This window comes from Microbulbifer agarilyticus S89 (genome assembly GCF_000220505.1).
GTDB classification, from domain to species: domain Bacteria; phylum Pseudomonadota; class Gammaproteobacteria; order Pseudomonadales; family Cellvibrionaceae; genus Microbulbifer; species Microbulbifer agarilyticus_B.
Genome location: NZ_AFPJ01000019.1, coordinates 1 through 57,671 on the forward strand (window position 1 = coordinate 1; position 57,671 = coordinate 57,671).

Annotated in this window: 49 protein-coding genes, 3 tRNA genes and 1 pseudogene (1 of these 53 running past the window's edge); 17 read left to right on the forward strand and 36 right to left on the reverse strand. The window is 55.7% G+C overall.

The genetic code is table 11. The features are described from left to right. From AS89_RS18520 to uvrB, 12 genes and pseudogenes are all read right to left on the reverse strand, one after another. Window positions 1-111: pseudogene (locus AS89_RS18520) on the reverse strand (phenylalanine--tRNA ligase subunit alpha); the annotation flags it as partial. A gap of 194 nt (window positions 112-305) precedes the next feature. Next, entirely contained in the window at window positions 306-665 is a 360-nt protein-coding gene (gene rplT / locus AS89_RS0105325) for a 50S ribosomal protein L20 (protein ID WP_010131381.1), read from the reverse strand. A 36-nt stretch (window positions 666-701) separates the two neighbouring features. Next, entirely contained in the window at window positions 702-896 is a 195-nt protein-coding gene (gene rpmI, locus AS89_RS0105330; RefSeq protein ID WP_010131383.1) for a 50S ribosomal protein L35, read from the reverse strand. A 144-nt stretch (window positions 897-1,040) separates the two neighbouring features. Then, window positions 1,041-1,568, reverse strand: a complete 528-nt coding sequence (infC, locus tag AS89_RS0105335; protein ID WP_033230008.1) for a translation initiation factor IF-3 — start codon at window positions 1,566-1,568, stop codon at window positions 1,041-1,043. 53 nt (window positions 1,569-1,621) lie between these two features. Next, entirely contained in the window at window positions 1,622-3,556 is a 1,935-nt protein-coding gene (gene thrS / locus AS89_RS0105340; RefSeq protein ID WP_010131386.1) for a threonine--tRNA ligase, read from the reverse strand. Window positions 3,557-3,675: 119 nt separating this feature from the next. Then, window positions 3,676-3,752: transfer RNA gene (locus tag AS89_RS0105345), tRNA-Val, on the reverse strand. Window positions 3,753-3,911: 159 nt separating this feature from the next. Continuing rightward, entirely contained in the window at window positions 3,912-5,162 is a 1,251-nt protein-coding gene (locus AS89_RS0105350; protein WP_010131387.1) for an ABC transporter permease, read from the reverse strand. 29 nt (window positions 5,163-5,191) lie between these two features. After that, window positions 5,192-6,436, reverse strand: a complete 1,245-nt coding sequence (locus AS89_RS16960; RefSeq protein WP_010131388.1) for an efflux RND transporter periplasmic adaptor subunit — start codon at window positions 6,434-6,436, stop codon at window positions 5,192-5,194. Further along, window positions 6,433-7,470: an HlyD family secretion protein gene (locus AS89_RS16965; protein ID WP_081475677.1), complete on the reverse strand. Its 1,038-nt coding sequence runs from the start codon at window positions 7,468-7,470 to the stop codon at window positions 6,433-6,435. Before AS89_RS16965 ends, AS89_RS16960 begins: the two co-directional genes overlap by 4 nt. After that, window positions 7,467-8,432 carry an HlyD family efflux transporter periplasmic adaptor subunit gene (locus AS89_RS0105365; RefSeq protein ID WP_010131390.1) on the reverse strand — a complete coding sequence of 322 codons (966 nt, stop codon included), beginning with the start codon at window positions 8,430-8,432 and terminating at the stop codon, window positions 7,467-7,469. Before AS89_RS0105365 ends, AS89_RS16965 begins: the two co-directional genes overlap by 4 nt. Continuing rightward, the gene (locus AS89_RS0105370; protein WP_010131392.1) at window positions 8,420-9,100 is read right to left on the reverse strand and encodes an ABC transporter ATP-binding protein; all 681 of its coding nucleotides are present in this window, start codon (window positions 9,098-9,100) and stop codon (window positions 8,420-8,422) included. The genes AS89_RS0105365 and AS89_RS0105370 overlap by 13 nt, the downstream gene beginning before the upstream one ends. Before the next feature lie 306 nt (window positions 9,101-9,406). Beyond that, on the reverse strand, window positions 9,407-11,446 hold the full coding sequence (gene uvrB / locus AS89_RS0105375; RefSeq protein ID WP_010131393.1) for an excinuclease ABC subunit UvrB: 2,040 nt from the start codon (window positions 11,444-11,446) through the stop codon (window positions 9,407-9,409). Between the two features lie 216 nt (window positions 11,447-11,662). Between uvrB and AS89_RS0105380 the strand changes: the two genes are divergently transcribed. Next, window positions 11,663-11,738 (forward strand) — tRNA-Asn (locus AS89_RS0105380). Between the two features lie 97 nt (window positions 11,739-11,835). Further along, window positions 11,836-11,911: transfer RNA gene (locus AS89_RS0105385), tRNA-Asn, on the forward strand. Between the two features lie 93 nt (window positions 11,912-12,004). On the opposite strand, the gene AS89_RS0105390 is transcribed toward AS89_RS0105385, so the two are convergent. From AS89_RS0105390 to gyrA, 14 genes are all read right to left on the reverse strand, one after another. Beyond that, window positions 12,005-13,948, reverse strand: a complete 1,944-nt coding sequence (locus tag AS89_RS0105390; protein WP_010131395.1) for a polysaccharide biosynthesis protein — start codon at window positions 13,946-13,948, stop codon at window positions 12,005-12,007. A gap of 106 nt (window positions 13,949-14,054) precedes the next feature. Continuing rightward, window positions 14,055-14,954, reverse strand: a complete 900-nt coding sequence (locus tag AS89_RS16970; protein ID WP_158217341.1) for an MraY family glycosyltransferase — start codon at window positions 14,952-14,954, stop codon at window positions 14,055-14,057. A gap of 23 nt (window positions 14,955-14,977) precedes the next feature. Then, window positions 14,978-15,925, reverse strand: coding sequence for an NAD-dependent epimerase/dehydratase family protein (locus tag AS89_RS18130; protein ID WP_158217342.1), 948 nt, complete (start codon window positions 15,923-15,925; stop codon window positions 14,978-14,980). 73 nt (window positions 15,926-15,998) lie between these two features. After that, window positions 15,999-16,295: a ComEA family DNA-binding protein gene (locus AS89_RS0105405; RefSeq protein ID WP_010131399.1), complete on the reverse strand. Its 297-nt coding sequence runs from the start codon at window positions 16,293-16,295 to the stop codon at window positions 15,999-16,001. Between the two features lie 224 nt (window positions 16,296-16,519). Then, complete coding sequence (gene pyrF / locus AS89_RS0105410) at window positions 16,520-17,236, reverse strand: orotidine-5'-phosphate decarboxylase (RefSeq protein WP_010131400.1); 717 nt, start codon at window positions 17,234-17,236, stop codon at window positions 16,520-16,522. 51 nt (window positions 17,237-17,287) lie between these two features. Beyond that, a complete protein-coding gene (gene lapB, locus AS89_RS0105415; RefSeq protein WP_010131401.1) occupies window positions 17,288-18,478 on the reverse strand; it encodes a lipopolysaccharide assembly protein LapB in 1,191 nt (396 codons plus the stop codon). Window position 18,479: 1 nt separating this feature from the next. Then, window positions 18,480-18,788, reverse strand: coding sequence for a LapA family protein (locus tag AS89_RS0105420; protein ID WP_237709634.1), 309 nt, complete (start codon window positions 18,786-18,788; stop codon window positions 18,480-18,482). A gap of 77 nt (window positions 18,789-18,865) precedes the next feature. Continuing rightward, window positions 18,866-19,174 (reverse strand): integration host factor subunit beta, encoded by a 309-nt coding sequence (gene ihfB / locus AS89_RS0105425; RefSeq protein ID WP_010131404.1) that lies wholly within the window; start codon window positions 19,172-19,174, stop codon window positions 18,866-18,868. 140 nt (window positions 19,175-19,314) lie between these two features. Beyond that, entirely contained in the window at window positions 19,315-20,994 is a 1,680-nt protein-coding gene (gene rpsA / locus AS89_RS0105430) for a 30S ribosomal protein S1 (protein ID WP_010131405.1), read from the reverse strand. 181 nt (window positions 20,995-21,175) lie between these two features. Continuing rightward, window positions 21,176-21,889: a (d)CMP kinase gene (gene cmk / locus AS89_RS0105435; RefSeq protein ID WP_010131406.1), complete on the reverse strand. Its 714-nt coding sequence runs from the start codon at window positions 21,887-21,889 to the stop codon at window positions 21,176-21,178. A 94-nt stretch (window positions 21,890-21,983) separates the two neighbouring features. Continuing rightward, window positions 21,984-24,254 carry a bifunctional prephenate dehydrogenase/3-phosphoshikimate 1-carboxyvinyltransferase gene (locus tag AS89_RS0105440; protein ID WP_010131408.1) on the reverse strand — a complete coding sequence of 757 codons (2,271 nt, stop codon included), beginning with the start codon at window positions 24,252-24,254 and terminating at the stop codon, window positions 21,984-21,986. Beyond that, window positions 24,255-25,358, reverse strand: a complete 1,104-nt coding sequence (gene pheA, locus AS89_RS0105445; protein WP_010131409.1) for a prephenate dehydratase — start codon at window positions 25,356-25,358, stop codon at window positions 24,255-24,257. A gap of 53 nt (window positions 25,359-25,411) precedes the next feature. After that, the gene (gene serC / locus AS89_RS0105450; RefSeq protein WP_010131411.1) at window positions 25,412-26,491 is read right to left on the reverse strand and encodes a 3-phosphoserine/phosphohydroxythreonine transaminase; all 1,080 of its coding nucleotides are present in this window, start codon (window positions 26,489-26,491) and stop codon (window positions 25,412-25,414) included. Window positions 26,492-26,679: 188 nt separating this feature from the next. After that, the gene (gyrA, locus tag AS89_RS0105455) at window positions 26,680-29,253 is read right to left on the reverse strand and encodes a DNA gyrase subunit A (protein WP_010131413.1); all 2,574 of its coding nucleotides are present in this window, start codon (window positions 29,251-29,253) and stop codon (window positions 26,680-26,682) included. A 245-nt stretch (window positions 29,254-29,498) separates the two neighbouring features. On the opposite strand from gyrA, the gene AS89_RS0105460 reads away from it, so the two are divergent. The 5 genes from AS89_RS0105460 to AS89_RS16980 all read left to right on the forward strand — a co-directional run bounded on the left by AS89_RS0105460 (window position 29,499) and on the right by AS89_RS16980 (window position 35,682). After that, window positions 29,499-30,866: a TRZ/ATZ family hydrolase gene (locus AS89_RS0105460; RefSeq protein ID WP_010131414.1), complete on the forward strand. Its 1,368-nt coding sequence runs from the start codon at window positions 29,499-29,501 to the stop codon at window positions 30,864-30,866. Window positions 30,867-30,877: 11 nt separating this feature from the next. Next, window positions 30,878-31,582 carry a bifunctional 2-polyprenyl-6-hydroxyphenol methylase/3-demethylubiquinol 3-O-methyltransferase UbiG gene (gene ubiG / locus AS89_RS0105465; RefSeq protein WP_010131415.1) on the forward strand — a complete coding sequence of 235 codons (705 nt, stop codon included), beginning with the start codon at window positions 30,878-30,880 and terminating at the stop codon, window positions 31,580-31,582. A gap of 19 nt (window positions 31,583-31,601) precedes the next feature. Beyond that, complete coding sequence (locus tag AS89_RS0105470; RefSeq protein WP_010131416.1) at window positions 31,602-32,267, forward strand: HAD family hydrolase; 666 nt, start codon at window positions 31,602-31,604, stop codon at window positions 32,265-32,267. Between the two features lie 31 nt (window positions 32,268-32,298). Next, a complete protein-coding gene (locus tag AS89_RS0105475) occupies window positions 32,299-33,054 on the forward strand; it encodes a YciK family oxidoreductase (RefSeq protein WP_010131418.1) in 756 nt (251 codons plus the stop codon). Window positions 33,055-33,723: 669 nt separating this feature from the next. After that, window positions 33,724-35,682: a hypothetical protein gene (locus AS89_RS16980; protein ID WP_081475678.1), complete on the forward strand. Its 1,959-nt coding sequence runs from the start codon at window positions 33,724-33,726 to the stop codon at window positions 35,680-35,682. A 126-nt stretch (window positions 35,683-35,808) separates the two neighbouring features. Here AS89_RS16980 and AS89_RS0105485 read toward each other — a convergent pair whose 3' ends face one another. Genes AS89_RS0105485 through AS89_RS0105495 form a run of 3 tightly spaced genes read right to left on the reverse strand, consistent with a single transcriptional unit; the run spans window position 35,809 to window position 39,389 of the window. Beyond that, window positions 35,809-37,587, reverse strand: a complete 1,779-nt coding sequence (locus AS89_RS0105485) for an N-acyl-D-amino-acid deacylase family protein (protein WP_010131420.1) — start codon at window positions 37,585-37,587, stop codon at window positions 35,809-35,811. Between the two features lie 29 nt (window positions 37,588-37,616). Continuing rightward, the gene (locus AS89_RS0105490) at window positions 37,617-38,360 is read right to left on the reverse strand and encodes a sulfite exporter TauE/SafE family protein (RefSeq protein ID WP_010131421.1); all 744 of its coding nucleotides are present in this window, start codon (window positions 38,358-38,360) and stop codon (window positions 37,617-37,619) included. Window positions 38,361-38,381: 21 nt separating this feature from the next. Continuing rightward, the gene (locus AS89_RS0105495; protein ID WP_237709635.1) at window positions 38,382-39,389 is read right to left on the reverse strand and encodes a bile acid:sodium symporter family protein; all 1,008 of its coding nucleotides are present in this window, start codon (window positions 39,387-39,389) and stop codon (window positions 38,382-38,384) included. 348 nt (window positions 39,390-39,737) lie between these two features. Here AS89_RS0105495 and AS89_RS0105500 point away from each other — a divergent pair, with 348 nt between their 5' ends. Beyond that, a complete protein-coding gene (locus tag AS89_RS0105500) occupies window positions 39,738-40,550 on the forward strand; it encodes an MBL fold metallo-hydrolase (RefSeq protein ID WP_010131423.1) in 813 nt (270 codons plus the stop codon). A 154-nt stretch (window positions 40,551-40,704) separates the two neighbouring features. Further along, window positions 40,705-41,652: an N-acetylmuramic acid 6-phosphate etherase gene (gene murQ / locus AS89_RS0105505; protein ID WP_010131424.1), complete on the forward strand. Its 948-nt coding sequence runs from the start codon at window positions 40,705-40,707 to the stop codon at window positions 41,650-41,652. A 103-nt stretch (window positions 41,653-41,755) separates the two neighbouring features. Here murQ and AS89_RS0105510 read toward each other — a convergent pair whose 3' ends face one another. Next, a complete protein-coding gene (locus AS89_RS0105510; RefSeq protein WP_010131425.1) occupies window positions 41,756-42,088 on the reverse strand; it encodes a hypothetical protein in 333 nt (110 codons plus the stop codon). A gap of 174 nt (window positions 42,089-42,262) precedes the next feature. Here AS89_RS0105510 and AS89_RS18135 point away from each other — a divergent pair, with 174 nt between their 5' ends. The 4 genes from AS89_RS18135 to AS89_RS0105530 all read left to right on the forward strand — a co-directional run bounded on the left by AS89_RS18135 (window position 42,263) and on the right by AS89_RS0105530 (window position 45,875). After that, window positions 42,263-42,724, forward strand: a complete 462-nt coding sequence (locus AS89_RS18135; protein ID WP_010131427.1) for a hypothetical protein — start codon at window positions 42,263-42,265, stop codon at window positions 42,722-42,724. Between the two features lie 367 nt (window positions 42,725-43,091). Next, window positions 43,092-44,243, forward strand: a complete 1,152-nt coding sequence (locus AS89_RS0105520; protein WP_010131428.1) for a sigma-70 family RNA polymerase sigma factor — start codon at window positions 43,092-43,094, stop codon at window positions 44,241-44,243. 122 nt (window positions 44,244-44,365) lie between these two features. Beyond that, window positions 44,366-45,022: an acyloxyacyl hydrolase gene (locus tag AS89_RS0105525; RefSeq protein ID WP_010131429.1), complete on the forward strand. Its 657-nt coding sequence runs from the start codon at window positions 44,366-44,368 to the stop codon at window positions 45,020-45,022. A 235-nt stretch (window positions 45,023-45,257) separates the two neighbouring features. After that, a complete protein-coding gene (locus AS89_RS0105530) occupies window positions 45,258-45,875 on the forward strand; it encodes a glycosyltransferase family 4 protein (protein WP_010131430.1) in 618 nt (205 codons plus the stop codon). 64 nt (window positions 45,876-45,939) lie between these two features. On the opposite strand, the gene AS89_RS0105535 is transcribed toward AS89_RS0105530, so the two are convergent. Next, window positions 45,940-47,103, reverse strand: coding sequence for a glycosyltransferase (locus AS89_RS0105535; protein WP_010131431.1), 1,164 nt, complete (start codon window positions 47,101-47,103; stop codon window positions 45,940-45,942). A 315-nt stretch (window positions 47,104-47,418) separates the two neighbouring features. Between AS89_RS0105535 and AS89_RS0105540 the strand changes: the two genes are divergently transcribed. Together AS89_RS0105540 and AS89_RS0105545 are read left to right on the forward strand one after the other, a co-directional pair. Further along, a complete protein-coding gene (locus AS89_RS0105540) occupies window positions 47,419-48,282 on the forward strand; it encodes a TraB/GumN family protein (RefSeq protein WP_158217343.1) in 864 nt (287 codons plus the stop codon). A gap of 99 nt (window positions 48,283-48,381) precedes the next feature. Further along, complete coding sequence (locus tag AS89_RS0105545) at window positions 48,382-49,659, forward strand: OprO/OprP family phosphate-selective porin (RefSeq protein ID WP_010131433.1); 1,278 nt, start codon at window positions 48,382-48,384, stop codon at window positions 49,657-49,659. Window positions 49,660-49,727: 68 nt separating this feature from the next. Here AS89_RS0105545 and AS89_RS0105550 read toward each other — a convergent pair whose 3' ends face one another. Continuing rightward, complete coding sequence (locus AS89_RS0105550; RefSeq protein ID WP_010131434.1) at window positions 49,728-53,324, reverse strand: indolepyruvate ferredoxin oxidoreductase family protein; 3,597 nt, start codon at window positions 53,322-53,324, stop codon at window positions 49,728-49,730. Between the two features lie 257 nt (window positions 53,325-53,581). Here AS89_RS0105550 and AS89_RS0105555 point away from each other — a divergent pair, with 257 nt between their 5' ends. After that, on the forward strand, window positions 53,582-54,052 hold the full coding sequence (locus tag AS89_RS0105555; RefSeq protein WP_010131435.1) for an Lrp/AsnC family transcriptional regulator: 471 nt from the start codon (window positions 53,582-53,584) through the stop codon (window positions 54,050-54,052). A 115-nt stretch (window positions 54,053-54,167) separates the two neighbouring features. Here AS89_RS0105555 and AS89_RS0105560 read toward each other — a convergent pair whose 3' ends face one another. Beyond that, complete coding sequence (locus AS89_RS0105560) at window positions 54,168-54,677, reverse strand: shikimate kinase (protein WP_010131436.1); 510 nt, start codon at window positions 54,675-54,677, stop codon at window positions 54,168-54,170. 23 nt (window positions 54,678-54,700) lie between these two features. Continuing rightward, complete coding sequence (locus tag AS89_RS0105565; protein ID WP_010131437.1) at window positions 54,701-55,423, reverse strand: acyltransferase; 723 nt, start codon at window positions 55,421-55,423, stop codon at window positions 54,701-54,703. A 233-nt stretch (window positions 55,424-55,656) separates the two neighbouring features. Here AS89_RS0105565 and AS89_RS0105570 point away from each other — a divergent pair, with 233 nt between their 5' ends. Further along, window positions 55,657-56,286 carry a class I SAM-dependent methyltransferase gene (locus AS89_RS0105570; RefSeq protein WP_010131438.1) on the forward strand — a complete coding sequence of 210 codons (630 nt, stop codon included), beginning with the start codon at window positions 55,657-55,659 and terminating at the stop codon, window positions 56,284-56,286. On the opposite strand, the gene AS89_RS0105575 is transcribed toward AS89_RS0105570, so the two are convergent. Continuing rightward, on the reverse strand, window positions 56,263-57,393 hold the full coding sequence (locus tag AS89_RS0105575) for a prenyltransferase/squalene oxidase repeat-containing protein (protein ID WP_010131440.1): 1,131 nt from the start codon (window positions 57,391-57,393) through the stop codon (window positions 56,263-56,265). The genes AS89_RS0105570 and AS89_RS0105575 overlap by 24 nt on opposite strands. Then, window positions 57,390-57,671, reverse strand: partial view of a class I SAM-dependent methyltransferase gene (locus AS89_RS0105580; RefSeq protein WP_010131441.1) — the final stretch only. 522 nt of this gene lie beyond the right edge of the window; only the last 282 of its 804 coding nucleotides appear in the window; its start codon lies beyond the right edge, outside the window; the stop codon is at window positions 57,390-57,392. The genes AS89_RS0105575 and AS89_RS0105580 overlap by 4 nt, the downstream gene beginning before the upstream one ends.

A 57,671-nucleotide genomic window follows, 5' to 3' on the forward strand; every position in this document is an offset into this window, starting at 1 on the left:
CTGGCCTTTTTTACCCAGGTAATCCACCCGCACCTGATCCAGTGCCGCGAGGTCGCCGGCCTTTTCTACCAGCGCCAGCGCCTGCTCGGTGAGGGATTGCAATTCTTGCATTGAAACTTTCTCGTTCTGACTCGTTCTGATCGATGAGTGACAATTGTTATTTTGAGACGCAGCGGATAATAGCAAGCCTCTGCGTCAGAAATTCGTGTGCTGCTGATAAAAAAATAGGGAAGAGCCAAACAGCCCTTCCCTATTTTTAAAGCACAAATCCGCCCTTGCGGGCCGATTTATTCTGCAGGCGCTAATTAAGCTGCCAGGGCTGCCTTGGCTTTTTCAACTACGGCAGCAAAAGCGGCTTTGTCGTATACCGCCAGATCAGCCAGAACACGGCGATCCAGTGCGATATCCGCCTTCTTCAGGCCAGCAATCAGTCGGCTGTAGCTCAGGCCTTCAGCGCGGGACTGGGCGTTGATACGCGTGATCCACAGAGCGCGGAAGTTACGCTTCTTAACGCGACGGTCGCGGTAAGCGTACTGACCAGCTTTGATGACTGCCTGCTTGGCTACGCGGAATACGCGAGAACGCGCACCGTAGTAACCTTTAGCCTGCTTCAGAATTTTTTTGTGACTGCGACGCGCCACTACACCACGTTTTACACGGGCCATATCAATATCCTCTTAAAACTTAACGTGTGCAGCCAATTACTTGGCGCGCAACATACGATCGACCAGGGTGGCATCAGACTTGTTCAAAGTGTTGGTGCCGCGCAGCTGACGCTTACGCTTGGTGGTCATTTTGGTGAGGATGTGGCTCTTGTTAGCGTGCTTGTGCTTGTAGCCCGAAGCCGTCTTCTTGAAGCGCTTGGCAGCGCCACTGTGTACTTTTGCTTTCGGCATTTTGTACTCCAAAGTGAATAGTGACCCACGAATGGGTTCTGTTAATTGGTTACAGGCCGAAGCCTGCAACTGTGCGGGAGTGAGAAGGCAGCCGTCGCCCGATCACATCCCGAAAAGAAGACTCAGATACCGGGTATCCAAGCCTTACTTTTTCTTTTTGGCGGGCGCGATGACCATGATCATCTGGCGGCCTTCCATTTTTGGCCGCTGCTCCACCGTACCCAGCTCCTCGAGGTCTTTCTCGATGCGCTGCATCATTTCCATACCCAGCTCCTGGTGGGCCATTTCACGGCCACGGAAGCGCAGGGATACTTTCGCTTTGTCCCCGGCTTCCAGGAAGCGGGTCAGGTTGCGCAGTTTGATCTGGTAGTCACCGATATCGGTACCGGGACGGAACTTCATTTCCTTGATCTGCTGCTGCTTTTGTTTCTTCTTAGCCGCATTTTTAGCCTTCTTGGCCTCAAATACGTGCTTCCCGTAGTCCATGATCTTACAGACGATGGGATCGGAGTCCGAAGCAATTTCAACGAGATCCAGGCTGGCCTTCTGCGCTTCTTCCAGCGCCTCTTCCAGAGTGACAATGCCTACCTGTTCACCATCCGCACCAATCAATCGCAATTGAGAAGCTTCGATCTGATCGTTGATGCGGGCCTTTTTGGACCGTCCTTTCATATCTCGTTTAATAACACTCGTCTCCGGTTACTCAAAAAAAGCTATCGGGGCGCTTATTCAGCTGCGCCCGCAATAGACGAACGGCCGCGGCGGTCCACGTCCTGGCGGAGGATCTCAAGGAATGACTCATACGTCATGGTTCCGAGGTCCTCACCGCTACGTGTCCGCACGGCAACCGTCTGATTTTCCACTTCCTTATCGCCGATTACCAGCAGATAAGGAACACGCTGAAGCGTGTGCTCGCGGATTTTAAAGCCGATCTTCTCGTTTCTCAAGTCAGCAGCGGCGCGGAAACCCTCACCACCCAGCTTGGACTCAATATCGCGACAGTATTCGGACTGACGATCGGTGATGTTAAGCACCGCAACCTGCTGGGGCGCCAGCCAGGTCGGGAAGGCACCCTCGTAGTTCTCAATCAGGATACCGATAAAGCGCTCGAAGGACCCGAGAGTCGCGCGGTGCAACATTACCGGGTTCTGGCGGGAACCGTCTTCCGCCACAAACTGCGCGTCCAGACGGCCCGGCATGGAGAAGTCCACCTGGATGGTGCCGCACTGCCATACACGGCCGAGACAGTCCTTCAGCGAGAACTCGATCTTGGGCCCATAGAAAGCACCCTCACCCGGCAGCTCTTCCCAGTCCAGATTAGCCGCATCCAGGGCGTCCGCCAGCGCCTTCTCCGCCTTGTCCCAGCTCTCGTCGGAACCGACGCGCTGTTCAGGGCGGGTAGACAAACGATAGATCACTTCATCAAAGCCGAAGTCTTTATAGACCTCGTGCAGAAGGTCCATAAACTCAGATACTTCAGACTGGATCTGGTCTTCGGTACAGAAGATGTGGCCATCGTCCTGAACGAAGCCGCGCACACGCATCAGGCCATGCAGGGAGCCAGACGGCTCACTGCGGTGACAGGAGCCAAACTCCGCCAAGCGCAATGGCAGGTCGCGGTAGCTGCGCAGGCCCTGATTGAACACCTGCACGTGACACGGGCAGTTCATCGGCTTGATGGCAAACTGACGCTCTTCGCTTTCCAGCGTGAACATGTCGTCGCCGAATTTATCTGCGTGACCGGATTTCTCCCACAAAGAGAAATCCACCAGCTGCGGGGTCTTGATCTCTTTATAGCCGCGCTCGCGCTGACGCTGGCGCATGTACTGCTCAACGGTGCTGTATACAGTCCAACCATTGGGGTGCCAGAACACCATACCCGGCGCTTCTTCCTGCATATGGAACAGGTCGAACTTCTTCGCCAGCTTGCGGTGGTCGCGCTTTTCCGCTTCCGCAATACGGTGCAAATACGCCTTGAGCTCTTTCTTATTACCCCAGGCAGTACCGTATACGCGGGTCAGCATCTCGTTGTTCGAGTCACCGCGCCAGTAAGCACCAGCCACTTTGGTCAACTTGAAGGCCTTGAGCTTGCCAGTAGACGGCACGTGCGGGCCGCGGCACAGGTCTTCAAAGTCGCCCTGGCGGTACAGGGAAATATCTTCATTGGTAGGAATGCTGGCAATGATCTCTGCCTTGTATTCCTCACCCATTTCACGGAAGTACTTCACCGCATCGTCACGCGGCAGCAGACGGCGGCTTACCGGAATATCTTCCTTGGCCAACTCTTCCATGCGCTTTTCGATCTTCTCAAGATCTTCTGGCGTAAATTGGCGCTCGTAGGCAAAGTCATAATAGAAGCCATCGTCGATCACAGGACCGATCGTGACTTGAGCACCGGGGTACAGCTGCTTGACCGCCTGGGCCAGCAAGTGCGCGGTAGAGTGGCGAATGATCTCCAGACCTTCTGGCTGGCGATCGGTCACGATCGCCAGGTCGGCATCGTGATCAATAACAAAACTGGTATCCACTTCCTTTCCGTCAACGACACCTGCCAGCGCAGCTTTCGCGAGACCGGGACCAATATCATTGGCAACGTCGAATACAGAAACAGGATTGGAGAATTCGCGACGGGAACCGTCAGGGAGGGTGACAACAGGCATTGCACTTCCTTATTTATCAGTGGCGACCCCTACGTAAGACCGCGTGATTCACATCTGTGAGTGTGGGCTTGCGCCCGAAACGAACCAAATCAAAAGAGAGGAAAAGGCTCGCGAGAAATTGGTAGACCCGAGCAGACTCGAACTGCTGACCTCTGCCATGTCAAGGCAGCGCTCTAACCAACTGAGCTACGGGTCTAGAACATGCAACCGGGATATCCCCGTGCTGCAGAGGAGGCGAACTCTAGCACCGTGAATCAGGCATTTCAACACAAGTGACCAGATTTTTCCCATCGCCACGTTCGCGACCTGCTGGCGCGCCAAATGCGCTGCCAGCAAGCCCACGAGAACCGGTAAGTCAATCGCTTTGTAACGCATCAATGGGGTTGAGCTGCGAGGCCTTGATTGCCGGGTACACGCCAAACACGAGCCCCACCAAGGCGCACACCGTAAACGACAATACGATGGCACCAATCGACCAGGACACGGGCCAACCCGCGTAAAGCGCAATTACTTCCGACAGTAAAACACCAAACACAATGCCGAGCAGACCGCCAAGAATCGCGATGGTAAAGCTCTCAACCATATACTGGATTCGAATGTCCCGCTCGGTGGCACCAATGGCTCGCAACAAACCAATTTCCTTGGTTCGTTCGAGCACTGTCGCCAGCATAATGTTCATGATGCCAATGCCACCGACCAGCAATGAAATACCGGCAACGCAGGACATGACGATGTTAAAGATCGCCTGGGTTTCCATCTTCTGGGCCATCAAGGCAGCCGGCACGACCACCGCATAATCTTCCACGCCATTATGGCGCCGCTCCATCAGGTGTGTCAGTGCGCGCGCGGCCTCCCGTGCATCGGTCCCGGGTGCCAAGCGGAATTTCAGTTCGCTGAGTTCGGGCGCGAGGGTTTCGCGGGCAAAACGCTGGTCAGCCGTTGCCAGCGGGATAAAGATCTGGTTTTGCTCGGCACCGAGCTTTACCCCTTCAAATTCTGCACCGTCGACAAACGGCGAATCCAGGACGCCCACCACCCGGAACCAGAGATGGTTTACCTTGACCATTTCCCCCAGCGCGGAATCACCGGGGAACAACTGCCCGGCAACAGATTCCCCGAGCACGGCCACCTGCGCAAGCGTCGACTCGTCCTCGGGTCCAAGCAGCCGGCCAGCATTCAACTTGAAGGGCGACAAGTCAAAGTAATCCGCGCTAACCCCGCTGGCTGATGCGTCACTTTTACCGTGAGCACTAAACACGCTGTATGTCGGTAGGCTTTTCTGCGCAGCAAAAGCAGAGACAAAGCCGAAAGTACTCAATGCGGCTTCGCCGTCACGCAGAGTCAAACCGGAAGACTGTTTCCGCTGCTCATACAGTTCATCGTCCGGCACATCTGCGCTCTGCACGATCAGGTTGTTGAGGCCCATAGTTTCGATCATGCGCAGGGCCTCACGCTCGGCGCCCTTACCAATATTCAGCATCGCAATCACGGCACCGACACCAAAAATCATGCCGAGCAGCGTCAGCAGAGTCCGTAACTTGTGCTGGCTCAATTCCGACAGTGCATCGGCAAATGTCAGCAACACCGGACGCCAGGTATCGGGCATGGCTCCGTGCAACCTTTCAAGCAAACCCATCAGCCATGCCCTCCCGGAGCGCTCACATCCTCAACCAGGCCCGACACCTCATACAGCGAGATCGCTTCGCCTGCCTCCAGCCCTTCGACCACTTCAACATGGGTCGGCGTGGCATCGCCGAGCGACACCTCTCGCTCAACGAATCCCTCACCCTGCCACACAAACACATAGGCTCCTTGCGGGCGATGGAAAACACTCTGCAAGGGAATCGTCACGCGCAGCTCTTCCTCGCGAATGCGTACCTGGGCACGCAAACCGCGTCCGAGCTTGAATAGCTTGGGGTGTTGCTGATCGAACTCCGCCACCAGCTCATAATATTTTTGCGGATTACCCCGCTCGATGGATCGTGGTGCCGGGCTAACACTGGCAACTCGCGCCGGAAAACGGCGCTCAGGCATGGTTTCGATCCACACTTCGACAAACTGCCCCTCGGCGAGACCCGCGGCCTCACGGTCCAGCACGTAGAGCCGCGCCTGCATTATGCTGACGTCCGGCAAGTCTCCCACTTTTCTGCCGGGCCAAACTTGCGAGCCAACGCGGGGCTTTTCACCCCGCCAGTTCGCTTCATACACCAGCAACCCATCGTGCGGCGCAACCACTTCGAGCTTGGCCAGATCCTGATCCAGGCGCTCTATTTTCTCACTGTGCTTACTTTCCTGCACCGACAGCACATCCAGCTCACCGCCGGCGCGCGTTGTAAAACGCTCATTTTTCCAGCCGAGATAGCCGAGTTTGGAATTCAGGTACTGTGCATCCAGCGCATCATCGAGAATCTCCAGGCGGGATTTCAACAGGTCATCCTGGACCGCAAACTTCTCCGCAAACTCCTTCTCTGTACCAACCTGAGAAATATCCAGGAATATCTCCATCTCTTCGCTATCCAGCGCACCGCGCTTTTCGCGCAGGTCTTCCTGGGCAACACTCAAGTCGCCCGCGCTACGACTGCGCTCCCGCTCCATACTCGCACCATCGAAGCGCAAGATAACGTCCCCCTTCGATACGCGGGTGTACTCAGGCAACATCCACGCAATGAACTTGGGACGACGCCCCTGAGGTGCCTGAATTGAAGCCGCCGACTGGGCTTCAAGCTCACCATGTGCGGGTACAAAAGCCGCGCTCGACGTCGTTTGCACGGTATGCAGCAACGGCTGCCTGGTTGCGTCGGAACAACCCGCCACGAAGCCAATACCCAGCAAGGCGAGTGCGAAGCGAAGTCCTCTCTTGCAAAAACAAAATAGTTTCATTCGCCGCTTCCCGCCTCCGCAACCAATTCCCGGGTAACATCCGCTAAATTCAGGGTGGCGGTCATGCCGGGCTTTAAACTCACCTCTTCATCACTGTCGATCGCAACGAGCAGGTCAATCACTCGCCTGCGGTCATTGTTGGACCTATCGCGAACAACCCGTCCGAGCTCGGCAATGCTGCCGGTCAATGTTTTGCCTTGCGCGCTATCGACAACCACATCCACAGGTGCACCCAATGTGAGACTGCTGCGATCGACCTCGTCAGCTTGCGCCCGCAACTGCATGCGACTCAAGTCTGACAAGAGCACCACCGGCTGCCCAAAACGCACGGATTCACCCTGAGATGGCTTCTCCCCTTGCCAATTGGGGATGTACTGCACCAGCCCCGCGATCGGCGCATGGACTTTTAGCCGATCTACTTGCTTTTGCAACAAATCCACCTCTGCCGCCAAGGTATCCACTTTCCGCTCAGCGAGCGATACCTCCAACTTGCCCGACTTTTCATGCAGTTCAGCCAGCGCCCGCGCCAATGCCAAGTCATTAGTGGCAATTTCGAAATCAATTGCCGACTTCATCCGCTCATTTTTGGACAGGGACTGGTCGATAATCGCTGCGCGTCGTTCTGCCTTATCAAACTCTGCACGCTTTTCTTCTACGGCAAGCACATCATCTTTCGCGGTCTGTTCGACTTTTCTTACGGTATTCTTTAGTTCGCTGCGAGCCTGGGCCAACTCCGATTTTTTTTCGATCAAACGATCGCGTACGGGCTTATCATCAAAGGCGACAATCAGGTCCCCTACTTTCACATGGGTATTTTCCGGAACTAACCGCTTAATACTGTAATTCCACATACGGGAAATACTCGGTGGCGCAATTTTTACATGCTTTTCCGCTTCGAGTTCTCCAGTGATAGATAGTGGTGGCCGGCTGGCATCCGGGGCTGTGGCAGACTCCGGATCGGCGCACCCCGCGATGGCGACTATGAATAGCAGGCACGACAGAGCACCATAGCGGAAGGAAAAGTGACATCTCATGAAGCAGTGTCCTCCAGCAACTCGACGCGCGCCCCCATTCCCGGGAGCAGCTCCAACTGTGGCTGCTCCAGCAGTGAAAACTTTACCCGGTAGTAAAGCCCGACACCCCACTCACTCCGTTTCTGCGGCTGCGTTGCCACATGATCAAGTCGGGCAGGCAGACGTAAATCCAACCGCGAATCAAAGGTGAGGATGGCCTCCTGACCTAGCCGCGCACGATCAATATCTACTTCGTGAAGCCAGGCTTCAATATAGAGGTCATTCAGCGATGGTATCTCGGCGATTAGCCAGGTGGGTTGGGCACTCATCCCCACAAACACCCGTTCACCTGTCCACGGATGCTTGCCATACAAGACAGGGCCAGCGCGCTCAGCGCGTACACTCATGGACGCCAACCGTTCTTCTTCGAAAGCAAGATTTTCCAGGGAGCGGTCAATGGCTATCGTTTGCTTGCGCAAGGTCACATCACGAGTGAGGCGCGCCTGCTCCAGGGCATCCTTCGCCTTGGCGACCTTAGAATCCGCCTCCTTCTTAGCCACCTGAAATGACTCGTACTCGTACGCACTGAGAAACTGCGCTGGGATTGCCGCGTCGATGGCGGCCTTTTTAAGCAACAGTACCTCACGCTTCAGCGCATACTCGCTTTCCAATACCAGTTCCGCTTGCTGGGTTTCCTGTTGCTGCAAGGTCTCCCGCGCTCGCTTGAGAGCAACCTCCTCTGCATCGATCTTGCCCTGAATTGCAGCGCCATCGAAAACCGCCACAATTTCACCTGGCTCAGCGATCTGCCCCTCCGGCATCAACCACTGCAATTCCACCCTCCAATCATCCGTCATTGGTGCGACGAAATGCTGCTTATCCTCCGCCCTGACTTCCCCGCTGAGCAGCAGCGGCGCCGCTATTACTTTCGGCATCAGCACTGCGATCACCACCAAACCAAGCAATAGGCTTACCCTGCGCATAGTGTGTCCTCGATTACCAGGCCATCACTCATCCGAATCGTTCTCTGCGCGTGCTCGGCAATCTCTGGCTCATGCGTAACCATAACGATGGTTTGCCCCTCACGGTGCAATTCCTTGAGCAGGACCAGAATCTCCTCCGAAGTCCGGGTATCCAGGTTACCGGTAGGCTCATCGGCAAAAATGACTTTTGGTCGATTCACCAACGCCCGCGCAATCGCCACCCGCTGACGTTGTCCGCCAGACATTTCAAAGGGTTTGTGATCTAACCGGTGGCCCAGGCCCACACGGTCCAACATGGCGCGAGCGCGAGATTCGGCTTCTCGCTCTGGAATATCGCTGTAGCGCAAAGGCAACATCACATTACGCAGCGCGGAGAGACGCGGTAGGAGGTGAAAGGTTTGGAAAATAAAGCCAATATTGCGATTGCGTATACGTGACAGTGCAGCATCGTCGTAACTACCAACGGCTTGCCCATCCAACCAATATTCCCCTGACGTCTGCTGATCCAGACAACCGAGAATATTCATCAGCGTCGACTTACCCGAGCCGGAAGCCCCCATAATGGCTACGAACTCGTTTTCTGCAATATCAAGGGATACGGATTGCAACGCCACTACCTGCGCGTCACCACTACCGTATTCCCGACGCAACTCTGAGACTTTTATCATTATTACCGCGCCGAAGCCCAAACGGAGGTTGAGCCAAACAAATTTTTACAGGACCACCCGCAATGAATTTCAATGACAGCCGTCATTCACTGCATAGCAGTCAAACAGTAACATCAAGACTTTCTTTTATATAATTATTTCGCACATTGCGCACAATCAGTCCTATCGATCAAACCGATACTAGCTCTATTCAAATTGAGTCAGGACAAGTTCACGCGCAGTCAACATGGATACGGCACCACGCGGTAACAAGAGGCGAGCAGATCCACCCCTTTCGTGGACCTACTCCATTAGCTCAGGGTGTGATCAAACGCTGTCTTTCAGTTTAGCGATCTCGTCGCGGAGTTTGGCCGCATCTTCAAACTCGAGGTTTTTCGCGTGGTTGTACATCTGCTCCTCCAGCGCCTCGATACGTGCCCAACGCTGCTGATCGGTTAGCGGTTTCTGGTCTGCCGTATAATCCGCTCCCTTTTCTGCCACCTTACGCCGCCCGCGCGCCGGCACCCCCGGAGCCACTGCGCCCTCGAGAATATCTGCAACACTCTTGCGGATGCCTTTGGGGGTGATGCCATGCTCGGCGTTATGCGCCAACTGCTTTTCGCGGCGACGCTGGGTTTCATCCAAAGCACGACGCATTGAGTCGGTCACCTTGTCCGCGTAAAGGATGGCCCTCCCCTCCAGGTTACGGGCTGCGCGGCCGATCGTCTGGATAAGAGAACGATCCGAGCGCAAAAAACCTTCCTTGTCTGCATCAAAAATGGCAACGAGAGAGACTTCTGGCATATCCAACCCCTCTCGCAGGAGGTTGATCCCCACCAGCACATCAAACTCGCCGATACGCAGATCGCGAATAATTTCCACGCGCTCCACCGTATCAATGTCTGAGTGTAAATAACGCACCCGCACCCCACTCTCCTGCAGGTACTCGGTCAGATCTTCCGCCATGCGCTTGGTAAGCACCGTAATCAGTACGCGCTGATCCTTGTCGACACAGCGGTGGATCTCCGAAAGCGTGTCGTCCACCTGCGTCGCTGCCGGCCGCACTTCTACCACCGGGTCGACCAACCCTGTAGGGCGCACCACCTGCTCTACTACGGCACCAGCATGCTCCTCTTCATACTTGCCAGGTGTCGCGGATACAAAAATGGTTTGCGGTGACAGATGCTCCCACTCCTCGAACTTGAGTGGGCGGTTATCCAGCGCAGAAGGCAAACGGAAACCGTATTCCACAAGAGTTTCCTTGCGTGAGCGGTCGCCACGATACATACCGCCGATTTGCGGCACCGTCACATGACTCTCATCAATGAACAACAGGGAATCATGCGGCAGGTAATCAAATAGAGTGGGCGGTGGCTGCCCGGCGTCGCGTCCCGACAGGTAACGGGAGTAATTCTCCACGCCATTGCAGTAGCCGAGCTCTTGCATCATCTCCAGGTCATACTTGGTACGCTGCTCCAGCCGCTGCGCTTCAAGCAGCTTACTGTTATCACGCAGCTGCTCCAGACGCCCCTTTAGCTCATCCTTGATTTGGTCGATCGCGCTGACAATGGTTTCCCGCGGTGTCACATAGTGGGACTTGGGGAAAATCGTAATGCGCGGCACCTTGCTCAACACTTCGCCTGTAAGCGGGTCAAACAGGGTAATTTCTTCGATTTCTTCATCAAATAGGGAAAGCCGCACGGCCTCCAGATCCGAGTCTGCAGGGTAAATATCGATAATATCCCCGCGCACTCGATAGGTAGCACGCCGAAAATCGGCGTCGTTGCGGGTGTACTGCAGCTCCGCCAACCTGCGCAAGATGGTTCGCTGGTCAACAATATCGCCGCGGTCCAGATGCAGTACCATCTTGAGGTACTTGTCGGGATCACCAAGGCCGTAAATAGCAGAAACCGTGGCGACCACAATGACGTCTTTGCGCTCGATCAGCGCCTTGGTGGCTGACAGCCGCATCTGCTCGATATGCTCGTTGACCGAGGCGTCCTTTTCGATAAACGTATCCGACGACGGAACATAGGCTTCTGGCTGGTAGTAGTCGTAGTAAGACACAAAGTACTCAACCGCATTGCGCGGGAAGAACTCCTTCAGCTCTCCATACAACTGGGCCGCCAGCGTCTTGTTATGTGCCATGACGATCGCCGGGCGCTGCAAGCGCGCAATCACGTTGGCCATCGTGAAGGTTTTACCAGAACCGGTCACACCCAATAGCGTCTGATGCGCAAGACCATCGCCGACCCCTTCAACCAGAGACTCAATTGCGGCTGGCTGGTCACCGGCCGGCTCGTACTTGCTGCTCACTTCAAACGGACGAGCTTCCATAGACTTTTCACCAATCAATTCTAACGACATCTTCCCGCTACATTAGAACCACGGGGAGTGGGAAATTGTAGGCGCGTACGCCACTAAGGGACAAATGCCGTCTCACAGCATCGCGGACGGCGAGAAAATAAACACTGAAAAATCAAAGAGTTATTTTTGGATAAAGGGGTTGACCTGTTCTGGGGTGCTCTATAAGATACGCGCCATCTGACCGAGACGGTAACCAAGCCGCCGCTCAGATGCAGTTCCGCCTTAGCTCAGTTGGTAGAGCAAATGACTGTTAATCATTGGGTCGCTGGTTCGAGCCCAGCAGGCGGAGCCAAATTCAAAAACCCCGGAGCCCGGAATGGCTACGGGGTTTTTACTTAGAGCACTGCTCTAATGGAGACGCCTCCCCATGGAGCCTCTCACCTCTTAATTCCGCCTTAGCTCAGTTGGTAGAGCAAATGACTGTTAATCATTGGGTCGCTGGTTCGAGCCCAGCAGGCGGAGCCAAACTAAAAACCCCGCGCCTTTATAGGTAGCGGGGTTTTTTATTGCCTTATGGCTGCCGGCGACCGACAGCGCACTTACCTCAAAAACCAGCCCTCAAGCCGTCGGCAAACGACGCACCTCTGCAACCTCAGATTTACGGGCAACCTCCTCGCTCTCAGCCAGCTGAGACCAGACGGTGTCGATCAGTTGCTGCTTGGGCGCATAGTCCTTGACCGAATCCACCAGCACGCGATGCACTTCCGCGCAATCCTGACGGGCACATGCATCTTTCAGCTCTGACAGATACACCTGCAATTCATCACTCGACAAGCGCTCTTCTTCCGCACGCATAATCATCGGATGATCGGTACCGGCCACTTTGTCACCCAACAAAAGCTCTTCGTAGAGTTTTTCACCCGGGCGCAAACCAGTAATCTGAATCTCGATGTCCCCATCCGGATTGGCCTCATCGCGCACGGTGTGCCCCATAATCTGAATCAGGCGACGGGCGATATCGAGAATGCGCACCGGCTCCCCCATATCCAGCACAAAAACCTCACCCTTGCGTCCCATACTCCCCGCCTGAAGCACCAGTTGCGCCGCCTCGGGGATGGTCATGAAGAAACGCGTGACCTTTGGGTGCGTAACGGTAACCGGGCCACCGGCGTTGATCTGGTCTGAGAACAAGGGAATGACCGAGCCGGAAGAACCCAGCACATTGCCAAAACGCACCATACATACCCTGGTGCGCCCAAAGCGGCGACCAAAATCCTGACAGATGAGCTCCGCCAGTCGCTTAGTGGCCCCCATGACATTGGTCGGCCGTACTGCCTTATCGGTGGATACCAGCACGAATTGCTCCACCCCATAGGCCTCCGCCGCCTCGAGCACCGCCAGCGTGCCGAGCACATTGTTTTCAGCGCCGACCGCCACGTTCTGCTCAACCAGTGGAACATGCTTGTAAGCGGCGGCGTGATATATGGTTTGCACCCTGAACGAATCAATAATTTCGCCCACTCGCACCCGGTTGCGCACATCCCCTAACAGCGCTGTCACTTCGACCTGCAGATCCTCATCCTGCTGCTGTTGCCGCAACTCCCGCTCAATCTGATACAGGGAGAACTCAGAGGACTCCAGCATGATCAGCTGCGTCGGCGCCCACTGCACAATCTGGCGACACAATTCCGAACCAATGGAACCGCCGGCACCGGTCACCAGCACCACCTTGCCGGAAATCGACTCAGAAACGAGCTCTCTCTGCGGCTCCACCGGGGCTCGACCGAGGATGTTTTCATAGATTTGGGAAACGTCCGATACCCGGCCTGCACTATCGACCAACTCTTCCATGCCGGGGATAACCTTCACCACGATACCGCGCTCACGCAGGCTACGGGTAATCTCCCGGCGACGGCGCTTGGGCACCCCGGGCATTGCCAGGAGGATTTCAGAGATGTCACGCTCAGCAATGACTTCGTGGATGTTGGCCGGGCTGTATACCAATACGCCATCAATCAACGTATTTTGCTTGGAGGCGTTATCATCAAAAAAAGCCACGGTTTTATACATTTCACCGTGAATCAGCCCCTTATAGAGCTGCAAGCCCGCTGTACCCGCGCCATAGATGGCCACACGAGTCTTGTGAATCTCCAGGGCCATTTGATAGTAGAGGCGAACCAACCAACGGGATCCCCCCACGGTAATGAGCGCGAAACACCAATAGATAACCGGAACGGAGCGAGGCACACCGGCATAGGTCAGGTAAGACGCCACGGCAAGCACAACCGCAGATGCGGTCACACCCTGTAACACCGCGACAATCGCCTGCTGGCCCATGTAACGGATCACCGTGCGATAGAGCCCCAAGCGAAGGAAGATAAAGCTACTGGAAACGAGAGTCATGCCGAGGCACATTGCCATGGCGGGCTCGGTGACCAAACTGGCACCATCGAAGCGAATCGTCATCGCCATCAAAAATGCGGCGGTGAGCATCAGCAGGTCATAGCACAGCATCAAAACCGGCTTGTAGTTTTTTTGTGCAGATTTGTAAAAGCTATTCACCAGGCCCCCAAGATTCCCTTTCCAGACCCTTTGGATCCTTCCGTTTTGCTGTACATCTTCATTTTCCTAGTGACTCACCTGCTGGCGAATCACAGCACGGGTGTTCTTATGCCATACCCAATTTTACAAGCAATAAAGCCGCAAGCGACGTGCTAACCATCACGGCTAGCTCAATTCGCAACGACACTTTGACGCCATGTTTTAACGCCATCCGCTGATACAGGTGCTGGCGATGGGCTTCCCACCACCGCTCCCCGCGGAATATCCTGATCAGCAGCGTTGCCGTTGCATCGAGCCAAAATGGCAGGAATATCAGTAGCGGAACAAGCGGCCCCCAAACCTCTTGCCGCCAGCCGACGACACTCACAGCAAACACCGCCAACCCAATCACCGTTGAGCCGGCATCCCCCAGAAAAATTTGCGCCTGCGGCCAATTGTAGTGCAAAAAAACGACACTACTGACGACCACCAACAGGCAAAGACTCCCCAGGTCCGCCGCGCCACGCCAGAAACTGATCACCGCAAGCGCAGCAAAACCGATGGCCGTCATACTTCCCGCGAAGCCATCCATGCCATCCATAAAGTTGTACAGATTGACAACCCACACGCCCGTTAGCAGCAAAACTGGCCACAACAACCATGCAGTTCCCCAGACACCTTGCCCTACCGGAACAGGAAGTATTTCGTACAACAAAATACAGACGGATAAAATTTGAACAGAGAATCGTAACCGTGCACTCAGCGGGCGCAAGTCATCCGCCAGTGAAATACTCAGCAACAGAAAAAAAGCAAAAAAAGTGCCAAAAGAAATCGATGCCCCACTCACCAGCAAGCCAGCTGCGGTGCCACCCAGCAACGCCCAACCGCCGGTTCTAGGGACCGGCGTCTCATGCAAAGAGCGGTGATTTGGCGTATCCAGCGCAAATTGACGCAATCGCGATAAAAGAATGCGCAACACCACCAGTGCAACAACACCCGCAACTGCACACGAAACGAACAGTGTCACCCACTGCTCCGGAACCACACCCATCAACTGCCCTCATTTACCGCTTGCAAGAATTGGCGATAGCGCCGCACGGGCCGCCAATTCAGCGTGGTTCTTAGTCGGGCGGAACTATAAAGCTCGCTCCGCCCCACTTCAAGCAAACCCGACTTAACTCCCATTACGGACAGTGACCGGGCCACCAACCCCACTATTGCGGTCAAAAAATCACTGTTCTTCATGGTACGGCCACTGGCCGCAGAGCCAATTACACTTAGGTCGCAATACTGCGGCTCTGCAGCAATAAAAACCTCGCGGTCACAACGAGACTCAACAATCAACCGAATAGCGTCAAGCAGGTCACCCAGGGCGACAAAACTGCGGAAGCCAGTGGTGGGAACCCGCGGGATGAAACGTCCCCACACGCGAAACTTTTGTCGCCAAGCCATCACCCTCTTCGCGGCGACGGGATGCACATCAGCCTGCCCTGCGCCAGATCCATTCTCACACTCACCATAAACGGCCGCGGGGCGCAGCACGTTGACACGAATCTCTGCCGGTGACGCAAGCAATTGCTGCTCCGCACGCCATTTGCTCCCACCGTAGACATCACTGGCGGGCTGCCCCTCATACTCGCGCGCCAGCTGGCCACTGGGTGGCGTAACCGCTTTTACACTGGACAAATATAAAAATGAGTCGGCCTGGGCAGCTGCCGCAGCGCCGAGCAGTTCGCCAGGGAAACGACAGTTTACCAATTCAGCCGCGCCCGGCTGTTGCCGGCATTCGCGGACCGAAGCCATACCGGCCGCGTAAATGACCCTATCACCCGCCACAAACAGACCCGCACAATCTTTTGCGCTCAGCGTTTCCACTTGATGATGAAAAGCCCCTTGTGGACCGGAGGGGCGACGAGACACGGATACAACAGGATCTCCAGTCGCCAATAGGTAGCGACTCAGTGCAGAACCGATATAGCCAGAGCTCCCAATAATCACCCAACGCATTCTTTACAACATCTCTCAAGCAGAAAAAAAGACAGCGCCCTCAGGCGCTGTCCTTGTCGATTACTTACAGCTGGATTCGATCTTTATTCTTCTCCAGCGTAACTACCCCGATACCCTTGATCTCCAGTAGCTCTTCCACACTGGAAAAACTGCCATTCTCTTCCCGGTATTGCACAATTAATTCCGCGCGGGCTACCCCGACACCCTCCAGGGCATCTGCCAGCTCCTCCGCGGTAGCCTTATTCAGGCTCACAACTTGCACTTCCTTTACCATCGCCTCTTCCGCAGCCATGGAAGGTAGCGCACTCAACGTCAGCGCAATGGCGATCAATACGGCAGCAGGTACACGAAACAACTTCATAACAAAATCCTTTTTCTTGCAGTCATTAATGCGCTGATCTTGGGCGCCGATCCATTTCAGCTTTCACCCAGGCATCCATCAGCGTGCTTTGGTCTTCAATCCGTGGGACCAACAAACTCCACAGGCGCAGTGACTTTACCAAACAATCCAGCAGTTTTTGACCGCCAGGCGATTACACGCCATTACAGCGGATTACGCCGCGTCACCTACACGGCACAGCCGTATCAATTCTGGATGTCCCGCAACCCATCAACAATTGCGTCCAGCGCATCACCAGGGTTTTCAGCCCCAGTAATGGGACGGCCGATGACCAAATAATCCGATCCACCTTTGACCGCATCGACTGGTGTGACGATTCTGCGCTGATCATCGGCCGCTGAACCCGCTGGACGAATCCCGGGTGTGACCAAAGCAAACCCTTTACCGCACTCCGCTTTCAGCGCACCCGCCTCGCGTGCGGAACATACCACGCCGTCCAGGCCACTCTCTTTGGCAAGTTTTGCCAGCGCAACCACTTGTGCATTTAACCCGCGCGTCACACCCACTGGTGCCAACTCTTCTTCCGCGGTACTGGTGAGCACCGTTACACCGATAAGCAGCGGGCGCTTGTCCCCAAGCGGCTCCAGCGCTTCGCGGGCTGCGCGCATCATGCGTTCGCCTCCGGAAGCATGGACATTCACCATCCAGACCCCGAGATTAGCCGCAGCGCGTACCGCCGCGGCAACGGTATTGGGAATATCATGAAACTTGAGATCCAGAAAAACCTCGAAGCCGCTCGCGACCAACTTGCGCACCAAGTCAGGACCGGCAATCGTAAACAGCTCTTTACCCACTTTGACCCGGCAGATCGCGGGGTCGAGTCGCCCGGCCATTGCCAGGGCATCTTCCGCATTATCGTAATCCAATGCCACGATGACAGGAGAAGAAACAGAATCAGTCAAAGAACACCTCAGTGTTTGGATGTGATGATAGGTAAAAGGCAGTAACGAACGTTACTCGCCCTCAATACCTTTTACCGAACGGACAGTGTCCCAGCGCTTGCAGCTGGGGCATAGCCAGTGCAATTGATTGCCGGAGAAACCGCAATTGTTGCAACGATAGTGAGGCCTGCTCGCGATCAATTGGTCGATCAAGCTCTTCAGCAGGAACAGATTGTCCCGCGCACGCCCCTCGGTGCTATCGATATGGAGATTGAGGAAGTGCCCCAAGCCCCGCAGTGAAGGTCGCATGGCCAACTGCTTACCCATATAAGCAGCAGCTTCCGTCTCACTCTGCTGCTGATGAATACGATCCGTCAGCGCAATAAGCACACTGTTGGAGGGGTGTTCTTTTTGCAAACCCTCGAGATAGTGCTCGAGACCGCGCTCATCCCCAATCGCTTCGTAACAAGTAATCAGCAACTCGAGAATTTCAGGAATGTAATCCGGGTTCTGTTTCGGTACTCGCTCCAGTACCCGAATAGCCTCCTGAGGCCGCCCCAGAATATGCTCCAGGCGGCCCAGTAACAGGTTCGCGCGCACCGAGTGGCGATCATAACCGAGCGCCGCATCAATATGCTTTCGCGCGCTCAGGTAATCCTTCGCATTGATGGCCTCTTCTGCCAACTCACAGCAAAAGTGGGCCTGAATGGGCGCCCACTCGCTGGGCAAACGCTTGAAGCGACGCCCATGCAGCAGATTGACCGCGTGAATCCCCTTGGCCCACTCACGCTCGTCTCGGTACACCTCAATCAGGTATTCGAGGCTGGTGCTGCGCAGCTCCGATGAGGTCTCCACGAGTTCTTGCAGCAGGCGCTCAGCCCGATCCAGCCAACCGGCGGCAATATAATCTCGCGCCAGCTCCAACTGTGCTTTTTGCTGGCTGATGCGGTTAAGACTGGGGCGCGCCAGCAGGTTCTGATGGACCCGGATGGCCTGGTCATGTTCGCCCCGGCGGCGCAGGAGGTTACCCAGCGCCAGATGGGTTTCGAAGGTAGCGCTGCTCACCTCGAGACCATCGATAAACTTTTCGATGGCATCATCGTGACGCTCGCTAAGCAGGTAATTCAGTCCCTGGGCGTAAGATTGTGCCAGGGCCTTGTGCTGCCGGTTCTTGGCACCTTTCTTTTTGCCACTTTTACGGCCCAGATACCATCCAATGCCGATGGCCGCAAAAATGAAGATAAAAAAGGTCAGGTCGCTCAATTTAGTCTCCAGCAACCTGTCGGCGAACCGTGTGCAATTCGCGCTCGGTGCGCAGCAGCTGGCGCTCCAGCGCCTTGACCCGATGGCGCTCGGTCCAATATGGCAGCAAACTAGCCCAAAAGCCCAATAATGCGCCGATCAACAGGAAACCAATGAGCCAGAACCCGACGCTACCGGCAAACAAGGGGTAGCCGGCAAACCGTGGGGTAATACTTTCGGGGTTATCGACGGCAAAATAGACACCCAGCGCTATGCACACCAGGGCCAATATCCCGAACAATAAACGCGATATCCAGCGCAGAAATGACAAACGAACCTCCGATTCCGGAAGAAGTGTGAAAATCTAAATTCCGTTACAGTGTTAGTCCACTGTGCCCAGCTCGGCAATTACGCACTCTCTAGCGTATCGCGCTGCATTTGCTGGTTAACTCTATCCCTAAGCTCTTTTCCCGGTTTGAAGTGAGGCACATATTTCCCCGCCAGCTCGACGGAGTCACCGGTTTTTGGGTTACGCCCGGTCCGCGGCGCACGGTAGTGCAGTGAGAAACTGCCAAAACCACGAATCTCTATCCGCTCCCCTTCAGCCAGAACACTCGACATCGTGTCCAGCATGACTTTAACCGCCAGTTCCACATCCTTCACCGGCAGCTGATCCAACCGCAGAGCGATCTTTTCGATCAGTTCAGACTTGGTCATGCTATCCGCAATCCTTTCTAAGTCATTGATTATTCTGGAATAGCGGCAATCATCTAATAGAAAGCCGGACTGGGCAACCCCAGTCCGGCTTTCACATAGCCTCAACTCATTGAGCAGAAGCCATCAATAACAGAGAACTATTAGTCCTTGTTATTCATCTGGGCCTTGATCAGGTCACCGATAGTCGCCGGCTGAACCTGTTCAGCTTGCTTCTTGCTGTGATCCTTAATGGCCTGCTTCTCGTCGTCCTGATCCTTGGCTTTGATGGAGAGGCTGATCACGCGGTTCTTGCGATCCACGCTGGTGATCTTGGTCTCAACTTCTTCGCCTTCTTTCAGGGCGTTACGGGCATCTTCAACCTTGTCGCGGCTGATTTCAGAAGCGCGCAGAACGCCTTCTACTTCGTCCGCCAGGGTGATGATAGCCTGCTTGGCGTCAACTTCTTTGATTACACCGGTAACGATGCTGCCGCGATCGTTAGTGGTTACGTAATCAGAGAACGGATCGGATTCCAGCTGCTTGATACCCAGGGAGATACGCTCGCGGTCGGAGTCGATACCCAGGATAACGGTTTCCAGCTCGTCACCTTTCTTGAACTTGCGAACAGCTTCTTCGCCCGCTTCGTTCCAGGAGATGTCGGACAGGTGAACCAGACCGTCGATGCTGCCGTCTAGACCGATGAAGATACCGAAGTCAGTGATGGACTTGATCTTACCGGAGATCTTGTCGCCCTTAGCGAATTTACGCGCGAAGGCATCCCACGGATTTTCCTGACACTGCTTGATACCCAGGGAGATGCGACGACGCTCTTCGTCGATATCCAGAATCATTACCTCTACCTCGTCGCCAACGTTGACAACTTTGGACGGGTGAATGTTCTTGTTGGTCCAATCCATTTCGGAAACATGTACCAGGCCTTCCACACCTTCTTCCAGCTCGGCGAAGCAGCCGTAGTCGGTCAGGTTGGTGATCACAGCCTTCACGCGGCTGTTTTCCGGGTAACGCTGCTTGATGGATACCCAAGGATCTTCGCCCAGCTGCTTCAGGCCCAGGGATACACGGCTGCGCTCGCGGTCGAACTTCAGTACTTTTACTTCGATTTCGTCGCCAACATTCACGATCTCGCTCGGATGCTTGATGCGCTTCCAAGCCATATCAGTGATGTGCAGCAGGCCGTCGATACCGCCCAGATCTACGAATGCACCGTAGTCGGTCAGGTTCTTCACGATACCCTTGATCGCCATGCCTTCTTGCAGGCTGGCCAGCAGTGCTTCACGCTCTTCGCTGTTCGCTGCTTCCATTACGGCGCGACGGGAAACAACAACGTTGTTGCGCTTGGCGTCCAGCTTGATCACTTTGAAGTCGAGCTCTTTGCCTTCCAGGTGCGCGGTATCGCGAACCGGACGAACGTCTACCAGGGAACCCGGCAGGAACGCGCGGATATTGGCAACGTCAACAGTAAAGCCACCCTTAACCTTGCCGCTGATAACACCTTTAACCACTTCGTCTGCAGCGTGTGCAGCGTCGAGGATTTTCCAGGCTTCAGCGCGCTTGGCTTTTTCGCGGGACAGACGGGTTTCACCGAAGCCATCTTCTACGGCTTCCAGGGCAACCTGTACTTCGTCGCCGATCTGCAGATCGACTTCGCCTTTTTCGTTTTTGAACTGCTCTGCAGGAATCACACCTTCAGACTTCAGGCCCGCGTGAACGGTTACCCAGTCTTTATCGATGTCGATAACCATACCGGTCACGATAGCGCCAGGCGCCATCTCAACACTCTTCAAGCTTTCTTCAAATAACTCAGCAAAGTTCTCGGTCATTACTCATACCTATTTGGGTAGGCCCGGCCGTGGATGACTGTAAAACGTAGTCAATCTTCAGCTCAGACCCCGCCGCGCCGCCAGAACGCGGGTTAGATTACAACAGCGGCCGGGCAATTCTGGCTGACCCCGGCCGCTGTTGTTAAAAAATCAAATTCTAAAAAACTGTTTCCAGTCTGGCTCAACGGATGTTTTTTTGTACCAGTTCGAGCACTTTTTGCAGAACACCGTCAATATCGATGTCCGTGCTATCCAGCACCACAGCATCTTCTGCCGGGGCTAAAGGGGAGGCTGCGCGGTTCATATCCCGCTCGTCACGGGCGCGGATGTCCTCCAGCAGGTCGCGGAGGCTAACAGAAACCCCCCTACCCTGCAACTGGTCGAAACGACGGCGCGCCCGCTCTTCCGCACTGGCGGTCAAAAACACCTTGACCGGCGCGTCGGGAAACACGGTTGTGCCCATGTCACGCCCGTCAGCCACCAGCCCCGGCATCGCACGGAAGTCACGCTGGCGCTGCAGCAACGCGTCGCGCACCGCCGGCAACGCGGCTACTTTGGACGCCGCCATGCTGACCCGCTCCATGCGGATATCGCGACTGACATCCTCGCCCGCCAGAACCGCACTCACCTCACCATCGGCGATGGCAAAGCGGATATCCAGATTAGCGGCAATACTCGCCACCACTGACTCATCATCCAGATCAGCATTGGCATTCAGCGCCGCCAGCGCGGTCAGGCGGTACAAGGCACCGGAATCCAACAGAGAAAAGCCGAGCTTGTCGGCCAGCAGCTTGGCGATGGTGCCCTTACCCGAGCCACTTGGGCCGTCGATGGTCACAACCGGTACGGGCAAGCGTTCGGCGGATGTTGAAGCGTTGGTGGTCATATCAGTCATCACTAATTCGATACTACTTTAGTTGGCTGGTATTGCAGTTGGCAGAAAAATTTGTCGAGGTGCGCTCAGCGCACCCCATCGAAGACAGGTGCGGCTAGCACACCTCGAGATTCATCCCCGCCCCCCGAGCCAGCTCGGCGAAATTAGGGAAGGATGTCGCCACATTGGCGCAGTGCTTGATTCGAATATCTGCTCCGGCGCGCAGGGCGGCCACCGCGAACGACATGGCAATACGGTGATCGCCCAGGCTATCCACCTCGCCACCACCAAATACGGCAGACTGGTCGCTCGCACCTTTACCCTGAATCACAATGCCATCGGGTGTCGGCTCGGCATCCACACCCAGGATCTTGAGGCCGTCGGCCATCGCCTGAATTCGGTCACTCTCTTTCACCCGCAGCTCTTCCGCTCCAGTCAATACGGTTTCACCCTCGGCGCAGGATGCCGCAACAAAGATTGCCGGGAATTCATCGATGGCCAGGGGCACCTGGTCTTCGGGAATCTTGATGCCTTTTAAAGGCGCGTAGCGCACGCGAATGTCCGCCACCGGCTCACCGCCTACTTCGCGCGTGTTCTGCAGAGTAATGTCGGCACCCATGGCACGCAGGATATTGATGGCGCCATCGCGCGTTGGGTTGATACCCACATGCTGCAGCAACACATCGGATCCCGGGGCAATGGACGCCGCCACCATAAAGAAGGTCGCGGAGGAGATATCTGCCGGTACATCGATATGGCAGGCCGCCAATTTGCCACCACCCTGCAGGCTCGCGCGCGGGCCGTCACGGCGCACATCGTAACCAAAGCCGGACAACATCCGCTCGGTGTGGTCGCGGGTAGGCGCCGGCTCAGTCGTACTGGTTTCACCATCGGCATACAGGCCCGCCAGCAGCACACAGGACTTCACCTGGGCACTCGCCATGAGCAAGGTGTAATCAATGGCTTTCAAGGCATTGCCGCCACGGATCTTGAGCGGCGGCCGCCCCTCTTCGCCGGTCTCGACGACGGCACCCATTTCGCGCAGAGGGTTGGCTACACGATTCATCGGACGCTTGGACAGAGACTCATCCCCGGTCAATACCGTATCGAACTGCTGCCCAGCCAGCAGACCCGCGAGCAGTCGCATGGAAGTGCCAGAGTTACCAACGTAGAGCGGCCCAGGGGGCGCCTGCAGGCCGTGCATGCCTACCCCGTGGATGGTGACCCGGCCATTTACCGGCCCTTCAATGACAACGCCCATGTCGCGGAACGACTGCAGCGTGGCCAGGGCATCCTCTCCCTCCAGGAACCCTTCCACCTCGGTGACCCCATCTGCCAGGGAGCCCAACATAATTGAGCGATGCGACATGGACTTGTCACCCGGCACTCGCAAATCACCATTTACCGCACCGCCCGGTTGGGCGATAAAAGTTACTTCCTTCGCTTCCATAGTTTCCGTATACGCTTTTTTGGCCAGCATTTTCGTAAAGTGATCCCGCGCCGCCTTGGCCCGGGTAAAAACCCCCATCAGGTGTTCGCTGTCGCCGCTGGCAATGGCACTGCGCAAGGAACCCAGGTTGGAGGTGTAGAGATCGATCGATTTTAAAATGGCATCGCGATTGGCCAGCATAATGTCTCGCCACATCACCGGGTCACTGGAAGCAATCCGGGTAAAGTCGCGGAAGCCGCCAGCGGCATAACGGAAGATATTCTCGTTTTCCGCATCGTGGGCGAGAGTATCCACCAGGCCGAATGCAATCACGTGCGGCAGGTGGCTGGTCGCCGCCAGCACTTCATCGTGCTCGACCACAGGCATACTGAGCACTTCTGCACCTACCGCCTGCCACATACGCTGGATACGCTGGATATGCGCTGGAGCAGTATTTTCAAGCGGCGTGAGAATAATGCGGTGGGCGATATACAAATCGTCGCGCGCGGCGGTCACACCACTCTGCTCAGACCCCGCGATCGGATGACCGGGCACCAGAAACTCCGGCGCCTCACCCCAGACATTTTGCGCTGCGGCAACCACGCTGCCCTTCACGCTCGCACCATCGGTAACCGTCACACCAGCGGGCAAATTATCCTTCAATTGCGTGAATACCGCCTCAACCGTCAGCGTGGGCACGGCAACAAAAATCACATCACCCGCTTCCAGCTCGGGAAGCACTTGGGCAATATCGGTAACTGCACGATCCACCACGCCCAGCCCAACCGCCTGGTCGCAGGTTTGCTGACGGCGCGCAACACCGATGATCTCACGACAACCACTGGCGGCCTTCAGGCCCAGCGCCAAACTGCCACCAATCAGCCCAATCCCAACGACAACCAGGCGGCCAATCTGGCCCGAGACTTCCCCCCCAGCAGCACCATCCATTGCCGACATTTACAGCACTCCGCGCGGGTAGGAGCCAAGCACCTTCATATCGGACGCGCAGGCACCCACATCTTTCAGCGCCGCCGCCACATTTTCGCTGTCGCGGTGGCCGACAAAATCAATAAAGAACACGTAGGTCCAGTTACCGCTTTGTGAAGGACGGGTTTCCACTCGGGTCAGGTCAATATTGTGGTTCTGGAACGGCACCAGCAGGTCGTGCAGCGCACCCGGCTCGTTGCGCATAGACACCATCAGCGACGTTTTGTCGTCGCCGCTTGGCGGCACTTCCTGGGATCCGATGATCAGGAATCGGGTCGAGTTATCCGGGCGGTCCTCAATTTTTTCATTGAGAATCTTGAGGCCATACAGATCGGCCGCCATATCACCGGCAATAGCTGCTGCATTCCACTCACCCTTAACGCGCTTTGCAGCTTCCGCATTGCTGGCAACCGCCACGCGCTCCACGTTCGGGTAGTAGGAATCCAGCCACTTGCGGCACTGCGCCAGGCTCTGCGCATGGGAGTAAATACGGGTAATGGAATCCTTACGGGTAATATCGGAAATCATCAGGTGCTGATGAATCCGCAACTCTACCTCTCCACAAATTTTCAGGTTGGAGGTCATAAAGTTATCGAGGGTATGGTTCACTACCCCCTCGGTCGAATTCTCTACCGGCACCACACCGTAATTAACCGCCCCGGCCTCCACCTCGCGGAACACCTCGTCAATCGCCGCCAATGGCTTGGACACCGCAGAGTGGCCGAAATGCTTGAGCGCGGCCTGCTGGGTGAAGGTGCCTTCCGGACCAAGATACGCCGCTTTAATTGGCTCTTCTAATGCCAGACACGCCGACATGATTTCACGAAACAAGCGCGCCATTTCTTCGTCGGTCAGCGGACCGGCATTGCGCTGCATCGCGCGACGCAACACCTGGGCTTCGCGCTCCGGGCGATAATACAACGCATCCTCGCCATTGCTCTTTTTGACTTCAGCAACTTCCAGCGCGCAATTGGCACGCTCGGAAATCAGTCGCGCGATATCGCTATCGAGGCCATCGATGCGGTCGCGGAGTTCCAGCAGGCGCGGATCCTGCTTTGGCTTATCTTCAGACATAACTCTCGCCTAAATTCGTAAAATCCATTACTCAGTCGCCACAAAGGCGCTTATCAACCTCGGCGCTGTTCAAAATCGGCCATAAAGGCCACCAGGGCCTCGACCGCCTCCAGGGGCACAGCGTTGTAAAGGGACGCCCGCATACCACCCACAGAGCGATGCCCTTTCAGGTTGAGCAGCCCTGCCGCTTCCGACTGTTGCAGGAATTGCTTGTCCAACTTTTCATCGGCAAGCACAAAGGGCACATTCATACGCGAGCGACTTTCCTTCGCCACCGGGCTGGAGAAAAACGCACTGCGATCAAGGAATTCGTACAGCAATGCAGACTTTTGCTTGCTGAGTTCTGCCATTGCCGGCACCCCGCCCTGGGCCTTCAGCCACTTGAACACCAGACCAGACAGGTACCAGGCAAAGGTCGGCGGCGTGTTGTCCATGGACCCGCCGTCAGCGGCAATTTTCCAGTTCAGACTGCGCGGAATATCAGGCAGCGCACGATCAAGCAGGTCATCACGCACGATACCTACCGCGATACCGGACGGGCCAATGTTCTTTTGTGCCCCGGCATAGATAAAACCAAATTTATCGACCGGGATGGGCTGCGAGAGAATGGTCGACGACATATCGGCTACCAGCGGGCTTTTCACTGCCGGGATATAGGGAAACTCTACACCGCCGATTGTTTCGTTCGGCGTATAGTGGAAGTAAGCGGCATCGGCACTTTCCTGCCAGCTATCCGCCGCCGGCGCGTAGCTGAAGTTCTGATCCTCGGAAGACGCCACAATATTCACGTTACCGTAGCGGCGCGCTTCTTTGATCGCCTTGGCGGCCCACTGCCCGGTATGGATATAGTCTGCCGTTTTGCTGGCACCCCCAAACAGGTTCCAGGGTATGGCACTAAACTGGCCCGTTGCCCCGCCCTGCAGGAACAGCACCTTGTAGTTATCTGGAATTGCCAGCAAATCCCGCAGGTCCTGCTCGGCAGTTTCCGCCACCTGGGTAAATTCTGGCGAGCGGTGGCTGACCTCCATAACGGAACAGCCCAGCCCCTGCCAGTCCAGCAATTCTTCCTGTGCCTGCTGTAATACCGGCTCCGGCAACGCCGCAGGTCCCGCACAGAAATTAAACTTTCTCATTGATTCACTTCCACAGAGAAAACAGATTGGATTAAAACTTTGGCCAGAGGCCGAATTGCGAGATCCACAAACCTCGTTTCCACCCCTGTCGATTACAGAGCTTTCGCCAACACGGAAATGCCGGCCGTTAAAGTCAAAAAAGGCCGCGAAGAATCGCAGCCTTTTTTTAGATAAATCGGGATCAGAGGTTACTCCTCGGCAGCGCCGTCTCCGGCCGCCTCACCTTCTTCATCATCGGCTTCCTGAATCCGCGCCAGGCCCACTAGTTGCTCGCCACTCTTCAAGCGAATGACACGCACACCCTGGGTATTACGACCCAGAACAGAAACCTCGTCGACACGGGTTCGCACCAGCGTACCCTGATCGGAAATCAGCATAATTTCTTCAGCCGGGTGCACCTGACAGGCGCCAACCAGCGCACCGTTGCGCTCACTTTCAGCGATCGCGATGACACCCTGGGTGCCGCGCCCCTTGGTGGGGAAGTCGGCGGTGGCAGTGCGCTTGCCGTAACCATTCTCGGTCACCATCATCACCGAGCCGCCCTCTTCCGGGATCACCATGGAGATCACGGAAACGCCTTCGGCCATGCGGATACCGCGCACACCACGGGAAACACGCCCCATAGAGCGAACGTTTTCTTCAGCAAAACGCGCCGCCTTACCAGCACTGGTCAACAGCAGCACATCACGGCTGCCGTCGGTAATGGCAGTTGCCACCAGGCGATCGGTTTCTTCCAGTTCGATTGCGCGCAGGCCCACGCTACGTGGACGCGCAAATGCCGTCAGCGGCGTTTTCTTCACGGTACCGTTCGCGGTCGCAAAGAAAATAAAGTGGTCTTCATCGTATTCCGACACCGGCATCATGCTGCTGATACGCTCGTCTTCTTCCAGCGGCAGCATGTTCACCATCGGACGGCCACGGGAGGCACGACCGGCAGTAGGCACTTCGTACACCTTCAGCCAGTACACTTTACCCTTGTTGGAGAAGCACAAAATGGTGTCGTGGGAGTTGGCAATCAGCAGGTGCTCGACGAAATCTTCGTCTTTTACCTGAGTCGCCGACTTACCCATACCGCCACGGCGCTGGGCCTGATAATCCGCCAGCGGCTGGCTCTTGGCGTAGCCACCATGCGAGATGGTCACGACCTTGTCTTCCGGGGTAATCAGGTCTTCGACAGAAAGGTCCTGGCGGGAAGCCACGATATCGGTACGACGTTCATCACCGTACTCTTTTTCCAGCACTTCCAGCTCTTCGCGAATCACTTGCATCAAGCGCACCGGGCTACCCAGGATTTCCAGGTATTCCGCAATCTGCTCCAGACGCTCACTGTATTCGGCCAGCAGCTTGTCGTGCTCCATGCCGGTCAGACGGTGCAGGCGCAGCTCAAGGATTGCCTGTGCCTGGGCTGGCGACAGGTAGTAAGCGTCATCGCGCATACCAAATTCTTTCGGCAGGTCGTCTGGGCGGCAGGCATCGGCACCAGCACGCTCCAGGAACTGCTGCACATCACCTACCGGCCAACCTTTGGCCAACAGCGCTTCGCGGGCATCGGCGGGGGTAGCAGAGGACTTGATCAGCTCAATTACCGGGTCGATATTGGAGATGGCAATTGCCAGGCCTTCCAAGATATGCCCGCGCTCACGCGCTTTACGCAGCAGATATACCGTACGGCGAGTTACGACTTCCTGACGGTGGCGAATGAAGTATTCCAGCAGCTCTTTCAGGTTCAACAGCTTAGGCTGGCCATCAACCAGCGCCACCATGTTGATACCAAATACGCTTTCCAGCTGAGTCTGGGAATAAAGGTTATTCAGTACCACATCACCAAGCTCACCGCGCTTCAGCTCGATAACAATACGCAAGCCGTCTTTATCCGACTCGTCGCGCAGCTCGGAGATGCCCTCGATCTTCTTCTCTTTTACCAGCTCGGCAATACGCTCAATCAGGCGCGCCTTGTTCAGCTGGTATGGAATCTCATGGATGATGATCGTCTCGCGGCCCGACTTATCATCGCGCAGCACTTCCGCTTTGGCGCGGATATAGATACGTCCACGGCCTGTGCGGTATGCCATCAGGATACCGGCGCGGCCATTGATGATGGCGCCGGTGGGGAAATCCGGGCCCGGGATATATTCCATCAACTCGTCGACGGACAACTCGCTGTTGTCGATCAGCGCCAGGCAGCCCTTCACCACCTCACTCAGGTTGTGCGGAGGAATATTGGTTGCCATACCCACCGCAATACCGGAAGAACCGTTTACCAGCAGGTTCGGCACCCGCGATGGCAACACTTCCGGCATTTGCTCGGAGCCATCGTAGTTGTCGATAAAGTTGACCGTTTCTTTGTCCAGGTCCGACAGCAGTTCATGCGCCAGCTTGTCCATGCGAATTTCGGTGTATCGCATGGCCGCCGCGCTGTCGCCATCGATGGAACCGAAGTTACCCTGGCCATCTACCAGCATGTAGCGCAGAGAGAACGGCTGGGCCATACGCACGATGGTGTCGTACACCGCGCTGTCACCATGCGGGTGGTATTTACCGATGACGTCACCCACCACACGGGCAGATTTTTTGTACGGCTTGTTCCAGTCGTTCTTGAGTTCGTTCATTGCGTAGAGCACGCGCCGGTGAACCGGCTTGAGCCCGTCGCGCACGTCTGGCAGCGCACGGCCCACAATCACACTCATCGCATAGTCGAGGTAGGATTGCTTCAGCTCTTCTTCGATATTGATCGGAGAAATTTCTTTGGCTAATTCGCCCATATTTTCAGGCATTCCTTATCGTTAACGCCGCCAGCGGGTTGGCCCCGGCTTCACCTGCAACCGCCACCCGCAAATGGGTAAATACAGCAGCAGGCTGGAAACTGGTGGGGCCAGCAAGTCACGGACCCCGATCAAGCGGGCGATTCTACCACAATTGACGCGTAGGAGGACGACTTGTGCAGACTTGTTCACCGTCGCCGGCACCGCTAAAGTTTGCGCCTTTCTTCCGGAACAAAAAACGCACAATGGACAAGCCGCACCCCAGCAAAGCCGCACAAAAAACAAACAGCGCACAGGCAATCGACACTCTGATCCATGCCCGCTGGATCATTCCGGTGGTGCCTGAGAAGCGCGTGTATGAAAATTGCTCAATCGCAATCAAGGACGGCGTAATTACCGCGATTTTGCCAAGCGATGAAGCCCGCGTGCGCTTCACCGCAAGCGCGATACACGAGCTGGATAATCAGGTGGTAATCCCCGGCCTCATCAACACCCATAACCACGCCGCCATGAGCCTGCTGCGCGGTTTCGCCGACGACCAGCCGCTGATGACCTGGCTGGAAAAACATATCTGGCCGGCGGAGCAAAAATGGGTCAGTCCCGAGTTTGTTGGGGACGGTACCCGCCTGACCATTGCCGAGATGCTGAGAAGCGGCACCACCACCTTTTCCGATCAGTATTTTTTCCCCGAGGCCACCGCGGCCGCCGCGCGGGAAGCCGGCATTCGCGCACAAATCGCCTTCCCGATCATCGACTTTCCCAATGCCTGGTCCCGCGATGGCCTGGATGCGATCGACAAGGGCCTTGCACTGCGGGACGACTACCGCTCCCACAGCCGCATTGGTCTCGCCTTCGCCCCGCATGCCCCATATACGGTGGGCGACGCAACACTGCAAAAGATTGCCGTCTACGCCGACGAACTGGGCATGGCAGTACAAATGCACCTGCATGAAACGGCAGGCGAAGTGGAAAGAGCAGTCGCCGAAACCGGCCTGCGCCCCACCGAGCGGCTCCATCAATTGGGACTACTGTCACCGCAGTTTCTGGGCGTACATATGACCGCGGTAAATGATGCTGACATTGCCCTGATCAGCAAAACCGGCGCCCATATCAGTCACTGCCCCAGGTCCAACCTCAAGCTCGCCTCCGGTTTCACCCCGGTGGCCAAACTGCTGGAGGCCGACATCAATGTATCCATCGGTACCGATGGCCCCGCCAGCAACAATGGCCTCGACATGCTCATCGAGACCAACACCGCGGCACTGCTCGCCAAGGCAGTTTCCGGCGATGCCAGCGCCCTGCCCGCCCACCAGGCCCTGGCCATGGCGACGATCAATGGCGCGCGCGCACTCGGCATCGATGAAGTGACTGGCAGCCTTGAAGCCGGCAAAGCCGCAGATCTATGCGCGATCGACCTTAGCGCCATCGAGCAGCACCCTCTGCACGACCCGACCTCCCAGCTGATTTACACCGCCAACGGCCACAACGTGCGCAATGTGTGGGTGGCGGGCAAGCAACTGCTGAAGGACCGGGTGCTCACCACGATGAATGAAGTCGAACTGAAGCAACGGGCAGAGATGTGGCGTGATAGAATCGCCGGTCTGTCCAAGTAAGCAGGGCCAAAATGACCAACGTAGATCCGGCGGAAATCGCCAAATTTGAACAACTTGCGAGCCGCTGGTGGGATCAGCAGGGTGAATTCAAACCCCTGCACGAGATCAACCCGCTGCGCGCCAACTATATTGATCAGCGCGCCCCCGTTGCCGGCAAAAAGCTCCTCGATGTGGGTTGTGGCGGCGGTATTCTGTCGGAAGCCATGGCCCAGCGCGGCGCCGAGGTAACCGGCATCGATATGGGCGAAGCCCCCCTGAATGTGGCCAAGTTACACGCTCTTGAAAGCGGTGTATCCATTGATTACCGACGCATCCTGGTAGAGGAGCTCGCCGAGAAAGCTCCTGCCAGCTTCGACATCGTCACCTGCCTGGAAATGCTGGAGCATGTGCCGGACCCAGCCTCTGTGATCCGCGCCTGCGCAAAACTGGTCAAACCCGGCGGCCATGTGTTTTTCTCCACCATCAACCGCACGCCAAAAGGCTGGCTGTTTGCGGTGGTTGGCGCAGAGTACGTGTTGCGCCTGCTCCCCAAGGGCACCCACGAATACGCCAAATTCATCCGCCCGTCAGAGCTCGGCCGCTGGGTCCGTGAAGCGGACCTGCAAGCGCGCGACATCACCGGTATGACCTACAATCCCCTCACCAAGCAGTACAAACTGAACCCGAGGGACGTCGACGTGAATTACCTGATGCACACCACTCGCCCGGCGGAATAACTCCAGAAGTACCCCATTTATGAAAGCTGTACTCTTCGACCTCGACGGCACCCTGTTCGATACCGCTCCGGACTTCGTGGTGGTGCTCAACCAGCTGCGCGAGCAGGAACAATTGCCGCCACTGGCCGATGCCACTATTCGCGAGGTTGTATCCAATGGCGCGCGCGCCATGGTCCGTCTCGGTTTTGGGGTAGACGAAGGCGAACATGGCTTCGACACACTGCGCCAACGCCTGCTGGACCTCTATCTGATGCATCTGGCGAGACACACGGTACCGTTCCCCGGTATTGAGCGCCTGCTGAATGAACTCGCCGAAAACGACATTGCCTGGGGCGTTGTCACCAACAAACCATCGGCGTACACCATTCCCCTGATGCAAGCGTTTGCGCACCTGCCCACACCAGGGGCCATTATCTGCCCGGATGACGTCACCAATCGCAAGCCGGACCCGGAGCCCATTCTGCTCGCCTGCAGCCGCATTGGCTGCCAGCCGACGGAATCCGTTTATGTAGGCGACCACGAGCGCGACATCATGGCCGGCCGCGCTGCGGGCATGCCCACCATCGCCTGCAGCTATGGCTATATCGACAGCGGCGACGATCCAGAAAACTGGCAGGCGGATCATGTGATCCATCACGCCGATGAAATCTGGCCACTGCTGCAACAGCACTACCTGAACAAATAATTACACTTTCTATCGTTGAGCCTGAATTCTGATGTCTGAAATCATCACCAACTACCAAGCGCCCGCAGACCTGCTGAAAGATAAAATTATTCTAGTGACCGGTGCCGGCGACGGCATTGGCCGCGCTACCGCAAAAGCCTGCGCCGCCCACGGCGCCACCGTTATCCTGCTCGGCCGCACCGTATCCAAACTGGAAGCCGTTTACGACGAAATTGAAGCAGCCGGTGGCCCCAAGCCCGCCATCCTGCCCGTTGATCTATCTGACGTGCGCTGGGAACAGCTGGAATATCTGGCCCAGGGGGTGGACCAGGAGTTTGGCCGCCTTGACGGCCTGGTGCACTGCGCCGGCGTGCTCGGCCAGCGCACCCCGATTGCCAACTACCACTACGCCAACTGGCAACAGGTGATGCAAATCAATGTGAACGCGGCGTTTGGCCTGACGAAGGCCATGCTGCCACTACTGGAAGAATCCAAAGCGGGCTCAATCATTTTTACCAGCTCCAGCGTGGGCCTTAAAGGGCGTGCATACTGGGGCGCTTACTCGGTGTCAAAATTTGCCACCGAAGGCCTGATGCAGGTCTTGGCAGACGAAGTGGATGGCGTTTCCAACATCCGCGTCAACAGCGTCAACCCCGGCGCCACCCGCACCAATATGCGTGCCGCCGCCTACCCGGCAGAAGACCCGGCAACCGTCACCACTCCGGAAGACATTATGCCGACCTATCTGTACCTGATGGGCGACGATAGCCTCGGGGTAAGCGGCAAACAATTTAACGCACAAAGCTAAATAATCACCTGCCCAGCTCAACCCGCCAGCGCGGGTTGAGCCGCCCCCCACATGCGCCGCGCATGCGAGCAATGGCCAAACAACAACCATACCTATCTAAATCGCTCTGGCAGGAAAATCCGCTGCCTTAGCGAATCACAGCCTGCACTCTATTACCCCAACACCAAAGTGATAACGCGGTGTTAGCAGTGGAACTGCGAAAATATTAAACAGCAAAGTCATGGTCCAGTAACAAGTGTCAACAGCCCAACTGATGATTGAGCAAAGGTGACCCATAGAATTCTCACCAAACATAAGCGATAAATAAACACTATCAACTATCGCCAGGCTTACTAGTAACAATACTTTTTACATACAGCTTCCAGCTTCAACTCACTCATACATAAATTAAGGTTGTCGCCATTTCTCTATGAATAATTCTAATTACTCCTCCCTTCTACCCCGACACTTAAGAATTTAAAGATTAAAAAATGGAATGTATAAATAAACACCTATGTTATTATAAATATTCATTCAAGCCATTTGCTAACTCACTCAAACAGCATCAATTTAGCCCCCAAATATCTTGAGTTTTATGCCGTTACAATCCGGCAATTTGGTAGTTAAATTTGAAACACCAAAATAGATACTCCACTTCTACTAAAGTGGTATTCGATAAGTAGGGATACAATGCAACCTCAAAATAACCGAACCCCGATCCAGGCTTTTAGCCTCCTCCGTGGATTCTTATCTTTGATTTCCACAGCGGTTTTACTTTCTGCCTGTGGCGGAGGGGGCTCATCCTCCGGGGCAAATAACAACACTGGGAATCAAAGCAATTCCGTAACGGAAGAGCAGTTTTCCTCAGCGACTATTCAGGCCGGCCCGGCTCCCAAACAAATTACATTTTCATGGAATTTTAATGGCAATGCAGCCGGATATCGGCTTGAATCAAACCCGGATGGAGTCTCCGGCTATCACATAGTCGACCTAAACGGGGACGGAATTATCGATGAAGCGGATGAGCTTGCGTCCGATGCGGAAGACTTCACAATGGTTCTACCGCTCCATTTGACCGACCCGCTCTACACTCGCTATCAGCTGGTCGCAATCGATGCTTCCTCACAAGAAATTGCCAGGAGTGACGAAATACCTCTCCTACAAATCCGAGTAGAGTCACTGGTTGGGTATATCAAAGCATCAAATGCCGAAGCTAATGACAGGTTCGGATACCCCGTTGCCTTATCCACTGATGGTAACACCCTCGCTGTTGGTGCTTTTGGAGAAGATAGTAGTGCCAATAAAGTTAGTATCGACGGCACTGGAGAAACTGACAACTCGTCTTCTTCTAGAGGGGCGGTGTATGTGTTTACAAAGGTGGATGGCATATGGTCACAGCAAGCATATATAAAGGCATCCAACGGAGAGGCGGGTGATTTTTTCGGCAGATGGGCTCTCGCAATTTCTGCAGACGGTAATACACTCGCGGTCGGCGCCAACCAAGAAGATAGTGGCGCCAGCGCGATCAGCAATGACGGCGCTGGCGAAAATGATAATAGTATCGAAGATGCTGGCGCGGTCTATATATTTCAACGCACAGAAACCAATTGGGAACAACAGGCGTACATTAAGGCTTCCAACCCTGGCCCAAGAGACTCTTTTGGTGTTGCGGTAGCCATTGCCGCCGACGGTAACACCCTCGTTGTCGGTGCCAATTTAGAAGACGGCGGCACGGTAGGAATTAGCAGCGACCCATCCGCGCAACTTGATGACTCTACGCGAGCCAGCGGAGCTGCATACATCTTTCAGCGCGCAGGAACGCTCTGGTCGCAGGAGGCATACATAAAGGCATCGAACACTGGCATCGAGGACTTTTTCGGTACATCAGTAGCCATTTCTGCGGACGGCTACGGTGTCGCCATCGGTGCTAGCGAAGAATCCAGTGGCGCCCAAGAAATCAGCACCGACGGCGCAGGCGAAAGCGACAATAGCAAAACCAGTTCTGGTGCCGCCTATCTCTTTACAAAAGATGACACAGGGTGGAGACAGGAGGCCTACATCAAAGGCTCAAATTCCTCTAGTGAAGATCGCTTTGGCGAGACTGTTAGCCTCTCACCTGATGGTACCACCCTTGCTGTTACCGCGATTAGTGATGAATACTATAGTTCTTGCGATCCTCATGATGTTTATGCCCCTAGTTATGCCGGTGCAGTTTATGTTTTTGCACGCGGTGAATCTGGCTGGTCAGAAGAAAAATATATCAAACCTGAGCAAATAGAGTGCGAGGACTTTTTCGGAAATTCACTCAGCCTCTCAACCGATGGGAGCCTGCTGGCCATTGGTGCACCGGGTGAAGACGGCGCGTCTACGGGTATTTCCACCAATAGCAGTGGACTGAGCGATAATAGCAGCCGGAACGCCGGCGCCGTCTATCTTTACCAGAGAAGCGAATCTGAGTGGTCGCAAATCGCATATATAAAGGCCCCCAACACCGATGCGGGGGATCTTTTTGGGACCGCCACCGCTTTAAGTTCAGACGGGAAAACCCTGGTTATTGGTGCTTCCGGAGAAGACAGCTCTGCCACCGGTATACAGGGTGAGCAACAGGATAATGAAGCGAAGGGCTCCGGAGCCGTTTACGTTTACTAGTAATTGGGCAAACACTGAAAGCATGTTTTGCTGAGTTGAAATAGACTGGATTCTGGGTTGTTTTCAGCCGCAGGGTTAATACTCCTCTGCGGCTTACCACCTTCAACAAGAAGCCTCTACCTATTTCTAGGCTTCTGGCATTTTTAGCCCGACAACTTCACGGTTTACCAGGAACTTCCCATAGTCGCTGGAAGAACCAAAATCGGCAGCGAAGTTATCTTCGGTAGCGCCCTCTTTTTGATAAACGATATTACCGTTTACCAGGGTTGCCTCAACCGCATCGTCGTTGCGTTTGACCAGGCGATCCATACCGAAGCCTTCCATCGGCGCTTCGTGGATCTGATCCACATCATCGTTTACACCTTCAGGATTCAGGATCACCACGTCGGCGCGATCCCCCTCACGGATGTAGCCGGCGCTCAGGCCGAACCAGCTGCCCAAGTCACCGGTGAGCTTGTGCACGGCTTCGGCATTGGTCATAAACGGTGAACCCGCTTTTTCCGCATCGAACACATACTTCAGCATGCGCAGCGGGAAGTTGTACATGGCGAGCGAACGAATATGCGCCCCGCTATCGCCAAAGCCAATATGCGTCGAGGGGCTCTTGATGAGCTTTTGCATAATGTGCGGGCGCGCATTGGAGTAATTGGTTTTCCAGCGCAGCTGCTCTTTGTATTTGGTCGCCAAGTCGAAGTAGGCATCGACGGGATCTACACCATAGGTATCGGCAATTTCTTTGAAGTTCTTGCCCACCAGGGACTCGTCCGGGCAATGGGTGATCCAACCATCGCTAAAGTCGCGGTGCCAAAGACCCACGGTGAAGATCTCGGAGATATGCTTCTTGAACTCCTTGCGGAATTCCGGCTCGTTAATCTTCTTGTACAGCTCGGACTCGTCTTTCATGTCCCGCAACAAAGCGCCGGTCTCAAACTCCTCAAACGCATTCACATTCAACCCTTCCAGGTGCACCGTGAACGGCGCTGGCAGGGTCTGCCAGCGGTAGTTGCCACGCAGCACTTTGTTCGCCAGCCAGCCGCTGGCGCGGGTAATGAGATGCAGGAACGGGTTGGACTTTAGATCCAGCGCGGTCAACATCGTGACCTTCATCGGTTTGCGGAACAGACCATGGGCCTGCCACAGGAAGCCAAACACATTCACTTTCTTCACCGCGTCCGGCGCGCCCTGCAGGATGGCACCGCGGCGACGCAGAATCTTGAACAGGCGCTTGAACTCCCACCAGGTGGAGAAGGTTGATGGCAACGGCTGGCTCCAGGCACGCTCGCCGTCCATTTTATCCAGCTTGGTGGTCATCATGGACATGCCAACGCAACCCGCATCCAGCGCCTCTTCCAGCATGCGCTCCATTGCCTGCATTTCCTCTTCGGTCGGCTTTACGTCGCTGGTAGCACGGTCGATACCCATCGCCGCTACACGCATATCGCTGTGACCGATAAAGCTCAAAACGTTAGGGCCCAGTGGATGCTGGTCATAGAACTCGCGGTAACCCTTGGCATCGGTCCACTGCTTTTTTTCAAACAGGATTGGCAATACCGCCTCACGAGGTACCGCCTCAACCCGCGTAAACAGATCGGAGCAGTCTTCCGCGGCACTATTCACCATAGAGATGGAGCAGGAACCAATGGCGATGGAGGTCACACCGTGACGCACGGATTCTTTGAGCGCAGGCGCGGCAACGACCTCGGCATCATAGTGGCTGTGAATCTCGAGAAACCCCGGGGTTACCCATTTGCCCGCTGCATCAATAACGTTGCCGGCCGCAGATTCATCGAACGGCTGTTCACTGACCTTCGCGATTTTTCCATCTTTGATCGCAACGTGGGCCAGTTTTTCCTTAGCCTTGGAGCCATCAAAATAAGTACCATTTTTAATAATGATGTCGTACATAGATGCGATACCGCCAATTCTACTTATCGTTATTGAGTGAGATAGCGACTGGCGATCAGGATCACGCCGGTCACAAACAGCAGGGTGTAGACCCCGATTCTGAAGTGGTTTTCATTCAAGCGGTCGTGCAGGTAATTACCCAGCTTTACGGCAATCACCAACAGCGGCAGATACCAAACCACATTGATCAGTAACGGCTGCATGCGTCCGTCCAGTAAAAATGCAGTAAACAGCAGACAGTTCATGCTGAACCACACGGTGACCATGGTGGCGCGGAAACGGGCCTTATCGATTTTGGTACCGGCGACCGCATACACCAGCAGCGGACCGCCACTGGCAAACAGACCATGGGTGATGCCCGCGAAGTAGGTAATCAATCGTGTCAGCCAGGCAGGCTTGGCACGGTCATCAAACTGGTGGTACAGGCGGTACAGCTCCCGGCCGGAGAACCAGATAATCAGCACCCCCAGCGCCTGCTTGAGGAACTCTTCATCCAGATAAGGTTTGGCAAAGTACCCGGTCAGGGTACCGAGCAGCATGCCCGGCAAAATGGTTTTGAACAGCAGCGGCAAGTCGATGTTGTGCCGGTTTTTGAATGCCAGGGTGCTGGTCATGGGAATATTCAGTGCCACCAGAATCGGCAAAATCATATCGATTGGCAGGAACAACAGCCCCAGAGACAGTGCCACCACGATGCTGCCAAAACCGGTAATCGCCTCCAGCGTAAAGGCCAGTAAAATAATGAGGCCAAAGAGAACCCAAAGGATTTCCACTACTACAACTCCTGAAATCGCTTACGCTTTATTTTGAATCTGATGGGTTTGCACGGGGGCGTCTACGGGCCGGCGGGACCAATAGGTAGACAAGGTGATACCACTGACCAGATGCCAGACACCCCAGAAACCAGCGATCAGCAGCATGCCCGACGCATTGGGGAAGAAGGTGAAGATGATGACCAGCGCGAGAGCGCCGTTCTGAATGCCCACTTCCAGGGAAATTGCTCGACAATCCGCTGGTGGCAGGCCCGACAACTTGGCCCCCCAATAGCCCAGGAAAAGGGCCAGGGCGTTGTGGGCAACGACCAGGAAGAAAAACAAATTGAAGTGCTGCAAGAACTGATCGGTATTCTTGAAGAAAGCGATCGCCGCAAGCAGTAGCATCAAGCCCATGGCAAACAGGCGCAGGGGCTTTTCTACTTTTCGTGACAGGCCCGGAAAGCGCCCGCCTACCAGCATCCCCAGCATCAGGGGCACGCCGAGCACCATAATCACCACCAACAGCAAACCGACCGGATCCATGGCGATTTCGGTCAGCAGTGGACGGGTATGGGGGTTCAGCCAGGAATACAGGGCAAAGTTGAGTGGCGTCAGTACGCTGGCAGCAACGCTGGATACCGCGGTCATACTGACGGAAACGGCAACATTCCCGCGCGCCACCCAGGTCATGATATTGGAGAAGGTGCCACCGGGGCATGAGGCGACCAGCATCATGCCCATGGCCAGCATTGGATCAATTCTGAGGAACCAGGTCGCGGCACAAGTAGCCGCCGGCAAAATCAGAAACTGCAATACCAGCCCGATAATAGGTGCCTTGGGGTTCCTGGCAATGCGCTTGAAATCGTCGGGTTTGAGCTCCAGTGAAACACCGAACATCATGATGGCAATCATGACGTTGAGCGCAACGAGCGTCTCGGGATTGAAGTCGAGGGAGACTGGGTCCATACCACCGCCGCTATCGTTATTATTGAATCTCCCAGAGGAGCTGCCCCCCAGACGCGCAGAGATCCAATGAATTCTCGGCATACGGGGACAGTTTCCTGACGGGCCTAAAGCATATGCCAACCGCCGCGCGTTATCGTAGGTCAAATAAGGACATGCAATTGTCCGTTAAAGACCAGCCCCACAGCGACCGACAGCCAGCTCGCAGGAACTGGCGACGCCCACACTAGGCAAGTCGCACCAGATTTGCAATCAATCAAATACTCTACATGTCCGTATTTGACGAAGATATAGGGCACATGGGACAGCGCGGACAAAATTGTCATGCAGATCATACGAATCGGCTATTCCCTCCTCCCCACCCACTGCCGGACAATCCCACCACCCTATATTTCCATTTCCTTCCCTTTTGCCACCCACAGCAGGTAACGCGTGTCTGTCATTGAGTCTTTCCGCCACCACGATCTCGAAGCCCTGCGTGTCGGCCGCCTGAATATGGGAGTGAACTCCTCATTCGTGGTGTATCGATTGCACGGCACCCTGGTTGATTGTGGGCCGAGCAACCAGTGGAAACACGTAAAGCGATTTGTCCAGTCCGGGCCCATGCGCCAGCTCCTGCTGACACACCACCACGAGGACCACAGCGGTAACGCCGGCGCTATCCAGCAGCTTACGGAAATACAGCCACTGGCGCCGCCCGCAACCGTGGAGATATTGCGACAGAAATTTAAGGTGCCCGGTATTAGGCGTTTCGTATGGGGCGAACCCTATTGGGCCGACGCCGCGCCGCTACCCGAAGAGCTGCACATTGGCAAAGAGCCCGTGCAGGCGCTCTTCTCTCCCGGCCATACGGTGGATATGACCTGCTACCTGCTGCCAGAGCGCGGCTGGCTGTTCAGTGCGGACCTGTACATTGCCAACTATTTGAAAATGCTGCACAACGGCGAGCATTTACCCACTCTGCTCAACAGTATTCGAGACATCCTCGCCCAGGATTTCGACACCATTCTCTGCCCGCATCGCGGAATCGTGGAAAGCGGCCATCTGCGTTTGCGGGAGAAATACGAATTCCTGCTCAACCTCGCCAGTAACGCCCAGGATCTGCGCAGGCAAGGCTATTCCCCCAAGGAAGTTACCCGCAGGCTACTGGGCAAAGAGCCGGTACTGGCGATCATCACCGGTTTCGAGTTCAGCAAGCAGCGCTTGATTCGTGCCAGCCTGAAGGTCAATTTAAACGACCACTGACCCGCGCACGCAAACGGTATCGAGCCGGCTGCGGCCTCGCCCCAGAATGCCCTCACGGTGGTGCACCAACGCTCGGCGGATTACACTTTTCCGGTCTGACACCACATTTCATGTGACCAGCAAGTCCCACGCACTCACTCACCGCGAGAGGGATATGACCAACACCAATCACAACGACCGTCCTGAATCTATCAGCGAAGAGATGGGCATACTCACCAGTGAGTCGCGCAATCCGAGCACGCAGGACATCGACCTCCTGCCAACGCTGGGTATCCTGGAAAAGATCAACGATGCCGACAGCGGTGTACCTGCCGCCGTGCGCGAGGTGCTACCCGAAATCGCCCAGGCGGTCGACGCAACCGTAGCGGCATTCAAGGCTGGCGGACGCCTCATCTATATGGGTGCGGGAACCAGTGGCCGGATTGGCCTGCTCGATGCAGTCGAATGCCCGCCTACCTACGGGGTCCCAGAAGGCATGGTTGTACCGCTCATTGCCGGCGGAGAAGAAGCGGTGCACCGCGCGCAGGAGGGTGCCGAAGACAACCCGCAACTGGGTGAGGAAGATCTCAGGAAAATCCAGCTGACGGGCGATGATGTGGTCGTGGGAATTGCGGCCAGTGGACGCACCCCCTATGTCACCGGCGGGCTGCGTTACGCGCGCTCACTTGGCTGCACTACCGTGGCACTGGCCTGCAACAAATCGGCGGCAATCGCTGATGAGGCCGACATCGCCATACTCCCCGAAGTCGGACCGGAAGTACTGACCGGCTCCACGCGCATGAAAGCGGGAACTGCGCAAAAGCTGGTACTCAACATGCTGACCACCGCCAGCATGATTCGTATTGGCAAGAGCTTTTACAACTTAATGGTCGACGTGAAAGCCACCAACCTGAAGCTGGTCGACCGTACCCGGCGCATCGTAGTGGAGGCTACAGGTGTGAGTTACGAGGAAGCCGACAAAGTCTTGGACCGCTGCGATCACAACGCCAAACTCGCGATTATGATCCTGCTCAGTGGGCTGGAACAGCAAGAGGCCCAGGCAGCACTCGACCGTGCGGATGGCTTTTTGCGCCTAGCGCTACAAAATATTGGGAAAGGCTAGAAGGTTTATGCCGGGGAATTCCATACAAAAAAATACCCGGACAGCCCACTGCCCGGGTATTTCTTGGGGGGGCGGGAAGCGCCCCTCCGACACGCTGCAAATATCACTCTTCGCTGTGATCGATCTCGTCCGCAGCTTCCTCAACCGCTTCCTCAGCGACGTCCGCCATTGCTTCTGTCGTTTCATCGAGCGCATGACCCATGGCCTCAGGCACGTCAGCAAACACGTCCCCTTCCGCTGACGCCATGATGTCGCCGGCCTGATCGCTCTCTTCGACCATCTCCTCGGCTTCAGCTACCGCCGCTTCAACCTCTTCAACGATCTGCTCTTCCTCAACCACCGCCTCGGCCTGAGGTGCAGTAGTATCCAGATTGGTGTAGTAGAAATAACCACCAATGGCGGCGATGGCAATTGCGGGAATCAACAGCTTCTTCATAGTCGGCTACCCCTGTGTGTTGTTTACAATGATGCTTTATGGTTTTTTTACATTCGCGCGCGACTATTCTTCCACGGTGTGCCCAAAGGAAGTGTGACAGGTAACTCAAAATGCATGGCGGGAACCACAGTAGTGGTACAATGCGCCGCAGACTTAACGTACGGAACTGACTTTATGCGCAAATCCCCCAACACACGTCCCTGCTCGTTCCAGGTGTTGCTCTCATCCTCCCTATTTGCAATGACCTTACTGAGCCTACCCGCCACAGCCGCCACCGTTGAGGAAGAGCTGAAGCAGTGCACCGAATTCAGTGACGATGCAAAACGCCTAGCCTGCTACGACAAGCTCGCCGGCAATTTACAGGCACACGTAGAACAGCGCTTTGGGCAAGAAGAAAAAAGGGCGATTGCAGAGGCGCCTGAATCGATCACGGCGATTATTGAAAGCGCCCAGAAAGGAGCCTACGGCAAATACACTTTCACCCTGGATAATGGTCAGGTTTGGCGCCAGACCGACAGCGGCCGCACCATCTGGCGCGGTGGTGAGCAGGTGACAGTGGAGCGCGGGGCGCTCGGCTCTTTCTTTATGCGCAAAGCCGATGGCGGTCGCGCTCTTCGGGTAAAACGGATTCAATAATTCGGTCATTACCACACAGTCCGCGCCGCAAGGCGCGGATAGACGAAAACTATCTAACCACCCTGCCCCTAACAACAGACAGCGAAATAGACGAATTTCGCCCAACTAGCGCAACTTTGCCGCTACAACCGGGCAATGAGAGCCTATCCGCTGACCGAAGCGCCATAAGGCGCAAATTCGTACCAGTCAGTCGCGTATTCTCAGCAATTTCCGCCACGGAATTCTTCCCTTCACCTATAGTCAAATGGTCCGCATGGCAATTTTTGCGCCATGCCGCGATCCTGCGAAAGGATGACGCCGGTAATCTAACGGCAGCAGCGTGGTCCACAAGGCAAAACTGCGCTGCCACAGCATAAGGTTCAGACTTTTGTCCCGAGTAAATATCGAAACAAGGGATGACCAGTGGCTGAAGGAAAATAGCAACAATGTAAACGGGAGCAGCTTCCATCGGGAAGACTCCGAACAATCCATGCAACCCCGCGGGGAAGCCGTCGAGGAAGACACAAGCACCGAGGATTCCCTCGGCGATAATGTCGGCACCCCGATGCAGAACTACCTCAAACACCTGTATCGGCTAGACCTCCTGACACCGGAGGATGAACACACCACTACCTGCCTGTTGAGGGATTTGGAAGAGAAAATCATCGCTTTGTTACAAAAGCGCGGCGTCACGCTGGTGGACTTGCGCAGTGAGGGCGTCGAGCAACGTGGCAGCACTGGCGCCTACGATCATGGGCTAATCATTGCGAAAACCGATGAGCTGCTCGCAACAGGCAAAATTTCGCAACGCGACCGCAGTGCGCTGCAAAACTTGATGAAAAAATTCAAGGCGCAGCGCAAGAAACTGATCCAATGCAACTTGCGGCTCGTCATCGCCATTGCCAAACGTTTCAGGAACCCCGCGGTCCCCTTTATTGACCTGATTCAGGAGGGCAACGTGGGCTTGATGAAAGCCATTGAGCGTTTCAAGCCACAGATGGGTTACCGGTTTTCCACGTATGCGTACTGGTGGATCCAGCAGGAAATCCAATTGACCTTGCGGCGCAACGACGACATGGTGCGCCAGCCTGCGAATGTTCAGGATGACCTGCGCAATATCTATCGCGCGATCAATCAGGTTCGCTCGGAGGGCCTGTCCGCCTCTGATGAAAATATTGCCAAGCAAACCGGGCTGGATATTGAGCGGGTGCAGAGCCTGTTGAAATTGCCCGGTCCGACCAGCTCGCTAGACGATCCTATTTCTGACGATCAAAGCAGTACGCGCCTGGATTATGCACCCGCCGGTGAAATGTTTAATACCGATGAATTGGTATCCAATCAAGAGCTGGCACAGCGACTGCGGGATGCCGTCAACAAGTTGCCGCCCAGGCAACGCACGGTGCTGAGCCTGCGCTACGGTTTGATATCGGACCGGGACTGCTCATTCCGGGTTATCGGAGAACAGCTGGGCTTAAGCCAGGAACGGGCCAGACAACTGCATTCTGATGCGTTGCGACAACTGAAGCGCCAATGGCGCTAGCATCACCGAGGTATTAACCCATGAACTAGCGCCCCGGAATTCGGGGCGCAAAGCTTGTCTTCAGCGGGAATCCGGCTAACCTAGTAATACTGCCACTAACAGCAATAAACGGCGATTGCACTATGCCCAGCTACTCCCGTCTTCCAGACTGTCATCACCCCTGTCCGCCTGCTGCAAAGTCCGAGTCCCTGCGCCCAAACCGCACTACCGCGCACACTCTTATCGCCCTACTCTGCGCAGCCATTCTGGGGCTAACGGCAGACAGAACCCATGCCGCTTTTACCGGTACGGATGGTGCTCAGGAGTGGATATTCAGCGGTGGCAAGGGCATTGGCAGCGCCCTGATACAGCAGCGCTCCAATGCGGGCGCCGATATGCTGGGAGCGAACTGGTCCTACCAGTTTTATGATTACCCGGGCAGTCATCGATTGCAGTGGTGGGCTCAGGTCAGCTTCAGCCATATGCGCATCAACCATCGCGGCGAAAAGCAGAAGCAAAAAATCTGGGAGCTAAAACCCGTGCTGAGGTGGTATCCGCAACCGGAAGCCAAAGGGATATTCGGTGAAGTCGGTGTGGGCGCCGCCTATTTGAGCGAGCGCAGTTTTGCCAATATCGATTTATCCACCAACCTAAATTTTTCCCTGCATTTTGGCACCGGCTATACGTTGGACAATGGCCACACCCTATCTCTTCGCTACAGCCATTTCTCCAATGGCTATACCAACACACCCAATCCGGGCTTTGATTTTGCCTCGCTGAATTGGCACGCCAAATTTTGACGATCGGGTGACTTTATGGCGCGCTCAACTAATCCGGGAGTCAGCCTCAGGGAGCCTGCGGAAAGGTAACTGTCACAATTGGATCAACAATTTGTCATATCGATCGGGGACAATAAGCGCCCTCTAGCAAAGTGCATGATGTGCATGTGCCAGGCGCCGTAACGATATCGCAAACTGGATATCCGCTCCTCACACTAAGTTCTGCGCGGCGCAAATACACCGGATGTATAGCCGTATGATCCAGACTATCTGCCACCTGATTGCCAGCCGCGAACATGGTGGACTTGAAAAACATGTCGCCGACCTGTCGCACTGGCAAGCGTGCAATAGGGATGTTCAGGTCGCGGTGATCGCGCACCCCCGCTATCTGTCGACACTGGATGAGCGCATTCAATTTATTCCACTTAACACCGACCGCAGCCGGCTCGACCCAAATCTGGTCTGGCGACTGTCCAATTTGATTCGCAAGGGGGAATACCAGATCGTCCACGGGCACGGGTCAAAATCGGCGCAACTACTTGCGGCGGTCAAGCCGTTTACCGAGACACAACAAGTAATCACCCGTCACAATGTTCGGCACCCGCGGGACAAATTGGCCAGCGCGTTTGACGCGCGCATCGCAATAAGCGAAAACATTGTTGCCAACTCCAAACTGACCTGGAATATCATCCCCTACGGCGTCGCGTCACAAACCGACTCCAGCCCAAATTCGGGCAGCACAGGTAAAACCTCGCAGATATTCAGTGGCCGCGAATCGCCCCGCCGACAAGTTACCGACGGTTTCACGCTGGATGCGATGGGCACAGCGACCTGGGAGATCTACTCCCAACTCATTCCAGAGCTGACAAGCTGACAGCGCACACCCAACCACCACGAAGCGCCCAACTATCCGCAAGGCGCCTAACTAACACGCCTAACTAGGGCGCTCCGCGCACCTGCCGAAACCAGCCCACAGCACGGGCACCCAACTCTTCAAGGCTAAAGCCACTAAAGTCGATGACCTCCGGCTTGTGTAAAATTGCCAGACACGTGGCCACCAACGGCTTGTCGGAATCGCTGTTTTCCGCACCATCCTCGCTGCTGTCCACCAGGCCCTGTGGGAAGCATTTCTGCAACACTTCAGCACCTGGCCCAGTAAGGGTTACCGCAGGGCACCCCATGGCGAGCGCTTCAGACACCACGCGTCCATCGGAATACAATGGGTCCGACAGCTCGAAGGTGATCCGTGCGCTGGCATAAAGCTCACGCATATCCCTGCGGGGCCCAAGAAACACGACATACTCGGCAAGCCCCATGGACTCCGCACGCCGTTCGAGTTCGCGCGCAAATTTTTCCTGCCCGGGCACGACATCACCAACAACAAGGCCAAACAGGTCTTCGCGCTCCTGCTTTAGTTCGGCGAGCAGCTCCAGAAACTTGTCCTGCCCCCTACCCGGACCAATTTCGGCAGGCAGCAATAGCCAGCTTCGGCCCTCGAGTTGGGGATAGTTATTGAGCAAGCGCTGCTGCCAATGCCCTGATACAGGAGCACGCCGATCCAATTCCCGCAGATTTACACCACGGTACAGGTGGCGCACCGTAAATGGAGTGGGAGAATCTTCCGGATCGGCGAGTGGTATTTCAAAGCGCTTTGACAAGCGCCGGGCAAGATCCTGTGAAGCGGTAAAGACCAACTCGCCACGGGCAACGGCACCCTTCATCCAGCCGCGGCCAAAGATACCGCCTCGGGGCCAGCTATGCAGGAAAGTAATCAGACGCGGACGCGCGGCCTCAGGGAGTGCCTGCCAAATCTTCCACCCATGCCAGCTGCACAGGCTATCTCGACACAACAACACATCGGCTTGCAAGGATTCCAGTTGCTTGCGAACCTTGCGGTGCAATCGACCATTCAGCAAGCCTTTACGGTGAACCGGCAACTCGAAATGCTGGCAATTATGTAAAGTCAGGCGAGACACCAAAGAGCCCCCGGAAGAAATCACCGAAGACTCATGCCCTTGCCGGGCCATTTCCTGGGCAAATTCGAGGGCTTCCTGCGCTAACTTGCCGCCTTCCATCGACGGTACCACCTGAACAATTCGCATGTCTTTCCCTTCCCGCACATCGTTCTTGTATGTGTGGTCGATTGTACCTCTGAAATATGTACCGCTGAAATATGCGCCAACAGGGACAAATTTCATTTTTCCGCCACGGTTCACAAAACACGCGCCAACTGATCACGCTTACCGGTACAATATCGGGAATATAAAGAGGTAAACACACACCATTACGCTCGCTGACTAATTGCAAGCGAACCAATAGGCAGACGGAAATAGCTTATGAATCATTTTTCTTTCTCGATCGGCAATCGAGTTTTCGCCCAACCGTGTGGCTTGGTATTTTGGCGAAATACCTTGTGGGTGTTAGCAGCCCTATTCCTGCTACAGGCACATGCCAGCTATGCGGCGAGTGATCGTGGGCTACTGCTGGAAGCCCAGAAGAATGGGCAAACCGTGTATTTACTGGGCTCTATTCACTTGGCCGACAAGACTTTTTACCCGTTGCGGGAAGAAATTGAGCGCGCCTACAAACGTAGCGATGCCCTGGTGGTAGAAGCAGATATTCTGGCCATGGAGTCCAATGCGGCTCTGCAAATGCAGGTTATGCAGGAGTCTGTCTACCCTCCTGGCGAACAGCTGAAGGACAATGTTTCGCCAGAGGTCTATGGCCAGCTGGTTGACTGGCTGAATCAACGAAAAATCCCGGAGGCGAGCTTCAGCCGGCTGCGCCCAGCGATTGCGATGATCACCCTAAGCCTGATTGAAATGCAGGCCAGAGGGCTCGATCCCCAGGCAGGCATCGATCGACATTTTTTGAACCAGGCACACCGTAACAATACTGAAATATTGGAGTTGGAAAGTGTGCTGCAACAGATTCAAATGCTGAACAGCCTGGAAAACCCGGAGCTGTATCTGCAACAAACCCTCGCGCAACTCTCGGATATGGATACCTTTGTGCCGCAGATAACCAGCGCCTGGAAAAGTGGCGATCAGGAAAAAATCTACGACCTGGTAATCCGTGAAGGGCTGGATGAGAACCCGGAATATGCTCCCCTGTACGAGCTATTGTTTTACAAACGTAACCGGGACATGGCAGAAAAAATTAAAGAATTAAGCGACCAGCATGACACTCTGTTTGTGGTGGTCGGTGCGGGGCATCTGGTGGGCGATAAATCCATTACCGACCTCCTGGTGAAAGACGGCTTTACGGTAGAACAAATTTAATCTTTTTCGCCTCCATCTAAGCGAATTTTAAACTTCTGGCGCACCGCTGCTTTCCACTCCGACTAAACTGCATCCAATTGGTTGCAAAGGAATGGCGCGGTGTCCACTCTCACCCCACTTTACCGTATGGGTCCCATCTCAATGGCCTCCCCCAGCCTCTTGCTGGCGGGCGTGTTGCTGAGTGGTGCAACCACCAGCCTTGCAGACGAAGCGGAAACCAAAGGTGGGCTGAAAATCACGTCGGATGACGGTAATTTTTCCGCATCCCTCGGTGGTCGCATTCATTTTGATACCTATCTCTTTGATTCCGATATCGAAGATCCCGTAAGCACCACGGATTTTCGCCGGGCGCGCATTACCCTGAAAGGCAAGGTCTACGACTGGAAATATGTGCTGGAACAGGATTTCGCCGGCGGCACTACGAGCAGGGGATTTCGCGACGTATTCATCGCACGGGAGTTTCTGAACGGTGAAGTGCGTATCGGCCAGTTCAAGCCCTTTCGCTCCATGTCGGAATTGACCAGCTCCAATGAAATCACCATGCTGGAACGCCCCTTTTCCAGCGGCACAGGCTTGTACGAGGGCTTTCAGTTCCAGCAGGGTATTGGCTGGACCGGCGTGCTGGACTGTTACACCTTGGGGTTTATGGCATTCAACCTGCGCAACGCCAGCACCGTGCGCAACGAGGGGGTTGGCGCCGCCGGCCGCCTCGCCTGGCACCCCATCAACAATGACTACGCAACGCTCCACCTGGGCACCGCATTCAGTTTTGCGAACCCAAACCTGAACTCAAAAGATATCATCGCCGAGGCAGACTATGCCGGGCGGCGCGGCCCGTCACAGCTTATTGCTCTCAGCCCCGGGGACCTGGGTGATGACGTATCTACCGTATCCCTGGAACTGGCGGGCAGCTACGGCCCGCTGTACTTTCAGTCGGAGTTTGTGGTTGCCGACTACGACGCCGACTACTACCTGTCCGAGCTCGACTTCGAAGACGAGTTCGGGGCGCCGCCGCCATTCTTATGTGATCCGGACTTCGGGTGCTATATCGATGACCAGCATGTGCGCACCTGGTACATTCAGGGCAGCTGGATGATCACCGGTGAACACAAGACCTACAACGAAAAGCGTGGCGCGTTTAATTCCGCGAAGCCCTCAGGCAAAGGGCTCTGGGGCGGCGCATGGGAACTCACCGCCCGTTACGACACCATGCAAAATAGGGACATCTACAAACTGGAGGCCAACAGCGCGCAAGTCGGTGTGAATTACTACGCCAATCGCAACGTGCGCGTTATGTTGAACCTGATTTTCGGTGACGACGAGTTTACCGGTGACAACACCAATCAACTGGGCCTCCGGGTACAGATGGCCTGGTAAGAAACCCTCGATTTCCGCAAACAAAAAAGCGAGCCAAATGGCTCGCTTTTTTGTCACACACAACCTTGCTAACCGACCTGCTGCGCCTTGGCGGGGTCAAATACCTCTACCGGTGACTCACCTGGCACACTCGCCTGAGGGTCATAAAAACGTTGCAACGCAATGTCACGCGCTTCATGTGCAAGTTTTACGTTTTCCTCTTTGATCAGCCCATAACCGCGAATCTGATCGGGATAGCGCAGCAATTCGAGCGCTGCAGGATGGTTGTCGGCACTCAAGCGCCCCACCACTTCGTCGACGACTTTCTCGTACTCGGTGATTAGCCCGCGCTCCATCTTGCGCTCTTCGGTATAGCCGAAAACATCCAACACCGTACCGCGCAGGAAGCGGAGCTTGGCCAACACCGCAAATGCCTTGTGCATCCAGCCACCAAATTTCATCTTGCGCGGACGGCCCAGATTCTTATCAAATCGACTGAGCAGCGGCGGCGCGAGATTAAATTCGAGCTCGAAGTCACCGGCGAAATTTTCCTGCAGCGACTGCTTGAAACGTCCATCACTATACAGGCGAGCCACTTCGTACTCGTCTTTATAGGCCAGCAGTTTCGCATAGTTGCGCGCGACCACTTCCGCCAGCGCTTCACTACCCGGCACTTTGAGAATTTCTGCCGCTTTTACCTTATCCACCAGTTTACGATAACGCCGTGCAAGCGCCGGGCCCTGGTAACCCGTAAGGTGGTCAATCCGGTGTGCGACAATCTCCTCTACCCCCTGGGGCAGGGTCTTCGGTTCCTGCTGGAACAACATGGCATCCAGCGCCGCGCGATCCGCCGCCGCCAGGCGGCCAGCCACGAATCCCTGCAAGTTTCCTTCAACGGCAACTCCGTTGAGGCGAATGGTCTCCTCAATTGCCGCCAGCCCCAGCGGGATCAGGCCCTTCTGCCAGGCAAAGCCCAACATAAAAATATTTGCCGCGAGGGTGTCGCCAAGGGCTGCCTTGGTGAGGTTATGCCCCTCGACGACATTCAGCTCTTTCACCGCATCTTTGATGGTATCCAGTACCGCCTGCGGGGAGTGAATGTCTTCGCGCCCCAGGACCGATGCAGCGGTTGGGCTCAGGTGGGTGTTCACCACAGCGCGGCTGAGCGTCTCGTCCAGCTTCGCCAGGCTTGCAGACAGGTTACCCGCCGCAATCAGGTCACACGCCATTAGCGCGTCTGCACGGCCGTCGGAGATCCGCACGGCTTTCAGGGATTCAGGGCGGTTGGCAAAACGCACATGGGAATACACCGCACCGCCCTTCTGCGCCAGACCGGTTTGATCCAGCGTGCTGCACGCCTTGCCCTCAATATGCGCCGCCATCGCCAGCAACGCGCCAATGGTCACAACCCCGGTGCCACCGACACCGGTAACCAGCAGGTTGTAGGGTTCGTCGAGATCAGGCAGCACTGGTGCAGGCAGTTTCTCTGCCGCATCAAACAGGGCATCGCCCACTCCGGCCCGCTTATTCAACTTGCCACCTTTGACGGTGACAAACGACGGGCAGAAGCCATTCACACAGGACATATCCTGGTTGCAGGAGGTCTGGTTAATACGGCGCTTGTCGCCCAGGGGTGTAGAGACCTTTTCTACCGCGATACAGCTCGACTGGGTGACACAATCGCCACAGCCTTCACACACCAGCTCGTTGATAAACGGGCGCCCTTCAGCCTTCGGCAATAGGCCGCGCTTGCGCTTACGGCGCAGCTCGGTGGCACAGGTCTGGTCGTAGATGATCACGGTACAGCCGGGCTCTTCGCGCAGCTCCTTCATGACCGCGGGCATATGGTCACGGTGGCGAACCTCCACCTCCGCGGGGAAACTCAGCGCGCCTTTGTACTTGTTGGTGTCGTCCATCACCAGCACAACACGCTTGACCCCCTCTGCCAGTACCTGGCGGCAGATCATATCCGGATGCAGTTCGCCGTCGTGGGGCTGGCCACCGGTCATGGCCACCGCATCGTTAAACAGGATCTTATAGGTAATGTTGACCTTGGCCGCGACCGAAGCGCGGATCGCGAGAATACCGGAGTGGAAATAGGTTCCATCACCGAGGTTCACAAACACATGCGGCTCACTGGTGAACGCCGCCTGGCCAATCCAGTTCACACCCTCGGCGCCCATCTGGGTAAAGGTGAAGGTCTCACGGTCCAGCCACTGGGCCATGTAGTGGCAGCCAATACCCGCAAGCGCCCGGCTGCCTTCCGGCACACGGGTGGAACGGTTGTGCGGGCAACCCGCACAGAACATTGGCAGGCGGGCCACACTGGAGCCGGCCTGTGCAGAAATCCGCTCGGCCAGTGCATCCAACCGCATCAGGCGGTGTTTGGCACGCTCGTTGAGCTTGTCTTCCCCCAGCAGGTACCCGAGCACTTGCGCCACAACCGCCGGTGACAACTCACCATACATCGGCAGCAGCGGCTTATCGTGTTCGTCGACCTTGCCGAGAATGCGCGGGAAATGCGGATCGCGCAGATGCACGTTGTACAGCTCTTCTTTCAGCTGCACTTCCATCAGGCTGCGCTTTTCCTCCAGCACGAGCAGTGAATCGAGGCCGCGGGCAAATTCCTGAATTCCTGGAACGTCCAGTGGATAGGTCATTCCGACCTTGAGGATACGAATGCCCAACTCGCGCGCACGGGCTTCATCAATACCCATGTCTTCGAACGCCTGCATCAGGTCCAGGTGCGCCTTACCGGCAGTCACAATGCCCAGGGTCGCGTCCGGGTTATCCAGCACCAGCTTGTTGAGCTGGTTGGCACGGGCAAATGCCAGCGCCGCAGGCCGCTTGTAGCGCCACAGGCGCTCTTCCTGCTCCAGGGGGTTATCCTGCTTGCGGATATTCAGGCCGCCCACTGGGCGCTCGATTTCCGGGCATTCGAAGGAGACCCCCGCCGGATCCACCTCTACGGTGGAAGCGCTGTCCATATTCTCGGCCAGGGTAATCATCGCCACCCAGCAACCACTGAAACGCGACAGCTCAAGCCCGTACAGGCCATAGTCCAGGACTTCCTGCACGGTCGCGGGGTTCAGCACCGGGATATGCATATCGACAAAGGCAAATTCGGATTGCCCGGGGTAGGACGATGACTTACAACCGTGGTCGTCGCCAGCAATGATCAGCGCACCACCTTTCGGCGAAGAACCGGCCGCATTGGCATGACGGAACGCATCGCAGGAGCGGTCGACTCCGGGCGTTTTGCCATACCAGATACCGCAGACGCCATCGACCTCGGCGCCCTCAAACAGGCCGACCTGCTGGGAGCCCCAGACAGATGTGGCCGCCAGTTCCTCATTTACCCCGGGGGTAAAGCGAATGTTGTATTCATCCAGCATCTTCTTGGCGCGTGCCAACTGCTGGTCATAGCCGCCGAGGGGGGAGCCGCGGTAACCGGAGATAAACGTGGCCGTGTTGAGCCCGCGCGCGGAGTCGATCCGCATCTGGTCGATGGGCAGGCGCACCAGCGCCTGAATGCCGGATAACAGTACCCGCCCCTTGAGGGTGGTGTACCGATCGTCGAGAGACACCGAAGATTCAGCAACCTTGTGATCGGTGATCGCCTGCTCCTGAACCGTTCCAGCCTGAGATCCTGTTGTCACTCCAGGCTCTACTTTCTGTTCGCTCATACGCCTACTTCTTCCCGCTGATCTGTGAAGCGCCGCAGGGTCTGCGGGCTTCCGGTAATTATTGTGATTCGGGGCGCTCGTCGCCGGTTTTGGCGCTAATTCATACGGGTTGTTTTCACACAACCAGCGCTGACGACGGCTAGGTCAGGTCATACTAGTGCTTAAAGCACATGGAAACATTGCTTTATTTACGGGTTTACACGTAAAATTATGATAGCCATCTCGGCCAATAGATAAAATGTAGGACAGGAGTTTATATGAAGCGCTCAACCGACCTGGATGATTTCGACCGCAAGATCCTGCGGGCGCTACAGGAGAACGCCGATTATTCCATGGCTGAGCTGGGAGACAAAGTGGGTCTTTCCCATACTCCTTGCTGGCGTCGCATCAAGCGCCTGGAGGCCGAAGGTATCATTCGTGGGCGCGTCACCCTCCTGGATCCGCGTAAACTTGACCTGGGGGTCACAGTATACTGCTATGTCACCATACACAACCACGATGAAGATTCATTGAACAATTTCGAGTCGGCGGTGCAGGATGTCCAGGAAGTTGTGGAATGTTACTCCACTAGTGGTGATAAAGACTATGTTTTGCGCGTCGTGGTCGACAGTGTTGAGCACTACGAACAACTGCTCAAGCGCTCACTGGTGCACCTGCCGAATGTGGCTTCGGTGAACTCGACCTTTGCATTGAAGCAGGTCAAATACACCACGCAGCTGCCGCTCTAATCGGGCTGCCGTCGCCACCGAGCCGGGGCACGCGTTCCCGGCCCAGGCCGTGTGGCGGCCGCCTTACCGGCATTGCGGTAGAATTCCCGAGCCGAGCCGAGCAAAAAGAATTCTCTCAGCGGGCCGCAAGCCTCGCGACTACCTGCCCCAGCACCTGGTCCAGGTCCTGCCCGTCACAGTCCACGACAATATCGGCATAGCGGCGATACAACGCCTGCCGCTCTTCAAACAGCTCTTCAAAACTCTGCCCAGGCGCCTTGGCAATTCCGCGACTTTCATAATTATGAATACGGCGACGCAGTTCATCGGCGGAACAGTTCAGGAACACCGCGGGTCCGTACGTCAGCAGGTTGCGCATCCCCGCTTCGCTATACACCGCACTACCGCCGGTAGCAATCACATGATTGGGGAGTTCCGCCTCGGCAATCACTTCACCCTCAATACGACGCAGATTCAGGTAATCCGACTCGTTCATGATTTCCTGCAGCGTCTTGTCTTCCCGCAGCTGAATCAGTACATCCGTATCGACAAAGTCTTTAGCCAGCTCTTTCGCCAGCAATACCCCAAGGGTGCTTTTGCCAGCCCCCGGCATCCCAATCAGTACCACACTGCCCTGCTTATGCATTGTTATTCGACATCCAAACTGCGTTAATCCCCCCGCTTCGGCCATAGTACTGACCTCAGCCACCCCGACAGACTGTTGCCTGTAAGCAGCATTTTATCTAATTCATCGAGATTGTGCGCCTGCCGGAAGCTATCGGCGAACAGCGCCTCTCGGGTAATCATGCGGCGCCGGGGGTTTATCTGCTTGATCTCACGCGCGGGATTACCTGCAACCACCGTATTCGCGGGGACGTCCCGAGTAACCACACTGCCCGCTCCCACTACCGAATTATCGCCAATCGAAACCCCCTTGCAGACAATGGCGCTGTCTCCGATCCAGACGTTATTGCCAATGGATATCGGGGAAGTGCAGCGAAACGGGCGCGTGCGATTGTACAGGCCATGCCAATCGGAGTCGGAAATGTACACATTGGCCGCAATCATACAGGCATCACCGAGAGTGATGGACTCACCGGCGGAGATGCGCACTCCTGGAGAAATCAGCACATAATCACCGATGGTGATGTGCGCATCGCCCCCACGATGCCCCATGGCCGTGAAACGAATACAGTTATCCGGTGTAGAAATTAAATGGGGGAAGTTACCTAGGCGAATATTGCTGCCGAACACTTTCACCGATGCCGGATGCATCACTTCCGGCTCGCGCCCGATCGTATCGAACTGGGGCAACAAAAAGTGTCGGCAGCGCCAGTTGCGAAAATTCAGCAGCGCGCGCTTTAGCCAGTATGGTCTATGATCCTTTCGCATTGGAACGCCAATATTTCCTGATATTTATTCTTGGATTCTATTTGTTGAAACCTGTTTTCACCGCCGGTTGTGACCACCCACATCCCGTTTGATGCCGGCGGTCACTTGCAAACGGTAATTTCGGCAGATCCGGTCAGCCAGACTGTTACGCACGCACATTGCAAAACGACGGGGCAACACGTACCGTCACGCTCAAATTAACTCTTTCAATATTGTCGCGAGATACTCTGAAAATGGACGCAGCCCTACCGTTAGAACTCCCTCTGGATATCAACACCGTAAAAGGCTTCCTCGCGGATAGTGAAGGCACGGCGCTGTATCGGCTGGCTGCAGAGGCCAGTGATCTCGGTCCCTGCCTCGAAATCGGCAGCTATTGCGGGAAATCTACTATCTATCTGGGCAGTGCCTGCAAACTAATGAACAACACCTTGTTTGCTGTGGACCATCACCGTGGATCCGAAGAACATCAGCCGGGCGAGGAGTATCACGATCGCGAGCTGTTCGATAACCGCAGCCAGCTCATGGATAGCTTCCACGCGTTCCGCAGCAATATGCGCGCGGCACAGCTTGAGGAGCACGTGGTGCCCATCGTTGCGCCAACCACTGTGGCGGCGCGCCACTGGAACACCCCCCTCGGTCTCGTATTTATCGATGGTGGGCACTCGCTTGAGGCCGCTCTCAACGACTACCGCTGCTGGTCACGCCACATTGTGCCCGGGGGGTACCTGGCCATCCACGATATCTTCCCGAATCCGGCAGACGGCGGGCAGGCACCCTACGAGATCTACAAACTAGCGTTGGCCTCCGGCCAGTTCGAACTGGTGGAAATGGTCGAAACCCTAGGTATTTTGCGCCGACTCTGAGGCCCGATGTAGCAGATTCACGCTGGTAAACAGTTTGCTGGCGGGGGTAAGCCCTGCCAGTGCATCCGCCGCCAACAGCATGGCACCCACCGTCCAGGTGGTCTTTTCCTCCGGCCACACCGCGCTGTCCCGGTACACATACCCGGTCCAGTAGCCGCCATCGCTATCCTGCCAACGATGTAAACCACGGTACAAGGTTCGCGCCTTGCTCTCCTCGCCTGCTGCCAATAAAGCCATGGTCAACTCGCAGGACTCGGCCACTGTCACCCAGGGTTCATCATTTACGCAACGACAACCCAGCCCTGGCACCACAAACTCGTCCCACTTCACCTGCAGGCGCGACTTGGCGGCGCCACCAGAAAAAGCACCCGTCAGTACCGGGTAAAACCAATCCATAGAAAAACGCGCTTTACTTTCCCAGGTGCGATCAAAACGATGGGGCTTTTCCCGAAGCGCCACACCCAGTTGCGCACGTGCCTCGATCCAACCGGGCTTCGGTATCTGCAACACAGTGGCGATATTGATCCCGCACTCCAGGCTTTTAAAAATGGATGCACACCCGGTAATCAGGGCATCTTCCATCGGCGCACCATCCGCGTCGACCGCCCACTGGATTTCCCCGTGAGCAGACTGCAGATTCAACACAAAATCCAGTGCGGACTCGGTCATGTCCCAGTAGCGCGCAAGAAAAGCGCGATCACCAGAAATGAGATAGTGATGCCAGATACCCGTGGCAACATACGCAACGAAATTTGACTCGCGCCGCTCACCGTTATCGACCGCGTTATCACGGTAGGCCGCCCACCAACTGCCATCATCCAACTGCTGGGTTGCCAGCCAGGCATACGCGCGCTCAGCCGCCGCAAACTCTCCGGCAATACTGAGCCCCATGGCGGCTTCCACATGATCCCAGGGGTCCGCATAGTGCCCCTCAAACCAGGGGATACAACCATCTGGCAACTGCTGCGACAAAATATAGTCCGCACTAGAGCGCACAAAGTTTTTCGGCAACAGGGGGCGTTCGTTTTCAACAGCCACTGAACCTGCCACTGGTTCGCCAGCAATCACTGGGGGGCCATCCACAAATGTATCCATGACACTGCTCATACCGGCGACTCCTCGCGGACCACAGCCTGTTCCGCAGCCGCATCTTGTGCTGGGCGCTCAGACATCACCTGCACTGGCGTTGCCTTCCGTTCCGCCGCCGGCTTTACAAAATACAACGCAATGCTTTTGCCCAATATCGGATTCAACACGGCTTCCAGTGTCCGGGTTAGCAGCGGCCGCTCCATCATGTCCCACACCAGCAGGCGGTGATACTGGCGCACGATCGCTTTGTCATCCTGCCCCCAGAACAGGCACTTCAACCACCAAAATGGCGCGTG

Coding starts and splice junctions, on each gene's coding strand:
- rplT (WP_010131381.1), bottom strand. CDS start 665: ATGGCCCGTGTAAAACGTGGTGTAGTGGCGCGTCGCAGTCACAAAAAA.
- AS89_RS0105405 (WP_010131399.1), bottom strand. CDS start 16,295: ATGAAGTTGTTTCGTGTACCTGCTGCCGTATTGATCGCCATTGCGCTG.
- AS89_RS0105485 (WP_010131420.1), bottom strand. CDS start 37,587: ATGTACGACATCATTATTAAAAATGGTACTTATTTTGATGGCTCCAAG.
- AS89_RS0105440 (WP_010131408.1), bottom strand. CDS start 24,254: ATGTCGGCAATGGATGGTGCTGCTGGGGGGGAAGTCTCGGGCCAGATT.
- AS89_RS0105475 (WP_010131418.1), top strand. CDS start 32,299: ATGTCTGAAATCATCACCAACTACCAAGCGCCCGCAGACCTGCTGAAA.
- AS89_RS0105575 (WP_010131440.1), bottom strand. CDS start 57,393: ATGAGCAGTGTCATGGATACATTTGTGGATGGCCCCCCAGTGATTGCT.
- rpmI (WP_010131383.1), bottom strand. CDS start 896: ATGCCGAAAGCAAAAGTACACAGTGGCGCTGCCAAGCGCTTCAAGAAG.
- uvrB (WP_010131393.1), bottom strand. CDS start 11,446: ATGTCGTTAGAATTGATTGGTGAAAAGTCTATGGAAGCTCGTCCGTTT.
- gyrA (WP_010131413.1), bottom strand. CDS start 29,253: ATGGGCGAATTAGCCAAAGAAATTTCTCCGATCAATATCGAAGAAGAG.
- AS89_RS0105350 (WP_010131387.1), bottom strand. CDS start 5,162: ATGCCCGATACCTGGCGTCCGGTGTTGCTGACATTTGCCGATGCACTG.
- AS89_RS0105560 (WP_010131436.1), bottom strand. CDS start 54,677: ATGCATAAGCAGGGCAGTGTGGTACTGATTGGGATGCCGGGGGCTGGC.
- AS89_RS0105550 (WP_010131434.1), bottom strand. CDS start 53,324: ATGAGCGAACAGAAAGTAGAGCCTGGAGTGACAACAGGATCTCAGGCT.
- AS89_RS0105530 (WP_010131430.1), top strand. CDS start 45,258: ATGATCCAGACTATCTGCCACCTGATTGCCAGCCGCGAACATGGTGGA.
- AS89_RS16980 (WP_081475678.1), top strand. CDS start 33,724: ATGCAACCTCAAAATAACCGAACCCCGATCCAGGCTTTTAGCCTCCTC.
- AS89_RS16965 (WP_081475677.1), bottom strand. CDS start 7,470: ATGAGATGTCACTTTTCCTTCCGCTATGGTGCTCTGTCGTGCCTGCTA.
- rpsA (WP_010131405.1), bottom strand. CDS start 20,994: ATGACCGAGAACTTTGCTGAGTTATTTGAAGAAAGCTTGAAGAGTGTT.
- murQ (WP_010131424.1), top strand. CDS start 40,705: ATGACCAACACCAATCACAACGACCGTCCTGAATCTATCAGCGAAGAG.
- AS89_RS0105555 (WP_010131435.1), top strand. CDS start 53,582: ATGAAGCGCTCAACCGACCTGGATGATTTCGACCGCAAGATCCTGCGG.
- AS89_RS0105495 (WP_237709635.1), bottom strand. CDS start 39,389: ATGCCGAGAATTCATTGGATCTCTGCGCGTCTGGGGGGCAGCTCCTCT.
- AS89_RS0105570 (WP_010131438.1), top strand. CDS start 55,657: ATGGACGCAGCCCTACCGTTAGAACTCCCTCTGGATATCAACACCGTA.
- infC (WP_033230008.1), bottom strand. CDS start 1,568: ATGAAAGGACGGTCCAAAAAGGCCCGCATCAACGATCAGATCGAAGCT.
- AS89_RS0105565 (WP_010131437.1), bottom strand. CDS start 55,423: ATGCGAAAGGATCATAGACCATACTGGCTAAAGCGCGCGCTGCTGAAT.
- AS89_RS18135 (WP_010131427.1), top strand. CDS start 42,263: ATGCGCAAATCCCCCAACACACGTCCCTGCTCGTTCCAGGTGTTGCTC.
- AS89_RS0105535 (WP_010131431.1), bottom strand. CDS start 47,103: ATGCGAATTGTTCAGGTGGTACCGTCGATGGAAGGCGGCAAGTTAGCG.
- AS89_RS0105525 (WP_010131429.1), top strand. CDS start 44,366: ATGCCCAGCTACTCCCGTCTTCCAGACTGTCATCACCCCTGTCCGCCT.
- ihfB (WP_010131404.1), bottom strand. CDS start 19,174: ATGACCAAGTCTGAACTGATCGAAAAGATCGCTCTGCGGTTGGATCAG.
- cmk (WP_010131406.1), bottom strand. CDS start 21,889: ATGACTGATATGACCACCAACGCTTCAACATCCGCCGAACGCTTGCCC.
- AS89_RS0105370 (WP_010131392.1), bottom strand. CDS start 9,100: ATGATAAAAGTCTCAGAGTTGCGTCGGGAATACGGTAGTGGTGACGCG.
- ubiG (WP_010131415.1), top strand. CDS start 30,878: ATGACCAACGTAGATCCGGCGGAAATCGCCAAATTTGAACAACTTGCG.
- AS89_RS0105510 (WP_010131425.1), bottom strand. CDS start 42,088: ATGAAGAAGCTGTTGATTCCCGCAATTGCCATCGCCGCCATTGGTGGT.
- thrS (WP_010131386.1), bottom strand. CDS start 3,556: ATGCCTGTTGTCACCCTCCCTGACGGTTCCCGTCGCGAATTCTCCAAT.
- AS89_RS16960 (WP_010131388.1), bottom strand. CDS start 6,436: ATGAAACTATTTTGTTTTTGCAAGAGAGGACTTCGCTTCGCACTCGCC.
- serC (WP_010131411.1), bottom strand. CDS start 26,491: ATGAGAAAGTTTAATTTCTGTGCGGGACCTGCGGCGTTGCCGGAGCCG.
- AS89_RS0105470 (WP_010131416.1), top strand. CDS start 31,602: ATGAAAGCTGTACTCTTCGACCTCGACGGCACCCTGTTCGATACCGCT.
- AS89_RS0105365 (WP_010131390.1), bottom strand. CDS start 8,432: ATGCGCAGGGTAAGCCTATTGCTTGGTTTGGTGGTGATCGCAGTGCTG.
- pheA (WP_010131409.1), bottom strand. CDS start 25,358: ATGTCTGAAGATAAGCCAAAGCAGGATCCGCGCCTGCTGGAACTCCGC.
- AS89_RS0105460 (WP_010131414.1), top strand. CDS start 29,499: ATGGACAAGCCGCACCCCAGCAAAGCCGCACAAAAAACAAACAGCGCA.